This is a genomic window from Xanthomonas sp. WHRI 8393 (assembly GCF_040203315.1).
Lineage (GTDB): Bacteria > Pseudomonadota > Gammaproteobacteria > Xanthomonadales > Xanthomonadaceae > Xanthomonas > Xanthomonas arboricola.
Map to the genome: position 1 here is coordinate 339,725 of NZ_JBEGGL010000004.1, position 57,671 is coordinate 397,395.

39 protein-coding genes (2 of these 39 running past the window's edge) are annotated in these 57,671 nt (G+C 67.3%); 32 read left to right on the plus strand and 7 right to left on the minus strand.

What is annotated here, in order from left to right:
* From ABQ137_RS15825 to ABQ137_RS15900, 16 genes are all read left to right on the plus strand, one after another.
* Positions 1 to 2,801, plus strand: the 3' portion of a protein-coding gene (locus tag ABQ137_RS15825) for a YadA-like family protein (protein ID WP_349783159.1). It extends 1,168 nt beyond the left edge of the window; 2,801 of the gene's 3,969 nt are visible here — the last part of the coding sequence; its start codon lies off the left edge, out of view; its stop codon occupies positions 2,799 to 2,801.
* A gap of 83 nt (positions 2,802 to 2,884) precedes the next feature.
* Complete coding sequence (locus ABQ137_RS15830; RefSeq protein WP_349783161.1) at positions 2,885 to 4,768, plus strand: S8 family peptidase; 1,884 nt, start codon at positions 2,885 to 2,887, stop codon at positions 4,766 to 4,768.
* A 543-nt stretch (positions 4,769 to 5,311) separates the two neighbouring features.
* On the plus strand, positions 5,312 to 11,839 hold the full coding sequence (locus ABQ137_RS15835) for an ESPR-type extended signal peptide-containing protein (RefSeq protein WP_349783163.1): 6,528 nt from the start codon (positions 5,312 to 5,314) through the stop codon (positions 11,837 to 11,839).
* A 221-nt stretch (positions 11,840 to 12,060) separates the two neighbouring features.
* On the plus strand, positions 12,061 to 13,944 hold the full coding sequence (locus tag ABQ137_RS15840) for a diffusible signal factor-regulated S8 family serine peptidase (protein WP_184519541.1): 1,884 nt from the start codon (positions 12,061 to 12,063) through the stop codon (positions 13,942 to 13,944).
* A gap of 129 nt (positions 13,945 to 14,073) precedes the next feature.
* Positions 14,074 to 15,801 (plus strand): type II secretion system ATPase GspE, encoded by a 1,728-nt coding sequence (gene gspE, locus ABQ137_RS15845; RefSeq protein ID WP_029218997.1) that lies wholly within the window; start codon positions 14,074 to 14,076, stop codon positions 15,799 to 15,801.
* A gap of 175 nt (positions 15,802 to 15,976) precedes the next feature.
* A complete protein-coding gene (xpsF, locus tag ABQ137_RS15850; protein WP_184519544.1) occupies positions 15,977 to 17,194 on the plus strand; it encodes a type II secretion system protein XpsF in 1,218 nt (405 codons plus the stop codon).
* Positions 17,195 to 17,317: 123 nt separating this feature from the next.
* Positions 17,318 to 17,749 carry a type II secretion system major pseudopilin GspG gene (gene gspG, locus ABQ137_RS15855; protein ID WP_024939118.1) on the plus strand — a complete coding sequence of 144 codons (432 nt, stop codon included), beginning with the start codon at positions 17,318 to 17,320 and terminating at the stop codon, positions 17,747 to 17,749.
* Between the two features lie 10 nt (positions 17,750 to 17,759).
* Positions 17,760 to 18,269 carry a type II secretion system protein XpsH gene (gene xpsH / locus ABQ137_RS15860; RefSeq protein ID WP_039525438.1) on the plus strand — a complete coding sequence of 170 codons (510 nt, stop codon included), beginning with the start codon at positions 17,760 to 17,762 and terminating at the stop codon, positions 18,267 to 18,269.
* Positions 18,266 to 18,682: a type II secretion system protein XpsI gene (gene xpsI / locus ABQ137_RS15865; protein WP_029218999.1), complete on the plus strand. Its 417-nt coding sequence runs from the start codon at positions 18,266 to 18,268 to the stop codon at positions 18,680 to 18,682. The genes xpsH and xpsI overlap by 4 nt, the downstream gene beginning before the upstream one ends.
* Positions 18,679 to 19,314 carry a type II secretion system protein J gene (locus ABQ137_RS15870; protein WP_184519547.1) on the plus strand — a complete coding sequence of 212 codons (636 nt, stop codon included), beginning with the start codon at positions 18,679 to 18,681 and terminating at the stop codon, positions 19,312 to 19,314. Before xpsI ends, ABQ137_RS15870 begins: the two co-directional genes overlap by 4 nt.
* Complete coding sequence (locus ABQ137_RS15875; RefSeq protein WP_016901924.1) at positions 19,311 to 20,162, plus strand: type II secretion system minor pseudopilin; 852 nt, start codon at positions 19,311 to 19,313, stop codon at positions 20,160 to 20,162. The genes ABQ137_RS15870 and ABQ137_RS15875 overlap by 4 nt, the downstream gene beginning before the upstream one ends.
* A complete protein-coding gene (locus tag ABQ137_RS15880; protein ID WP_029219000.1) occupies positions 20,159 to 21,280 on the plus strand; it encodes a PilN domain-containing protein in 1,122 nt (373 codons plus the stop codon). The genes ABQ137_RS15875 and ABQ137_RS15880 overlap by 4 nt, the downstream gene beginning before the upstream one ends.
* Positions 21,264 to 21,917 carry a type II secretion system protein GspM gene (gene gspM / locus ABQ137_RS15885; RefSeq protein ID WP_039518939.1) on the plus strand — a complete coding sequence of 218 codons (654 nt, stop codon included), beginning with the start codon at positions 21,264 to 21,266 and terminating at the stop codon, positions 21,915 to 21,917. Before ABQ137_RS15880 ends, gspM begins: the two co-directional genes overlap by 17 nt.
* Positions 21,907 to 22,698 carry a type II secretion system protein XpsN gene (xpsN, locus tag ABQ137_RS15890; protein ID WP_184519550.1) on the plus strand — a complete coding sequence of 264 codons (792 nt, stop codon included), beginning with the start codon at positions 21,907 to 21,909 and terminating at the stop codon, positions 22,696 to 22,698. Before gspM ends, xpsN begins: the two co-directional genes overlap by 11 nt.
* Complete coding sequence (gene gspD, locus ABQ137_RS15895; protein ID WP_184519553.1) at positions 22,695 to 25,019, plus strand: type II secretion system secretin GspD; 2,325 nt, start codon at positions 22,695 to 22,697, stop codon at positions 25,017 to 25,019. Before xpsN ends, gspD begins: the two co-directional genes overlap by 4 nt.
* Positions 25,016 to 25,855 (plus strand): glycosyltransferase family 2 protein, encoded by an 840-nt coding sequence (locus tag ABQ137_RS15900; RefSeq protein ID WP_184519556.1) that lies wholly within the window; start codon positions 25,016 to 25,018, stop codon positions 25,853 to 25,855. The genes gspD and ABQ137_RS15900 overlap by 4 nt, the downstream gene beginning before the upstream one ends.
* 267 nt (positions 25,856 to 26,122) lie before the next feature.
* Here ABQ137_RS15900 and ABQ137_RS15905 read toward each other — a convergent pair whose 3' ends face one another.
* The 4 genes from ABQ137_RS15905 to ABQ137_RS15920 all read right to left on the minus strand — a co-directional run bounded on the left by ABQ137_RS15905 (position 26,123) and on the right by ABQ137_RS15920 (position 31,091).
* The gene (locus ABQ137_RS15905; protein ID WP_184519560.1) at positions 26,123 to 26,851 is read right to left on the minus strand and encodes a UTRA domain-containing protein; all 729 of its coding nucleotides are present in this window, start codon (positions 26,849 to 26,851) and stop codon (positions 26,123 to 26,125) included.
* A gap of 105 nt (positions 26,852 to 26,956) precedes the next feature.
* Positions 26,957 to 27,532, minus strand: a complete 576-nt coding sequence (gene pnuC, locus ABQ137_RS15910) for a nicotinamide riboside transporter PnuC (protein ID WP_104624053.1) — start codon at positions 27,530 to 27,532, stop codon at positions 26,957 to 26,959.
* 200 nt (positions 27,533 to 27,732) lie between these two features.
* The gene (locus ABQ137_RS15915; protein ID WP_184519563.1) at positions 27,733 to 29,898 is read right to left on the minus strand and encodes a TonB-dependent receptor; all 2,166 of its coding nucleotides are present in this window, start codon (positions 29,896 to 29,898) and stop codon (positions 27,733 to 27,735) included.
* Positions 29,899 to 29,930: 32 nt separating this feature from the next.
* Positions 29,931 to 31,091 (minus strand): phosphotransferase enzyme family protein, encoded by a 1,161-nt coding sequence (locus ABQ137_RS15920; RefSeq protein WP_184519566.1) that lies wholly within the window; start codon positions 31,089 to 31,091, stop codon positions 29,931 to 29,933.
* Between the two features lie 355 nt (positions 31,092 to 31,446).
* Between ABQ137_RS15920 and ABQ137_RS15925 the strand changes: the two genes are divergently transcribed.
* The 12 genes from ABQ137_RS15925 to ABQ137_RS15980 all read left to right on the plus strand — a co-directional run bounded on the left by ABQ137_RS15925 (position 31,447) and on the right by ABQ137_RS15980 (position 50,422).
* The gene (locus ABQ137_RS15925; RefSeq protein WP_102580770.1) at positions 31,447 to 32,286 is read left to right on the plus strand and encodes a glycosyltransferase family 2 protein; all 840 of its coding nucleotides are present in this window, start codon (positions 31,447 to 31,449) and stop codon (positions 32,284 to 32,286) included.
* A gap of 129 nt (positions 32,287 to 32,415) precedes the next feature.
* Positions 32,416 to 33,438, plus strand: a complete 1,023-nt coding sequence (locus ABQ137_RS15930) for a hypothetical protein (protein ID WP_349783165.1) — start codon at positions 32,416 to 32,418, stop codon at positions 33,436 to 33,438.
* A 13-nt stretch (positions 33,439 to 33,451) separates the two neighbouring features.
* Complete coding sequence (locus ABQ137_RS15935) at positions 33,452 to 35,359, plus strand: glycosyltransferase family 2 protein (protein WP_184519572.1); 1,908 nt, start codon at positions 33,452 to 33,454, stop codon at positions 35,357 to 35,359.
* A gap of 49 nt (positions 35,360 to 35,408) precedes the next feature.
* Entirely contained in the window at positions 35,409 to 36,692 is a 1,284-nt protein-coding gene (locus ABQ137_RS15940) for a hypothetical protein (protein ID WP_184519574.1), read from the plus strand.
* Complete coding sequence (locus ABQ137_RS15945) at positions 36,674 to 37,642, plus strand: glycoside hydrolase family 113 (RefSeq protein WP_024939102.1); 969 nt, start codon at positions 36,674 to 36,676, stop codon at positions 37,640 to 37,642. The genes ABQ137_RS15940 and ABQ137_RS15945 overlap by 19 nt, the downstream gene beginning before the upstream one ends.
* A 156-nt stretch (positions 37,643 to 37,798) precedes the next feature.
* Positions 37,799 to 38,995, plus strand: a complete 1,197-nt coding sequence (pncB, locus tag ABQ137_RS15950; RefSeq protein ID WP_046344314.1) for a nicotinate phosphoribosyltransferase — start codon at positions 37,799 to 37,801, stop codon at positions 38,993 to 38,995.
* 174 nt (positions 38,996 to 39,169) lie between these two features.
* Entirely contained in the window at positions 39,170 to 39,625 is a 456-nt protein-coding gene (gene bcsD, locus ABQ137_RS15955) for a cellulose biosynthesis protein BcsD (RefSeq protein WP_065032844.1), read from the plus strand.
* A gap of 28 nt (positions 39,626 to 39,653) precedes the next feature.
* On the plus strand, positions 39,654 to 40,130 hold the full coding sequence (locus ABQ137_RS15960; RefSeq protein WP_184519577.1) for a hypothetical protein: 477 nt from the start codon (positions 39,654 to 39,656) through the stop codon (positions 40,128 to 40,130).
* A gap of 92 nt (positions 40,131 to 40,222) precedes the next feature.
* Complete coding sequence (gene bcsA / locus ABQ137_RS15965; protein ID WP_046346067.1) at positions 40,223 to 42,367, plus strand: UDP-forming cellulose synthase catalytic subunit; 2,145 nt, start codon at positions 40,223 to 40,225, stop codon at positions 42,365 to 42,367.
* Between the two features lie 44 nt (positions 42,368 to 42,411).
* Positions 42,412 to 44,727: a cellulose biosynthesis cyclic di-GMP-binding regulatory protein BcsB gene (gene bcsB, locus ABQ137_RS15970; RefSeq protein ID WP_349783166.1), complete on the plus strand. Its 2,316-nt coding sequence runs from the start codon at positions 42,412 to 42,414 to the stop codon at positions 44,725 to 44,727.
* On the plus strand, positions 44,724 to 45,905 hold the full coding sequence (gene bcsZ / locus ABQ137_RS15975; protein ID WP_184519586.1) for a cellulose synthase complex periplasmic endoglucanase BcsZ: 1,182 nt from the start codon (positions 44,724 to 44,726) through the stop codon (positions 45,903 to 45,905). Before bcsB ends, bcsZ begins: the two co-directional genes overlap by 4 nt.
* The gene (locus ABQ137_RS15980) at positions 45,887 to 50,422 is read left to right on the plus strand and encodes a cellulose synthase subunit BcsC-related outer membrane protein (protein ID WP_184519589.1); all 4,536 of its coding nucleotides are present in this window, start codon (positions 45,887 to 45,889) and stop codon (positions 50,420 to 50,422) included. The genes bcsZ and ABQ137_RS15980 overlap by 19 nt, the downstream gene beginning before the upstream one ends.
* A 237-nt stretch (positions 50,423 to 50,659) precedes the next feature.
* Here the strand turns inward: ABQ137_RS15980 and ABQ137_RS15985 are convergent, their stop codons facing one another.
* On the minus strand, positions 50,660 to 52,318 hold the full coding sequence (locus tag ABQ137_RS15985) for a PA domain-containing protein (protein WP_126966657.1): 1,659 nt from the start codon (positions 52,316 to 52,318) through the stop codon (positions 50,660 to 50,662).
* Positions 52,311 to 52,724, minus strand: coding sequence for a post-PEP-CTERM-1 domain-containing protein (locus tag ABQ137_RS15990; protein WP_184519592.1), 414 nt, complete (start codon positions 52,722 to 52,724; stop codon positions 52,311 to 52,313). Before ABQ137_RS15990 ends, ABQ137_RS15985 begins: the two co-directional genes overlap by 8 nt.
* Before the next feature lie 621 nt (positions 52,725 to 53,345).
* Between ABQ137_RS15990 and arsC the strand changes: the two genes are divergently transcribed.
* Together arsC and def are read left to right on the plus strand one after the other, a co-directional pair.
* Entirely contained in the window at positions 53,346 to 53,768 is a 423-nt protein-coding gene (gene arsC, locus ABQ137_RS15995; protein WP_184519719.1) for an arsenate reductase (glutaredoxin), read from the plus strand.
* Between the two features lie 216 nt (positions 53,769 to 53,984).
* The gene (gene def / locus ABQ137_RS16000) at positions 53,985 to 54,500 is read left to right on the plus strand and encodes a peptide deformylase (protein ID WP_046344300.1); all 516 of its coding nucleotides are present in this window, start codon (positions 53,985 to 53,987) and stop codon (positions 54,498 to 54,500) included.
* 60 nt (positions 54,501 to 54,560) lie between these two features.
* Here the strand turns inward: def and ettA are convergent, their stop codons facing one another.
* Positions 54,561 to 56,222 carry an energy-dependent translational throttle protein EttA gene (gene ettA, locus ABQ137_RS16005; protein ID WP_024940592.1) on the minus strand — a complete coding sequence of 554 codons (1,662 nt, stop codon included), beginning with the start codon at positions 56,220 to 56,222 and terminating at the stop codon, positions 54,561 to 54,563.
* A 226-nt stretch (positions 56,223 to 56,448) separates the two neighbouring features.
* Between ettA and ABQ137_RS16010 the strand changes: the two genes are divergently transcribed.
* Both ABQ137_RS16010 and glyA read left to right on the plus strand, forming a co-directional pair.
* A complete protein-coding gene (locus ABQ137_RS16010) occupies positions 56,449 to 56,964 on the plus strand; it encodes an RcnB family protein (RefSeq protein WP_024940591.1) in 516 nt (171 codons plus the stop codon).
* A 190-nt stretch (positions 56,965 to 57,154) separates the two neighbouring features.
* Positions 57,155 to 57,671: the 5' portion of a serine hydroxymethyltransferase gene (gene glyA, locus ABQ137_RS16015; RefSeq protein WP_039518987.1), read on the plus strand. The gene runs 737 nt beyond the window's last position; only the first 517 of its 1,254 coding nucleotides appear in the window; its start codon is at positions 57,155 to 57,157; its stop codon lies off the right edge, out of view.

Sequence of the window (57,671 nt, forward strand, 5' to 3'; positions counted from 1 at the left end):
GTGCCGGCACCTCGTGGTTCAACGGCAACAACACCGCGATCGGTGCAGATTCCCAAACCAATGGCATCGATGCGGTGGCGATCGGCTATGGCGCGCGTGTGGGCGATTTTGTCGACGATGCCTGGAATCGTTCTGCCTCCAGCGCCGTCGCACTGGGCGCACATTCCTACGCGAACCGCAGCAATACGGTATCGGTTGGCGATGTGCAGGCGGGGCTGACGCGGCAGATCACCAGCGTGGCGGCAGGCACCGAGGCCAACGATGCGGTCAATGTCGCCCAGCTCGACAGCGTGCGTGCGGTGGCCGACCGTCTCGACAGCACGCTGGCGATTGGCAAGACCGATACGGACGAAGCCGCCGCCCATGTCGACGGACTCAATGCGCTGGCGCTGGGGAGCGCCAGCAACGCGATCGGCGATGGTGCCAATGCGCTGGGCTCTGGCAGTCTGGCACTCGGGCGCGATGCCGTGGCCGTCGGCCGCAACGCCAGCGCGGCCGATGCCTCGGCCGTTGCAGTGGGTGGCGTCGCGTCCGTGCCGGTATTCGATGCGGCGGGTTCCATCATCGGTGCGCAGGAACAGGCCACCTTGGCCCAGGCGCGCGGCGCAGCGGCGCTGGGCAGCGGGGCGATTGCCACGCGCAGCTTCGCCACCGCGGTCGGCACGGGGGCAGCGGCCAGCGGTGAGCAATCGATGGCGGCGGGATTCAGCGCACGTGCGCAGGATGATGTTGCCACCGCGGTGGGCGCATTCTCGACCGCGCGCAGTACGGCGGCGTCGGCCTTCGGTTTTGGTGCGCGGGCCGACGCGAGCATGACCACGGCGGTGGGCTTCAATGCCTCCAGTCTTGGCGAGAGCAGTGTTGCCGTGGGCAGTCTGGCGGTTGCCGCCGGCGAGCGCAGCGTGACGCTCGGCGGCATGTCGCTGATCAGCTCCTCGCTCAGGCCGGCGGGTGCGTTCCGGGTCGGTGGCGTTGCCATTGGCGCCGGTGCGCGTAGCGACGGCGATTACGCCGTTGCGCTTGGCTACAACGCCAACGTGTTCTCCAACGACAACAATACCGACGCGGTGGCGATCGGCCATAGCGCCGCGTCGTTCGCTCCACGCACGGTGTCGCTGGGGGCATTGGCATCGGCCGAGGGCGCGGAGGGCATCGGCATCGGCTATGACGCGCGTGCCACCTCCAGCAGGAGCATCGCGATCGGGAGCGGTGCCAATACGTCGATCCTCTATGGCGACAATATCGCGCTGGGAAGCAACGCCAAGGCGGATGCGCCCGATGCGATCGCGATCGGGCGCAATGCCAACGTGGGCGTGTTCGTCGGCGAAACGGGCAGCGCGGCGGTGGCATTGGGCGTGCAATCAAATGCGTTGGGCAACAACAGTCTGGCAGTGGGCTACAACGCGTTTACCCGCGAGGGTGGCCGTGATGCCGTCGCACTCGGTGCCAATGCCGGTGCCAGCGGTGCCGATTCGGTGGCGCTGGGCGCAGGTTCGCGCAGCTACGAGGCCAACGTGGTGTCGGTGGGCAACGGCAATGGCCGCGGCGGCCCGGCCACGCGCCGCATCGTCAACGTTGGCGCCGGCGCGATTGCCGATGCCAGCCTGGAGGCGATCAACGGCGGCCAGCTGTTCCAGTCGTTGAGTAATGCCGCCAGCTTCCTCGGCGGTGGCGCGGCGATCGGTGCGCAGGGCGTGTTCGTTGCGCCGACCTACGTGATCCAGGGCAGCAGTTACCGCAATGTGGGCGAGGCGCTGGCTGCGCTGGACAGCAAGGTCAGCGAGCTGGATGCGCGTGGTGGTACCGCGACGCCTGGCGCTGCGGCGCGTTCGGCTGCAGCGCGTGCGGCAACGGCGCCAGCCCCGGCTGCGGACGCCTCGATTGTCGCCACTACCGCAGATGCGACAGCCGATGGCCTGCAGTCGACATCGCTGGCCATTGACGGCGTGGCCGACAGCGCGGTGTCCTCCGTCACCGCAACGGCGAGCGGGCTTGCTGCAAGCAACGCGCTCCAAGGCACGCCCACCGCAGCAACGGTCGGCAGCATCACCCCGGCTGCAAGCTCCACCGCCGTGGGCACGGCCGCAGTGGCCAACCACGTGACCGGCACGGCGATCGGCGGCAGCGCGTATGCGCATGGCCCCAACGACACCGCGATCGGCAGCAACGCACGCGTCAATGCCGATGGCAGTACCGCGGTCGGCGCCAATACGCAGATTGCCGCGGTGGCGACCAACGCGGTGGCGATGGGCGAGGGCGCGCAGGTCAGTGCGGCCTCCGGCACGGCGATCGGACAGGGCGCACGTGCCAGTGCACAAGGTGCGGTCGCGCTGGGGCAGGGGTCGGTTGCCGATCGTGCCAACACGGTGTCGGTGGGCAGCGTCGGCGGCGAGCGTCAGGTGGCCAATGTGGCCGCCGGCACACGTGCCACCGATGCGGTCAACAAGGGCCAGCTGGACAACGGCGTTGCCGCGGCCAACAGCTATACCGACAGCCGCTACAACGCGATGGCCGACAGCTTCGAGACCTACCAGGGCGATATCGAAGACCGTCTGCGTCGGCAGAACCGTCGCCTGGATCGTCAGGGTGCGATGAGCTCGGCGATGTTGAACATGGCCGCCAGCGTCGGTGGCATCGCCACGCAGAACCGCGTCGGTGCCGGCGTCGGTTTCCAGAACGGCGAGTCGGCGTTGTCGGTGGGCTATCAGCGTGCGATCAGCCCGCGCGCCACCCTGACGGTGGGCGGCGCACTCAGCGGTGACGACCGGTCGATCGGCCTGGGCGCCGGCTTCGGCTGGTAGCGCAGGTCTTGCCATCGCAGCGGCTGCGCTTGCGGCGGCTGCGTGCTCACTCATTTGCATTTCATCTTGAAGAGGACGTCATCGTGATTCAGACCCATCGTTCCCGAACCCTCGCCATTGCCTGCAGCGCCGTGCTGTCACTCGCTAGCGGCATCGCCAGCGCGGCCACACCGGACGCCGGCATGCGCAGCGCGCAACAGCTGCAGGCCATGCGCGATGCGCCGGTCGACGCCATCATCGTCACCTATCGCAGCGGCACAGTGAGCGCGCGCAACGTCGGCGCCGCGTCCACCGCCACCATCACTGCAGCGGCATCACGCGCGGCAGTGCGCCTGGCGTCGGCCACGCGCAGCGGCGCGCAGGCCGCGCCGACGCATGTGCGTACCCTGGCGGTGGGTGGGGAGTTGATCCGGTTGCTCACGCAACTCAGCCGCAGCGACGCCGACCGCCTGGTGCGCGAGCTGCAAGCCGATCCGGCGGTGGAACATGCGCAGATCGATGCACGCGCCTATCCGTTGCAGAGCAGCGGCGGCAGCTTGCCCAACGATCCGCTGCTGGCGAGCAATCAATGGCATCTCACCGATCCGGTCGGCGGCATCGATGCGCCGGCGGCGTGGAAGACCGCGCAGGGCGAGGGCGTGGTGGTGGCGGTGATCGACACCGGCATCCTGCCGGCGCACCCGGATCTGGCCGGCAATCTGCTGCAGGGCTACGACTTCATCACCGATGCCGGCCGGTCGCGACGTCCGACCGATACGCGCGTGGCGGGTGCGCTGGACCGTGGCGACTGGGAGGCCGAAGACGGCGAGTGCGGCATTTTTTCCGCGGCGCATGACAGCTCCTGGCATGGCACCCACGTGGCCGGCACGATCGCCGAGACCACCGGCAACGGCATTGGCGGTGCCGGTGTGGCCTACAAGGCCAAGGTGCTGCCGGTCCGCGTGCTCGGTCACTGCGGCGGTTCTTTCTCGGATATCAGCGATGCCATCGTGTGGGCGTCCGGCGGGCATGTGGAGGGCGTGCCGGACAATCGCGACCCGGCGGAAATCATCAACATGAGCCTGGGCGGCTTTGGCCCCTGCGATTCGGTCATGCAGGCGGCGATCGACGGTGCGGTGTCGCGCGGCACCACCGTGGTGGTGGCGGCCGGCAACGACGGCTCGGATGTGTCCAGTGCGGTGCCGGCCAACTGCGCCAATGTGGTGTCGGTGGCGGCCACCCGCCTGACCGGCGGCCTGGCGTACTACAGCAATTTCGGCAGCTTGATCGATCTGGCCGCACCCGGTGGTGGCGCACGCGATCTGGCAACCGACACCTTGTACGACGGCCCGATCGGCAGCTGGATCTGGCAGACCGGCTACACCGGCAAGACCACGCCCACGTCCGGCCAATTCGACTACATCGGGCCCGGCTTTGCCGGAACCTCGATGGCCTCCCCGCACGTGGCGGGGACGGCCGCACTGGTGCAGAGCGCGCTGATCGCCGATGGCAGGCCGCCGCTGACACCTGCGGCGCTGGAACGCCTGCTCAAGCGCAGTGCACGCGCGTTTCCGGTGCAGTTGCCGTTGAGCACGCCGGCCGGCACCGGCATCGTGGATGCCGGCGCGGCGATCGATCGTGCACTGCGTCGCTGCGACAGCGGCGATCTGGGCTGCCAGCTGGATGCCCAGACGCTGCGCAACAGCGTGCCCGAGCGCGGCCTGTCCAATGTGGCCGGCGATGCCGGTGTATTCGCCTTCGAGGCGAACGCGGGTGCGGTGCTGAACTTCATCAGCTTCGGCGGCAGCGGGCAGGCGGCGCTGTATGTCGCCTTGGGCCGCGCGCCGAGCGCGACCGACAACGACGGCATGTCCAGCCGCAGCGGAACCAGCCAGACGGTGCGCTTCACCGCACCGCGTGCCGGGACCTATTTCATCCGGCTCGACGGCAGCGGCTTCGATGGAGTGAGCCTGTTGGCGCGTCAGTGATCCGACACATGGCGGCGCGAGGGGGCACTGACGTCGGTTTCCTGACGCAACGGTACGGGCAAAACCGCTCTCGTCCTGCACCATGATGGGCTGAGTGGTCGGCGCGGGGAGCGCTGGTCCGATTCCTGACCTGTTCGGCGCGCGGTTTTGCGCAACCAAGCCTGCTGGCGTCCTGCCAGCGGGCTTTTTTGTCTGCTGCGGACATGCGCATTCAGCTTGGAAATGTCTCTCAAGACATGACCTAGATCGCTGTTTTCCAAAGAATTATCAAAAAACGAATAAAAGCAAGCAGAAGTGTGATGGAACGCACGCTCAGCTTCGCTTTCTGTCAAAAACTTGACGCCTGATTTGACCGCTGTTAACACTTCGCTCAGTTCTATGGTTGGGTAGCGTTCACTTTTTGACTACCCAGGGTGCAGCTTCCCGCGCACCGCCATTTGGCCCATGGCGCCAATCACCACGGGGAACCGCAGCGGCTGGAATGCCTCGCGATGGTGGGTGTTCGTCAAAAAACCAGTCCCAACATTCAGGAGCAGTGCGTCGATGAATCGGATTTATCGCAAGGTCTGGAACAAATCGTTAGGCGTGTGGGCCGTGGCATCGGAATTGGCCAGCGGCGACAGCCCGGGCGCAGTGAGCACCGCCGCATTCATCGACCGCCGCCAGAGCCGTTGCCTGGTTGCCGCGATCGCCCTGGCGCTGGGTAGCGCCGGCATCGCACTCCCCCTTTCTGCAATGGCGCAATCGGTCGAGATCGGCCGCGGCGCATCGGCACCTGCCGCCAACGCCACTGCCTTCGGCGCCGGCAGCCGCGCCAGCGCCACCGGCGCGCTCGCCAGCGGTGCCGACAGCAGCGCCAGCGGCGTGAACAGCAGCGCGATCGGCCGCCAGACCAATGCGATCGGCGAGAACGCGGTGGCCATCGGCTACAACAGCTTCGTACGCCAGAGCGGCGAAAACGGCGTCGCGCTGGGTGCAAACGCCGGCGTGACCGGTGCCAACTCGGTGGCGCTGGGCGCAGGCTCGCGCACCCACGAAGACGATGTGGTGTCGGTCGGCAGCGGCAATGGCCGCGGCGGCCCGGCCACGCGCCGCATCACCAATGTCGGCGCCGGCGTCAACGCCACCGACGCGGTGAACGTGGCGCAGTTGCGCGACGTGGCCGACGTGGCCGAAGACACGGCCACGTTCTTCAAGGCGACCCCGGGCGAAGACAGCGTCGGCGCCTATGTCGAAGGCGATAGCGCGCTGGCTGCCGGCGATGCGGCCAATGCGGTAGGCACGGCGACCACTGCGCTGGGAACCGGTGCCAATGCGGTGGCCGACAATGCCACTGCGGTCGGCGCCAATGCGCTCGCATCCGGGCAGAACAGCGCGGCATTCGGCCATAACGCGCAGGCCAACGGCCCTGGCAGCGTGGCCGTGGGCGGCGCTGCCGTGGACGAAGACGGCGAGCCGTTGGTCACCAACGGCGGCGTGCCGGTCACCACCGGCGCCACCAGTGCCGGCGTCGGCGGAACCGCAGTCGGCGCCAGCGCCAATGCCGATGGCTTCGCCGCCTCGTCGTTCGGCGTCGGTGCGTATGCGGCCGGGACGCAGTCTTCCGCGTTCGGTGCGGTGGCCAATGCGGCGGGCGATTACGCCACTGCGGTGGGCACGCAGACCAGCGCCAGCGGCACCAGCAGCACCGCTGTCGGTGGTCCGGTCGATTACATTCCGGGTCTGGGCTTCTTCGTACAGACCCAGGCCAGCGGCGAAGCCTCCACCGCGCTCGGCGCCGGTGCGATCGCATCGGGCAGCTACACCACGGCAGTGGGCACGCTCAGCGAAGCCTCCGGCACCGAAGCCACCGCGGTGGGTTACTTCGCCTATGCACCTGGCGAAGGTGCCACGGCAGTTGGCCCGGAATCCTGGGCCAGCGGCGAGCTGAGCACCGCGCTGGGTTACTACAGCACCGCACGCGGCGCCAACTCGGTGGCCTTGGGCGCCAATTCAGTGGCCACGCGCGCCAACACCGTGTCGGTGGGTGCGGCTGGCGACGAGCGTCAGATCACCAACGTCGCCGCCGGTACCGAAGGCAGCGATGCGGTCAATCTCGATCAGCTCACCGCCGTGTCCGACGTCGCCGCCACCACCGCACGCACGTTCGTGGCCACCGGCGATGGCACCGCGATTGCCGAAGGCGTGGACAGCGTTGCGGCCGGTTCCAATGCATCGGCTTACGAGGATTACAGCACTGCGCTGGGTTCGAGCAGCCTGGCGTCAGCGGTCAACACCACTGCGGTCGGCAGTGGTGCGGTGGCCAATGTCAACAATGCCACCGCGCTCGGCTTCAACAGTATCGCCAGCGACCGCTATGCCACCGCCGTGGGTGCCGACAGCACGGCATCGGGCTTCTATGGCACTGCAGTCGGCGGCACCAGCGTGGCCAATGGTCGTGGCGGTACCGCGATCGGTTTCGAAAGCATCGCCAATGGCCTCGAATCCACCGCACTCGGCTTTGCCAGCGTGGCCTGGGGCGACACCAGCACCGCCGTGGGTGCGGAAAGCACCGCCTACGGCGCGGGCAGCGTCGCGGTGGGCATCACCTCGGCCGCCAGCGGCAGCGTTTCGGTCGCCATCGGCGACAACGCCTATGCCGGCGGTGGGCGTGCAATCGCCATCGGTTCGCAGTCAGTCGGCTATGGCGATCGCAGCATTGCGCTGGGCACCGAGGCAGTCGTCGAAGGCGCAGACAGCATTGCGATCGGCGACGGCGCGCGGATTGCGGTCGACAACAGCGTTGCGCTCGGCGTCGGCGCAGTGGCCGATCGCGCCAGCACGGTGTCGGTGGGCACGGTTGGCGGCGAGCGTCAGATCACCAATGTCGCTGCCGGTACCGAAGGCACCGATGCGGTCAATCTGGATCAGCTCACGGCAGTGTCCGATGGCGCCGCCAACACCGCGCGCACGTTCGTCGCCACCGGTGACGGCACCGCAATTGCCGAAGGCGCCGACAGCGTTGCGGCAGGTTCCGATGCGTCGGCGCTCGCCGATAACAGCACGGCGCTGGGTGCCAGCAGTATCGCCAGCGGGCGCGGCGCAACCGCACTCGGTTATGAAAGCCTTGCCAACGGTGCTGCATCCACTGCGGTGGGTGTGGCCAGCGTGGCGTGGGGCCAGGGCAGCACGGCACTGGGTACCGACAGCGTGGCCTACGCCGACAACAGCGTGGCGCTGGGTGCCGGCGCGGTTGCCGATCGCGACAATACGGTGGCGGTCGGCAGCGTCGGTGGCGAGCGCCAGATCACCAATGTCGCCGCCGGTACCGAGGGTACCGATGCGGTGAACCTGGACCAGCTCAACGCAGTCGGCGAAACCGCCGAAACCACTGCGCGTCTGTTTGCCGGCACCGGCACCGGCACGGCCGATGCGCAGGGCGAGGACGCCACCGCAGCCGGCTCCAACGCCACTGCGGACGGCGATTACAGCAGCGCGTTCGGTTCCAGCAGCCAGGCCACTGCGATCGGCGCCGTCGCCATCGGCAGCGGTGCCAGCGCCACCGCGCAGTACGCCAATGCAGCCGGCTACAACGCCGCTGCCAGTGGCTACGGCAGCATCGCCAACGGCGCCTTCAGTCAGGCCAGCGGCGATTACGCCGTGGCCGTGGGTGGCGAGAGCGAAGCCGCCGGCGCGCAGAGCACCGCGCTGGGTGCGGCGGCAGGTGCGTATGGCGATGGTTCCCTGGCCGCCGGCACGTTGAGCGTGGCCGATGGCAGCGAAACCACCGCGGTGGGCTATTTCGCCAGCGCCAGTGGCGAGTCGGCCACTGCGGTCGGCGCAGAAAGCGTGGCCGATGGCACCAGCGCGGCGGCGTTCGGCTTCGGTGCCGAGGCCACCTCCAACTACTCCACCGCCTTGGGCGGCTATTCCAGTGCGACCGGTTTCAACAGCACCGCGCTGGGCAATTTCAGCACCGCCAGCGGCTCCAATACCGTGGCCGTGGGTGGCGATGCCACCGCAACCGGCGACTACAGCGTTGCGGCCGGCCAGGGCAGCGTGGCCAGCGGCTACAACAGCGTGTCGGTCGGTGGCGCCCTGCTCGGCCTGTTGCCGACCGAAGCCTCCGGGGACTACTCCACCGCGCTCGGCGGCGCGGCATGGGCACCGGGCCTCAACAGCACCGCGCTCGGCAATTTTGCCGAATCCACCGGCGAAGGCAGCGTGGCGCTGGGTGCCGATTCGGTGGCCGATCGCGATTTTGCGGTGTCGGTGGGCAGCGCCGGCAACGAGCGTCAGATCACCAACGTGGCCGCCGGTACGCAGGGCACCGACGCGGTGAATCTGGATCAGCTCAACGCCGTTGCCGAAACCGCACAATCCACCAGCAAGTACTTCCAGGCCAGCGGCAGCGATGACAGCGATGCCGGCGCCTACGTCGAGGGCGACAACGCCCTGGCCGCAGGCGAGGGCGCCAATGCCACCGGTACCGGCGCCACGGCGTTGGGTGCCGGTGCGCAGGCGGTGGTCGATAACGCAACGGCGGTTGGCGTGAGTGCGCTGGCCAGCGGAACCGGCGCAGCGGCAGTGGGCAACAACGCCCAGGCCACCGGCGAAAACAGCAGCGCCGTCGGCAGCAATGCCCTGGCCAGCGATGTCGGCGCCAGCGCAAACGGTGCCGGCGCGCAGGCAATTTCGACCTATGCGACCGCGCTCGGCAGCGAAGCGGTGGCATCGGACAACCAGGCTACTGCGGCTGGTTTCCGCAGCACCGCCTCCAATGTCGGCAGCGCCGCCTTCGGTGGCTACAGCGAATCCAGCGGCAGGCTGTCGTCGGCGCTGGGCTATGGTGCGGTGGCGTCCAGTGACTACAGCACCGCCGTGGGTGCCGCCGCACTGGCCTCCGGCGCAAGTGCAGTGGCCGTGGGCGAATTCAGCGAAGCCACCGGCGAAGAAAGCGTGGCCGTCGGCGGCAGCACGTTCTTCGGCTTCATCCCGGCGCGTGCCTCCGGCACCGGCGCTGCCGCATTCGGTGCGGGCGCGTGGGCCACGGCCGACTACACCACCGCCATCGGCTGGAATTCGTATGCCGACGGCGTCAATGCCACCGCGCTCGGTCAGAGCGCGGCGGCCCTTGCCGACAATACGCTTGCCCTGGGTGGCGGCAGCCGCGCCGATGCGGTCGGCGCCAGCGTGGTCGGTGTGGATGCATCGGCAACCGGCATCAACAGCACCGGTGTCGGTCGTCAGGTCAACGTGATCGGCGAGAACGCGGTGTCGGTGGGCTACAACTCGTTCGTGCGCCAGAGCGCGGTCAATGGTGTGGCCCTCGGTGCCAACGCCGGTGCGACCGGTGCCGATTCGGTGGCGCTGGGCTCGGGCTCGCGCACCTACGAAGCCGACACGGTGTCGATCGGCAGCGGCAATGGCCGCGGCGGTCCGGCCACGCGTCGCATCGTCAATGTCAGCGACGGCCAGGCGGCGACCGATGCGGTCAACAAGGGCCAGCTGGATGCCCTGGCGGCCGATGTGCAGACCACCAGCGGCATGGTGCAAACCACCGGTGAAGGGGTGGCCAGCGCAACCGGTGATCGCGCCACTGCAGCGGGCGCCGGTGCAACCGCCAGCGGCGCACGCAGCGTGGCGATCGCCTCCGGCAGCCGCGCCTCGGCCACCGGCGCCAGCGCCATGGGCGTGGACAGCAGCGCCAGCGGCGTGAACAGCACCGCGATGGGCCGGCAGACCAATTCCATCGGCGAAAACGGTGTGGCGTTGGGCTACAACTCCTTCGTGCGCCAGAGCGGTGCCAATGCGGTGGCGCTGGGTGCCAATGCCGGTGCCAGTGGTGCCGACTCGGTGGCGTTGGGCTCGGGCTCGCGTACCTATGACGCCAACGTGGTCTCAGTGGGTAGCGGCGATGGCCGCGGCGGCCCGGCCACGCGCCGCATCGTCAACGTCGGCAACGGTGCGATTGCCGGTGCCAGTACCGATGCGATCAACGGCGGCCAGCTGTTCCAGTCGCTCAGCAACGCCGCCAGTTTCCTCGGCGGTGGCGCGGCGATCGGTGCGCAGGGCGTGTTCGTCGCGCCGACCTACGTGATCCAGGGTGCCAGCTACAACAATGTCGGTGCGGCATTGACCGCGTTGGACAGCAAGGTCACCGAGCTGGATGCACGCGGTGGTACCGCAACGGCCAGCACCGCGGCACGCACGCTGTCGCTGCGCACTGCAGGGGTGCCTGCGGTGGCTGCGAGCGCAGTGAGCCCGTCGGGCAACGCCGTTGCCGATACCGGCGCAGGCGTGCAGGGCACGCCGACCGCCGCAGTGGTCGGCAGCATCACCCCGGCTGCAACGTCTACCGCCGTGGGCACGGCCGCAGTGGCCAACCACGTGACCGGCACGGCGATCGGCGGCAGCGCGTATGCGCATGGCCCCAACGACACCGCGATCGGCAGCAACGCACGCGTCAATGCCGATGGCAGCACCGCGGTCGGCGCCAACACGCAGATTGCCGCGGTGGCGACCAATGCGGTGGCGATGGGCGAAGGCGCGCAGGTCAGTGCGGCCTCCGGCACGGCGATCGGCCAGGGCGCACGTGCCAGTGCGCAGGGTGCGGTTGCGCTGGGTCAGGGGTCGGTTGCCGATCGTGCCAACACGGTGTCGGTGGGCAGCGTCGGCGGCGAGCGTCAGGTGGCCAATGTGGCCGCCGGCACGCGAGCCACCGATGCGGTCAACAAGGGCCAGCTGGACAACGGCGTTGCCGCGGCCAACAGCTATACCGACAGCCGCTACAACGCGATGGCCGACAGCTTCGAGACCTACCAGGGCGATATCGAAGACCGTCTGCGCCGGCAGAACCGTCGCCTGGATCGTCAGGGTGCGATGAGCTCGGCGATGTTGAACATGGCCGCCAGCGTCGGTGGCATCGCCACGCAGAACCGCGTCGGTGCCGGCGTCGGTTTCCAGAACGGCGAGTCGGCGTTGTCGGTGGGCTATCAGCGTGCGATCAGCCCGCGCGCCACCCTGACGGTAGGCGGCGCACTCAGCGGTGACGACAGTTCGATCGGTGTGGGTGCCGGCTTCGGCTGGTAACGCGCCGCTGCATGACACGCGGCGGCGCCGATGTGCGCCGCCGCGCCAGAGCAAGGCCTGAGGGGGCGGGCAAGGACCGTGGCTGGGCCGGCCAACGGATTCGATGGAGTGATGGCCTTACCAGGAGTGGCTGATCGAACGCAGCGCGCTGCATCGCAGTTGCGCCGCAGTTCGAGAACCGCTCCCAGCTGATCGACGAAAAACACGAAGAGGACTTCACCGTGATCGACAAGAATTTCCGTCTCTCCCCGCTGACCGGCGCCATCCTGATGATGGCGCTCGGTGCATCGGGCACGCTCGCTGCTGCCCCGAAACTGCTGGTCAAGGAACCGACCCAGGCAGCATCGGCCGGCGCTGCGTTCAGTAGTCGCCTGATCGTGCGCTACAAGGACAACACTGCTGCCGCGACCGATCGCGCCAGCAAGCTGAGCGCGGTGCAGGCCGCGGTCGGCCGTGTCGGTACGAGCACCGGCGCACGCAGCAGCGCAGCCGCCGCCAAGGCGACGTATGTGCGCAAGCTCGGTATCGGCTCGGACCTGATCAAGCTGTCCAGCACGTTGACCACCGCCCAGGTGGACAAGGTGGTGGTCGAGCTCAAGAACGACCCGTCCGTGGCCGACGTGCAGATCGATCGCATGCTGCGCCCGGTCGACATCAAGAAGAGCGTTGCCGCTACGGACGTGACCCCGCAACTGGTCCCCAACGACCCGCTGTACGCGCAGTACCAATGGCATCTGAGCAACCCCAACGGCGGCATCAATGCGCCGGCCGCATGGGATCTGTCGCAGGGCGCAGGCGTGGTGGTGGCAGTGCTGGATACCGGCATCCTGCCCGGCCATCCGGACTTTGCCGGCAACCTGCTGCAGGGTTACGACTTCATCACCGATGCCGAAGTCTCGCGTCGTCCCACCGATGCCCGCGTGCCGGGCGCGCTGGATTACGGCGACTGGGAAGAGGCCGACAACGTCTGCTATGACGGCTCGGTGGCACAGGAAAGCTCCTGGCACGGCACCCACGTCTCGGGCACCGTGGCCGAGGCGACCAATAATGGAGTAGGCATGGCTGGCGTGGCGCCGAAGGCGACCATCCTGCCGGTGCGCGTGCTCGGCCGTTGCGGCGGCTACACCTCCGACATCGCCGATGCGATCGTCTGGGCGTCCGGCGGCACGGTCGCTGGCGTGCCGGCCAACACCAACCCGGCCGAGGTGATCAACATGAGCCTGGGTGGCGGCGAGCCCTGCGATTCGGCCACCCAGCTGGCGATCAACGGCGCGGTCGCGCGCGGCACCACCGTGGTGGTAGCGGCCGGCAACAGCGGCGAAGATGCGGCCAACCATTCGCCCGCCAGCTGCAACAACACCATCACCGTGGGTGCCACGCGCATCACCGGCGGCATCACCTACTACTCCAACTACGGCAGCAAGGTCGACCTGTCCGGCCCGGGCGGCGGTGGCAGCGTGGACGGCAATCCGGGCGGTTACATCTGGCAGGCCGGCTACACCGGTGCGACCACGCCGACCTCGGGAACCTATACCTATATGGGCTTGGGTGGCACCTCGATGGCATCGCCGCACGTGGCCGGTGTCGTCGCCCTGGTGCAGAGCGCGGCGATCGGTCTGGGCGACGGCCCGCTGACCCCGGCCGCGGTGGAAGCCCTGCTCAAGCAGACCAGCCGTCGCTTCCCGGTGACCCCGCCGGCCAGCACCCCGATCGGCAGCGGCATCGTCGATGCCAAGGCCGCATTGGAAGCGGTGTTGGTGGAGCCCTGCGATCCGGCCACCGAGAGCTGCGCGCCGACCGCCATCGCGCTGACCAACAAGGCCCCGTTGACCGGCCTGAGCGGTGCTTACGCCAGTTCCACGCTGTACAGCTTCGAAGCCAAGGCCGGTGCCGTGCTCAGCTTCATGACCTATGGCGGCACCGGCGATGTGTCGGTGTACGTCAGCCATGAAGCCGAGCCCAGCGCCACCAGTTACGACGCCAAGTCGACCCGCCCGGGCAACAGCGAAACCGTGCGTTTCACTGCCCCCAAGGCTGGCACCTACTACATCAAGTTGGTGGGCGCTGCCGACTACGCGAAGCTGACGCTCGTCGCACGACAGTAAGCCGTCCCATAGTGTGACCGATGCCCCCGGCCAACTACCGGAGGCATCGTTTTTCAGGACGATTCAGATGCGTACGGTTGATCGTCGCGGCAAACTGCTACAGTCGGCGCCGGACCAGTGGAGACGAGTGTGAACGCGGTTGCCGTCGATCCAATTGAGCATCGCAGTGCGGAGACACGCATCGTCGAAGCGCTGCTTGAACGCCGTCGTCTGAAAGACACCGATCTGCTGCGCGCGCGCCAGTTGCAGACCGAATCCGGTATGGGTCTGCTGGCCTTGCTGGGCCGTCTGGGCCTGGTGTCCGAACGCGATCATGCGGAGACCTGCGCCGATGTGCTGGGTCTGCCGCTGGTGGATGCACGTCAGCTTGGCGATACCCCGCCGGAAATGCTGCCGGAAGTGCAGGGGCTGTCGCTGCGCTTCCTCAAACAATTTCATCTATGCCCGGTCGGCGAACGCGATGGCCGGCTGGAGTTGTGGATCGCCGATCCCTATGACGATTACGCGATCGACGCGGTGCGGCTTGCGACCGGTTGCCCGTTGCTGCTGCAGGTCGGCCTGCGCTCGGAAATCGATGACCTGATCGAACGCTGGTACGGCCAGGGCCGCAGCGCGATGGGCACCATCGTGGAAACCGCCGATGGCGATGCCAACAGCAGCGACGATATCGAAGCGCTGCGCGATCTGGCGTCCGAAGCGCCGGTGATCCGGCTGGTGAATCTGGTGATCCAGCACGCGGTGGAACTGCGCGCTTCGGACATCCATATCGAACCGTTCGAAAGCCGGCTCAAGGTGCGTTACCGCGTGGACGGCGTGCTGGTGGAAGGCGAAAGCCCGCCGGCCAAGCTCACCGCCGCGGTGATCAGCCGCATCAAGATCATGGCCAAGCTCAACATCGCCGAACGCCGGCTGCCGCAGGACGGCCGCATCATGCTGCGCGTGCAGGGCAAGGAGCTGGATCTGCGTGTCAGCACCGTGCCCACCGCGCACGGCGAGAGCGTGGTGATGCGCCTGCTCGATCGCGAAACGGTGGTGTTCGACTTCTACAAGCTCGGCTTCACCGAAGAGTTTCTGCCGCAGTTCCGCAAGGTGCTGGAGCAACCGCACGGCATCATGCTGGTGACCGGCCCGACCGGTTCGGGCAAGACCACCACGCTGTACACCGCGTTGAGCCAGCTCAACACCTCGGACGTGAAGATCATCACCGTCGAAGACCCGGTGGAATACCAGATCGAAGGCATCAACCAGATCCAGGCCAAACCGCAGATCGGGCTGGATTTTGCCAACGCGCTGCGCAGCATCGTGCGTCAGGATCCGGACATCATCATGATCGGCGAAATGCGCGATCTGGAAACCGCGCGCATCGCGATCCAGTCCGCGCTCACCGGCCATCTGGTGCTGTCCACGCTGCACACCAACAACGCGGCCGGCGGTATTACCCGTCTGCTCGACATGGGTGTGGAAGACTATCTGCTCACCTCCACCATCAACGGCATCCTGGCGCAGCGCCTGGTGCGCAAACTCGACCTGGCCAACGCCGAGCGCTACCTGGCATCGCCGGAAGAAATCGAACGCTTCAATCTGCGCCGGCTGCAACCGGACGGCGAGATCTACCTGTATCGTCCGCGTGCCTCGGCTGCAGCGCCGACCGGTTACCTGGGCCGCACCACCATCGTCGAGTTCCTGGTGATGAACGACGAATTGCGGCGCGCGGTGATGCGCCGCGCCGGCATGGGCGAGATCGAACAACTGGCGCGCAAGGCCGGCATGCGCACCATGTACGAGGACGGCCTGTCCAAGGCCTTGCGCGGCGAGACCACCATCGAAGAAGTGCTGCGCGTGACGGAGGATGCGTGAGAGGCAACGGAGCCACAACGAGCATCGGATGCTCAGGATCGGAAGATAAGCAGGGCAAGGTCCCGGCAATGCGTCGCGCACGCGTGCGTGTGCGCCAGATGGCGCCAACGCAGCGCAGGCTCCTGTTTTTCCCGATTCCCGAATCCCGATTCCCCACTCCCAGCCGTCCAGCCTGATGCCCCTGTACCGCTACAAAGCGCTCGACGCCCATGGCGAAATGCTCGATGGCCAGATGGAAGCGGCCAGCGACGCAGACGTTGCGCTGCGCCTGCAGGAGCAGGGCCACCTGCCGGTGGAAACGCGCCTGGCCACCGGCGAAAACGACTCGCCGTCGCTGCGCATGCTGCTGCGCAAGAAGCCGTTCGACAACGCCGCGCTGGTGCAGTTCACCCAGCAATTGTCCACGCTGATCGGTGCCGGCCAGCCGCTGGATCGCGCCTTGTCGATCCTGATGGATCTGCCCGAAGACGACAAAAGCCGGCGTGTGATCGGCGATGTGCGCGACACCGTGCGTGGCGGCGCGCCGCTGTCCTCGGCACTGGAACGCCAGCACGGGCTGTTTTCCAAGCTCTACATCAACATGGTGCGTGCGGGCGAAGCCGGCGGCAGCATGCAGGACACGCTGCAGCGCCTGGCCGATTACCTGGAGCGCAGCCGTGCGCTGCGCGGCAAGGTGATCAACGCGTTGATCTATCCGGCGATCCTGCTAGCGGTGGTCGGCTGCGCGCTGCTGTTCCTGCTCGGCTATGTGGTGCCGCAGTTCGCGCAGATGTACGAAAGCCTGGACGTGGCCTTGCCGTGGTTCACCCAGGCGGTGTTGCGCGTGGGCCTGCTGGTGCGCGACTGGTGGGTGGTGTTGATCGTGGTGCCGGGCGTGCTCGGGCTGTGGCTGGATCGCAAGCGCCGCAATGCCGCGTTCCGTGCCGCGCTGGACGAGTGGTTGCTGCGGCAGAAAGTGGTCGGCAGCCTGATCGCGCGCCTGGAAACCGCACGGCTGACGCGCACGCTGGGCACCTTGCTGCGCAACGGCGTGCCGCTGCTGGCGGCGATCGGCATTGCGCGCAATGTGATGTCCAATCTGGCGCTGGTCGAAGATGTCGACGCCGCAGCCGACGACGTCAAGAACGGCCATGGCCTGGCGATGTCACTGGCACGCGGCAAGCGCTTCCCGCGGCTGGCCCTGCAGATGATCCAGGTCGGCGAAGAATCGGGCGCCCTGGACACGATGCTGCTCAAGACCGCCGACACCTTCGAGCTGGAAACCGCGCAAGCCATCGACCGCGCGCTGGCCGCGCTGGTGCCGTTGATCACGCTGATGCTGGCCTCGGTAGTGGGGCTTGTCATCATTTCGGTGCTGGTGCCGCTGTATGACCTGACCAATGCCATCGGATAACGTGGCGGCGGATTCACAACAACTTTCCGGTGACCGCGCGACACCCATGCGGGAACCATTGCAATGCCCGCCGTGTCATCTTCTGGCGGCAGCATCTTTCATCGACGTGCAAGGAAATCGTTCATGATCAAGCGCTCCATCACCCGTAGTCCGTCGCGTGCAGGCCAGGCCGGCATGAGCCTGCTGGAAATCATCATCGTCATCGTCCTGATCGGCGCGGTGCTGACCCTGGTCGGCAGCCGTGTGCTCGGTGGTGCCGATCGCGGCAAGGCCAACCTGGCCAAATCGCAGATCCAGACCCTGGCCGGCAAGATCGAGAATTTCCAGCTCGACACCGGCAAGTTGCCGAGCAAGCTCGATGACCTGGTGACCCAGCCCGGTGGCAGCAGCGGCTGGCTGGGCCCGTATGCCAAGCCGGCCGAACTCAATGACCCGTGGGGCCACACCATCGAATACCGCGCGCCCGGCGATGGCCAGCCGTTCGATCTGATCAGCCTGGGCAAGGACGGCCGCCCCGGTGGCAGCAGTTACGACGCGGACATCAAGTACCAATAAGCCGTTTGCCATGCGCGTTGCGTGTCAGCCGTTGCGTCATCCGCATGGAGTGGTCGGCCCTGGTCGTCCCCGCACGCGTGGCAGTTCGTTGCTGGAGATGTTGCTGGTCATCGCCCTGATCGCGATGGCCGGCGTATTGGCTGCCGCTGCGCTCAATGGCGGAATCGACGGCATGCGCCTGCGCACCGCCGGCAAGGCGATCGCCTCGCAGCTGCGCTATACGCGCACCCAGGCGATTGCCACCGGCACGCCGCAGCGGTTTCTGATCGATCCGCAGCAGCGCCGCTGGGAAGCACCCGGCGGCCATCACGGCGATCTGCCGTCGTCGCTGGAGGTGCGCTTCACCGGCGCGCGGCAGGTGCAGTCGCGGCAGGATCAGGGCGCCATCCAGTTCTTCCCCGATGGCGCCTCCACCGGCGGGCGCATTGATCTGCGCGTCAAGGACGCGACCTGGCGCGTGGACGTGGGCTGGATCACCGGCGAAGTGCGTTCCGGGCAGTTGCGGACGCCTGCGCCATGAAGCGCCAGCGCGGTTACACGCTGATCGAGGTGATCGTCGCCTTTGCGTTGCTGGCGCTGGCGTTGAGCCTGTTGCTGGGATCGCTGTCCGGTGCCGCGCGTCAGGTGCGTGCGGCTGACGAGAGCACGCGCGCCACCCTGCATGCGCAATCGTTGCTGGCAGCGCAGGGCATGGACAAACCGCTGGTGCCCGAGCAGCAGCAAGGCACCTTCGAAGACGGGCATTTCCGTTGGTCGATGGATGTGCGCCCGTACGACGAGCCGCGACGCAATCCGCAGGCGCCGGTCTCCCCCGGCGCACACACGCTGCTGCAGCTGACCCTGGTGGTGCGCTGGGGCGAGCAGCCCAACCAGGTCCTGCAGTGGCGCACCTTGCGGCTGGTGGCTGCGGCGCAGCCGGGCAGCGCGCCATGAGTCGCTCGCGCAGTGCCGGCTTCACCTTGATCGAAGTATTGCTGGCGACGATGTTGCTGGTCGGCGGGCTGGCATTGGCGTTTGCCACCTTGCGCTCGGCCAGCGCGGTCAGCCAGCGCGGCGAGGCGATCGCCCAGCGCAGCGAACGCGTGCGTGCGGTGGAAGAATTCCTGCGCCGGCGGCTGGCGGCGGCACTGCCGATCGCAATGGGCATCGACCCGCAGAGTCAGCAGCCGATGCTGTTCATCGGCGAGCCGCAGCGCATGCGTTTTGCCGCAGATGTACCGGATTACCTGGGCCGCGGCGGGCCGTACCTGCACGATCTGTCGGTGGCCGGCGATGGCGAACAGCGCACGCTGCGGATCGCGTTGACCATGCTGCAATCGGGCAAGTCGATCGAAGAGGGCACCACGCTGCCGCCGGAAACACTCGCCGAAGACGTGCAGCAGGTGAGCTTTCGGTATCGCGGGATGGATCCGCAGAGCGGCCGCCTGAGCGCATGGTTGCCGCAGTGGGAATGGCACGACCGTCTGCCGTTGCTGGTGCGCATCGAGATCCGTAGCAGCGGTGCCGCCTGGCCGCCGCTGGTGGTGGCCTTGCCGCAATCCAGCAACCCGGGAGCGGGGCAATGAGCGCAATGCGCGGTGCCGCGCTGGTGTTGGTGTTGTGGCTGATTGCGCTGCTCACCGCGATGATCGGCGCATTCGCGCTGACCGCGCGGGTGGAAGCGCTGCAGGGCAGCATGCTGCGCAATGGCGCGCAGGCGCAGGAATACGCGCGCTCCGGGCTGGAATACGCACTGTCCCGCCTGCAAAGCACCGACACTCAGGCACGCTGGCTCGCAGACGGCCGGCGCTATCGTTGGCAGATGGACGATGCCACGGTGGAGATCCGCATTACCGACGAAAGCGGCAAGGTGGACTTGAACATGGCCGAGCCCGCGCTGCTGGCCGGCCTGGTACGCGCGGTCGGTGGCGAACAGGGCCGCGATACGCGCATTGCCGGTGCGATCGTCGACTGGCGCGATGGCGATTCGCTGAGCCAGCCCGGCGGCGGCGCGGAAGATCGCGATTATGCCGATGCCGGATTGCCGTACGGCGCCAAGGATGGCCCGTTCGAAACGCTGGGCGAGTTGCGCCTGGTGCTGGGAATGGATGGCGAGCTGTATCGCAAGCTGTTGCCCAACCTTACCTTGTACAGCGGACGCTCGCGCCCCGAAGCGCGCTTTGCGCCGGGCCCGGTGCTGACCGCGATGGGCCTGGATGCGCGGCAACTGCTGGCCCAGCGTGACGCGCCGCCGGGTTTGCCGGGCAGCGAGGCGACGGTCGGTGGGTCGGACACTTATAGTATCGAGAGCCGGGCGCGACTGAGTCAGGGACGCGAGGCTGTGTTGCGGGCGGTGGTCTCCACCAGTGCGTCCGCATTACCTGGGTCGGCATATACCGTGTTGCGTTGGGAAGAGGGAGCAGCAGTGCAATGACCGCATGGCGGGACACCTTGGGTCGTATCGGCGTACGCGCCATGCCGGGAGCCGGAGGCTTCTGGCGTTGGTGGCAACAATCGCTGCTGGCCTGGCTGCCGCAGCGCTGGCAATGGCAGTTGGGCCTGTCGCCGTCGCGGCTGTTGTTGCAGCCCGACGGGCAGGCGTTGCAGTTGCTGCGTCAGCGCGATCACAGCAGCGAGACCATCGCCAGCCTGCCGTGGCCGGTGCAGCCGCAGGAAGTCCATGCCTTGCTACCGACCGCGCTGGAAGGCCTGCCGCGGCATTGGCTGCTGCCGGCCGCGCATGCCTTGCGTCGTCCGTTGCGCCTGCCTGCTGCGGCAGCGGCGCGCCTGCAGGATGTGGCGCGCTTCGAGATCGATCGGCAAACCCCGTTCACTGCCGACCAGGTGTACTTCGATGCGCGCGTGCTGGACGTGCGCGAGGACGGCCAGCTCGATGCCGAACTGGTGGTGGTGCCGCGGCGCCTGATCGATGGCCCGGACGGCGTGCCCGACGCATGGGCCAGCGCCTTGTCCGGCATCGATGTCGCCAATGCGCAGGGCCTGCCACTGGGCGTGAACCTGCTGCCGCCGGCGCGGCGGCTGCGGCGCAGCGACCCGATGCAGCGCTGGAATCTGTTGCTGGCTGCCGCCGCACTGGTGCTGCTGGCCGTGGCCGGCTGGCTGCTGCTGGACAACCGCCGCCAGGCCGCCGACGACTTGCGTGCCAAGGTGCAGGCCAACGCCGCACGTGCGCGCCAGGTCGCCGCCGAACGCCAGCAATTGCTGGATCTGGTCGAAGGGGCCAACTTCTTTCAGCAGCAACGTGCTACCCGCCCCACCTCGGTGGAAATCTGGGACGAACTGAGCCGGCGTCTGCCGGGCGGCACCTACCTGGAAAAATTTTCGGTCGAAGGTGGGCAATTGCAGTTGATCGGCTTGAGCAACGAAGCCTCCTCGCTGGTGCGGCGCCTGGAAGGCTCGCCGCTGTGGCGCACGCCCTCGCTGACCGGCGTGCTGCAGAGCGATGCCGGTCGCAACGTCGACCGCTTCACCATCACCGCCGAACTGGCCGGTCCCGATGCCAAGGAGGCGGCCGATGCCACGCAGCGTTAAGCGCGATCGCTGGATCGCTTTGGGCCTGCTGTTGCTGGTGATCGGCGTGGCCTATCTGGTGCTGGTGCACCCCTGGTTCACCCAGCCGATGATCGCCGTGCAGGACGACCTGCAAGCGCTGCGCGAGCGCGAGCTACGCGTGCGCGTGCAACTGCAGCAGGCGCCGGAAGTCAGCAAACGGCTACAGCAGGCGCGCCAGACCCTGGAAAGCCGCCCAGGCTTCCTGCCGGAAACCTCGGCCGAACTGGCATCGGCCGGCCTGGTGCAGCGGCTGGAACGCGCGGTGGTGGAAGCCAGCCCCGGCAACCGCAGCTGCGCGATCAGCAACCGCTCGCCGCTGCAGCCGGAAAGCAAGGACCGCTTCACCCGCGTTGCGGTGCAGGTGCGCTTGCGCTGCGGCACCCCGGAGCTGGCCTCGGTGCTGTACAGCCTGGAAAACGGCACCCCGCGCCTTTTCGTGGACAACCTCAACGTAATGGCGCAGCGCTACCAACTCTCGCCCAACGAAAGCGGCAACGGCCTGGATATCGCCTTCGAACTGGCCGGCTACCTGCGCCCCGGCGCCAGCGCCGCGCCGTTGAACACCGACGCCGCGCCCGCCGCCCCCGACGCCGCGGAGGCCAGCAATGCGCCTTGACATGATCGGCCTGCGCACCTGGCTGCTGGCCACCGTGGTCGGCTGGGCGCTGCTGGTGTGCGTGCTGGCGGTGGCCGGGCTGGGCAAGCGCGTGGAGCTGCTGCCGGACGACCCGGCGCTGGTGCAGCGCCTGCCCACCTTGCCGGCACCGGCGCCGGAACGGCTGGGCGCGTTCGAAAAATATTCGGAGATCGCCGCGCATCCGGCCTTCGCCGAAGACCGCCTGCCGCATCCGTTCTTCCTGTCCGGCAACGACGGCAGCAGCGCCGCCTCGACGGTGCGCCTGACCGGCGTGCTGCTGACGGACAACTTCAAGATGGCCACGCTGACGCTGGATCCACAGGATTCGGTGCGTGTGCAGCTGGGCGGCGAAGCGGTCAAGGGCTGGCGCCTGCTCGCCCTGCAGCCGCGCAGCGCAACCATCGAAGGCCCTGGCGGCACCCAGACACTGGAGCTGCACGTGTTCAACGGCTTGGGCGGGCAACCGCCCACCGCTAATGCGGGCGCGCGCGGCGCTGCCGGCGCCATGCCGCCGTTACCGTCGCCCGATGCCGCCGCGGCCGCACCGGCGCAGCTGCCGCAGACCCAGCCCGCCACGCCGCCACAGCAGCCCGGTGGGCAGACACCGCCGACGGTGCCGCCGCAGCGCAGCGACGGCGCCCAGGAAGCCCCACGCCCCTCCGATGATCAGATGCGCGCCATCCGCGAACGTATCGAAGCCCGACGCCGCCAGCTGCAACAGCAGCGCCAGAGCGGCTCTACCCCCGGTCAGACCCAATGAGTGAACGCATGACGCAGCGCCTGTTTCCCGTGTCCCTGCTGATCGGCCTGCTGGCCGGTTGCGCCACCACTCCGCCGCCGGACGTGCGCCGCGACGCGCGCCTGGACCCGCAAGTCGGCGCCGCCGGCGCCACCCAGACCGGTGCCGAGCAACGCGCCGAGGGCAATGCCAGCGCCAAGCCCACCCCGGTGATCCGGCGTGGCAGCGGCACCATGATCAACCAGAGCGCGGCGAGCGCGCCGGCACCGACGCTGGGCATGGCCAGCAGCGGCAGCGCCACCTTCAACTTCGAAGGCGAATCGGTGCAGGCGGTGGTCAAGGCAATCCTGGGCGACATGCTCGGGCAGAACTACGTCATCGCCCCCGGCGTGCAGGGCACCGTGACCCTGGCCACGCCCAATCCGGTCTCGCCGGCGCAGGCCTTGAACCTGCTGGAAATGGTGCTGGGCTGGAACAACGCGCGCATGGTGTTCAGCGGCGGCCGCTACAACATCGTGCCCGCCGACCAGGCGCTGGCCGGTACCGTCGCGCCCAGCACCGCATCGCCGTCGGCCGCGCGCGGTTTCGAAGTGCGCGTGGTGCCGTTGAAGTTCATCTCCGCCAGCGAAATGAAGAAGGTGCTCGAGCCCTATGCGCGTCCGAACGCCATCGTCGGCACCGATCCCTCGCGCAACGTGATCACCCTGGGCGGCACCCGCGCCGAGCTGGAGAACTACCTGCGCACCGTGCAGATCTTCGACGTGGACTGGCTGTCGGGCATGTCGGTGGGCGTGTTCCCGATCCAGTCCGGCAAGGCCGAAAAGGTCTCGGCCGATCTGGAGAAGGTATTCGGCGAACAGAGCAAGACACCCAGCGCCGGCATGTTCCGTTTCATGCCGCTGGAAAACGCCAACGCGGTGCTGGTGATCACCCCGCAGCCGCGCTATCTGGACCAGATCCAGCAGTGGCTGGACCGCATCGACAGCGCAGGTGGCGGCGTGCGGCTGTTCTCCTACGAGTTGAAGTACATCAAGGCCAAGGACCTGGCCGACCGCCTGTCGGAAGTATTCGGTGGGCGCGGCAACAACAGCGACTCCAACGCCTCGCTGGCCCCGGGCTCGGAAACCAGCGTGCTCGGAGGGGCCCTGGGTAACCGCGACAGCAGCATGGGCGGCAGCTCGGGTACCACCGGCGGCAGCATCGGCGAGAGCAGCGATGGCAGCTCCTCCGGCAGCAGCTTCGGCGGCAGCAGTGGCAGTGGCAGCAGCAGCGGTGGACTGGGCAACGGCAGCCTGCAACTGTCGCCGCGCAGCAACGGCAATGGCGCGGTGACGCTGGAAGTGGCCGGCGACAAGGTGGGTGTGTCGGCGGTGGCCGAAACCAATACCTTGCTGGTGCGCGCCACCCCGCAGTCGTGGAGTTCGATCCGCGACGTCATCGAAAAGCTCGATGTGATGCCGATGCAGGTGCATATCGAAGCGCAGGTGGCCGAGGTGAATTTGACCGGTGCGCTGAGTTACGGCGTTAACTGGTATTTTGAAAATGCAGTAAATGCACCGGCAACCGCGACCGATGGCGGTCTGACCAATGGAACGGGCATCGGTCTGGGAGCTGGTCTTGCAAATGCAGCGGGACGTAACATCTGGGGTGATATCGCTGGGAAAGTTGGTAGTGGAGGGGTTGCTTGGAGTTTTCTCGGCAAGAATGCTGCGGCCATAATCACTGCGCTGGACCGTGTAACCAATGTCCGCCTGTTGCAAACGCCATCGGTATTTGTTCGAAACAATGCCGAGGCTACACTTAATGTCGGCTCGCGTATCGCAATTAACTCGACTTCCATCAATACCGGTCTTGGTAGCGACAGCAGCTTCTCTTCAGTTCAATACATCGACACGGGCGTGATTCTGAAAGTGCGTCCACGCGTAACCAAGGATGGAATGGTGTTTTTGGATATAGTTCAAGAAGTCAGCAGTCCAGGCGACCGTCCAGCTGCGTGTACGTCAGCAACGGCAACCGTCAATGCTGCAGCTTGTAATGTCGACATCAATACACGTCGGGTCAAAACTGAGGCCGCAGTGCAGAGCGGTGACACCATCATGTTGGCCGGTCTGATCGACGACAGCACGACCGACACCAGCGACGGCGTTCCGTTCCTCAGCAAGTTGCCCGTAGTAGGTGCGCTGTTTGGAACTAAAGGCAAAAACAACACCCGCCGCGAAGTCATCGTGTTGATCACCCCGTCGATCGTGCGCAACCCGCAGGAAGCGCGCAATCTCACCGACGAATACGGCCAGAAGTTCAAGGCCATGGAGCCGCTGAAACCCAGCCAGAAGCCGCAATGAGTGCGGCACTGCCCGTCGTGCTGGTGCCGGTCGGCACCGACGACGAGGCCCTGGATGCCTGCCTGGGCGCACTGGATGCCGCCACGCCCGCCGGCACGCGGGTGTGGTTGGCCGACGATGCGCAGGCCGGCCCGCGCGGCCGCGCGGTGATCGCGCACTGGCTGGCGCGCACGCGGCTGCAGGCGCATCACAACCGTCGTCAGCGCATGCTCGGCGAGGTGGCGCATCTGGACGAAATGCTCAGCGGCTGCGGCGATGCCGATGTGGTGGTGCTGGGTGTGGATGCCTGCCCGCTGCCGGGTTGGTTGAATCAGCTCGACGCCTGCTTTGCGCGCGATGCGGCGATCGCCACCGCCACCCCGTGGAGCAATGTGGGCGAAGCCTGCAGCTGGCCACGCCTGGGCGAACTCAATCCGATGCCTGCCGCGCCGGAGCGGCTCGCCGCTGCGTGTGCGGCGATGCCGCCACTGCATCCGGAACTGCCGTCGGCAATCGGCCACGCGGTGCTGCTACGTGGCAGCGCGCGGCGCAAGGCCGGCGGCCTGGACGCCAGCAGCTATGGCTCCTGGTATGCGGCACTGGTGGACCTGAGCCTGCGCATGGGTGGGCTGGGATGGCGCAACGTGCTGTGCGACACCGCCTTCGTCGCCTCGCCGCACGAAGGCCGCCCTGCCGATGGCGACATGGATGCACTGGCCACACGCTGGCCGGCCTGGCACGCACGCCTGGCCAACTTCCTGATGCACGACCCGCTGCGTGCGCAGCGCGATCAACTCGCGCAACTGCTCGCCGACCTGCCGCCGCCTGACCCGCAGCGCACGCTGTTCGACGCATAGCGGTCTCGCGGCCGAGCCTGCCCGCTGCGTTGGGCGGGAGCGGCGATGGAATGACCAAGAGCCACTGACGCGAACAACAATGCAGTTGTTAGGCGGGCACAGATGCTGCGGCCTGCATCATCTTTTTGAGCATGTACCCGTCGCCACCTCAGTCGTTTCTGCGACATGTGGTCAACCGCAGAGAGCATCGCAACGATGCACTACAGCTGCAACGAAGAAAGCAGCGCGTGATGCTCACCATCGATTCCCGATTCCCGATTCCCGGCGCTAAAGCGCCGGCCGCATCGGTGCCTCGGTGCGCACCACCACATCCAGTGCATCGTGGCGCCAGGATTCGATATCCAGCTCCACCGCGCGGCCGTCTTCGGCGAAGCTGATCCGCTGCAGCCGGAAGCAGGGTGTGCCGGTGGTGGACTGCAGCAACAGGGCTTGCGTGGCGTCCAGCCCGGCCGGATGCATCGACAATTGCGCGCGGCTCAGGAACAGCCCGAGTTTCTGGTTGAACACGCTCGACAGCGAGCCGGCCAGGTCGTGCTCCAGCAGGCCCGGCGCCCAGGCGGCCAGCACCACGTTGGTTTCCAGCAGCACCGCGCGGCGGTCGATCCAGCGCCGGCGTTGCAGCACGAAGACCTCTTCGTACGGCGTCTCCAGCCGTAGTGCGGCCGCGTAGGCAGCCCCCGCTGCCTGTCGGGTGGCACTCAACAGCTCGGTGCGCGGTTTGCGTCCTTGCGCCGCCACGTACTGCATGAAGCCGGCGATGCTGGTGGGGTCGTAGCGCACGCGCGGTGCGCTGACGAACCAGCCGCGCCGGTTCTCGCGGTAGATGCGGCCCTGCGCTTCCAGTTGCTGCAAGGCCTCACGCAAGGTGATGCGGGTGCAGCCGAAGCGTTCGGCAAGCTCGCGCTCTACCGGCAGGCGCTGATCCGGGCCCCATTCGCCGGCGGCGATCTGCGCGGAGACGATTTCGGTGATGGCGTGTTGGCGCGACGCGCTCATGCGGCGATCCGCCGATGGTGGCTGCGGCGCAGGTGCAAGGCAGTTGGGTGAGAGAGGTGCATGCAGCGATGGTAAAGAAGAACGCGCCCGCAAACTGCAGGTGGCTCAGGCAAGGCCTGCCAGGTTCTGCTGCTGTTGGGTTTTCCAGCTGCGCCATCCATACAGCGCCAGCAGCACGAAGCCTGCATACAGCAGTGCGGTGGGATACAGCCCCTTGCTGACGAACACGCCCACGTAGATGCAATCGAGCACGACCCACAGTATCCAGTTGGCGATGCGCTTGCGTGCGGCCCAGACGCTGGCGACCAGGCTGAAGCTGGCCAGCGCTGCGTCCAGCCACGGCAGTGCGGCATCGGTGCGGTGATGCATGTAGGCACCGAGTGTGGCAGCGAACACGGCACCGATGCACAGAGAGATCCACAGTTCCGCCTGCGGCATCGGCAACGGGCGAATGCGTGTCTGTGCGGCCATCCCGCGCTGCCACAGCCACCAGCCGTACAACTGGGTCAGCACGTAGACGCCTTGCAGCAGCATGTCCGAGTACAGCTTCCACTGATAGAACAGCCAGGCATACAGCGCCACCGCCACGATGCCGACCGGCCAGCACCAGCGAATGCGCCGCGCGGTCAGCCAGACACCGAGCAGGTTGATCACGACGGCGGCAGATTCGAGCAATGACATGGAAGGTCAGGGGGAAGATGTCTGATGGAAGAGGGATCGAGGGCAGGGACGCAGAACAGTTCAACGTGACCGTGCGAGCAGGCCGAGCGCGTTCATCGCCTGCAGCCGATACCGGCAGCGCACGCGGCCCGCGCAGCACCGCTGTCGCGTAGCCCATGCAGCTCACACGTCAGCGGATCGCATGGCCGCATCGGCTGCGTTTAGAAGTCCAGCTGCACGGTCAGACGCGCCGTGCGCGGCGCGCCCGGGAACAGATAGGCATCGCCCTGGTATTCGCCGCTATCGCGCCAGTACCGCTTGTCGAACACGTTGTCCACGTTCAGGCGCCAGGTGGTGGCCAGCCCGCCCAGTGCAGTGGCGTAACGCGCGCCCAGGTTGGCCACGGTGTAGGCCGGCACGCTGGCGTTGCCGAGCCGGTCGGCGAACTTGCGCCCGCTGTATTGCACGCCTGCCAGCAGCGCCAGGCCATCGATGCCGGGCACGCTGTAATCGGCCTGCAGGCTGGCGCGCAGCTTGGGCACGTTGATGGCCTGGTGGCCTTCGTACTCGGCAATGTCGGTGTCTTCGGCGCGGGCGCGGATGGCGGCAACGCTGGCGAAGATGCGCAGCTGCGCGGTGGCCGCGCCATCGGCCGACAACTCCAGGCCACGGTTGTGCAGGCGGCCCTGTTGCACATAGCGCAGGTCACCATCGGCCTGCGGCTGGGTGAATTGGTAGGCCTGGCGGATGTCGAACAGCGCCGCGCCCAGGCGCAGGCCGTCGAAATCGAATTTTGCGCCGGTCTCCAGCTGGTACGCATTGGTCGGCGGCAGGATCTCATCGGCGTTGTCGGCAAACCACGGGGCGGTGCCGCCGGCGGCCAGGCTCTTGGCATAGCTGGCGTACAGCGATACCTGCTGCTGCGGTTTGAACAGCAGCGCGGCCTGCGGCAGCAGGGTGTCCTTGCGCGTGCGTCGCTCCAGCACGCCATCGCGGTCGAAGCTGCGCTCGTCCAGGCGCACATAGCGCGCGCCCAGCGACAGCTCCCATTGCGGTCCCAGCCCGATCCGGTCGGCCAATACCAACGCGCGTTGGCGGCTGTCCAGGCGGCGTTGCTTCGGGTCCAGCGCGACGTCGGTCTGTGCAAACACCTCCGGGTCGCGGTCGATGCTGCCGCTGCCGACGAATTCGTTGACCGAACCGAAGCGGTCGATGGTGCGGCGTAGCCAGTCGCCGCCGATGCTCAGGCGGTGATCCAGCGCGCCGGTGAGCACACGGCCTTCGAGCGTGGCGCGCAGTTGATCGTGCACGCGGGTGTCGTCGGGGCTGCGGTAGTCGTAGACGTCGTACTCGCCTTGCGCGCTGAAGAAATTCGGGGTGGCGCTGTCGGCGCAACTGGCCGCGCCATAACAGCCCCAGGCGAACGCGGAGAAATCATTGATCACCGAGCGGCTACGTGACGCTTCAGCGGTGGCGCGCCAGTTGTCGTTGAACTGGTAGGCGTAGCGCAGCTGCGCATTGAGCGAATCCATCTCCACCGGCCGCGACCACGGCTGGTAGCCGAGCAGGCGATGCACATCGATGTCGCGCGGTACCTGCGTGCCACCGAGCAATTGGTAGCCGGGCACCGAGCGTTGCTGGCGATGCTGATACTCCACATCCAGCTGCAGCAGCGACTGCGGGCTGATCTTCCAGTCGCCGGCCAGCGACAGGAAATTGCGATAACCGTCGGCGTGGTCGACATAGCTGTTGATGTCCTCGCGCGCGGCATTGACGCGCAGGCCCAGGCTGCGCTCGGCGCCGAACCAGTCGCCCAGGTCGGCGGCGACATAGCGCGAGCCCTGCTCGTCGGTGCCCAGGGTCACGCTGCGCACGTGCTCGGGCCGCTTGGTGCGGTAGTCGATCAGTCCGGCCGGTTCGTTGACACCTGATTGCAGCCCGGGCAGGCCCTTGAGGATCTGCACTTGCTGCTTGTTTTCCAGTGCAATGGATTGCTCGCCCACCACGCTCAGGCTGTTGATGCGGTAACTGTTGGCGGCGTTGAGCGAATAGCCACGCACGACGAAATTCTCGTAGTAGCCGATCGGGGCGTAGGCGTCGCCGGCGGAGGCATCGGCGCGCAATACCTCGCTGAGCACGCGTGCCTGACGGTCGAGCAATTGCTGGCGCTCGATCACCGCGATCGAGGCCGGCGCATCCAGCAGCCGCGTGGCACCGAAGCCGGTCAAGGCGGTGCTGGCGTCGGCGCGTTCGCCACGCACGTTGACCGCATCCAGTTCGACCGCCTCGGCACCGGGTTGTTGCTGCGCGAGGGCAGGCGTGGCGATGCACAGCGCAAGTGCAAGCGCGAGCGGGCGGCGGTGGTGAAGAGGGGCGGGCAGGTGCATGCGCAGGGCTCGAAAAGGAGAAGGAAAAACGCTCATGGCAACCGACGCGCGCGCGCGTGCAGGTGATCGAGCAGACGCTGGCCATCGGCGCTGGCAAACCAGTCCGCATGGCCGAGCAGGTAACGGTGATAGGCGATGTCGGCGTTGTCGGCCGAGCGGGTGATGCCGGCGAAGTATTCGATCTCGCTCAGGGCGAAGTCGGCATGCACGATCGGCAGCAAGGCGGCCAGCTGCCGCAGCTGCGCGGCGCCCAGTGCGCAGTGCCGGGCGTAACCGTCCAGCAAGGCGTCGAGCTGCTCCAGCTGCGGCTGCGCGCGCTGCCCCGCATCCAGGTTCAACCAAGGGATCAGATTGCGTTCGATCGCCGTGGCCAGGTCGAACATCGCAAAACTGCGGTCGCACAGGCCGAAGTCGAACACCGCGCTGACCTCGACGTCGCCATCGTCGTGTGTGCGCCACAGTAGGTTGGAGGCATGCCAGTCGCCATGCGTCCACAGCGGCGGCAGGGCGCCAGGCGCCGACAGCACCGACCAGGCCCGGGCGTGCCAGGGCAACAGGTGGTCGGTCAGGTCGCGGCGCCAGGGCCGGTCCTGAAAATCGGCGGCCAGGCCGGGGCGCGACAGCAAGGCCTGTTCCACCGCCCGGAGCGGGTCGGCCTGCGCGAACAGGGCCAGGTTGGCCACCAGCACGCTGCTGCGGCGTGGCGGCGCATCGAATCCCTGCGCTGCCAGATGCAGGCGTGCCAGCGCGGCACCTGCCGCCGACGCATGCGGGACGCTGGTAAAGGGCGTCCACGACAGGGCATCCCGATACAGGTCCTGGCCGAGCCCGGCGCGCTGCACTTCGTAGACCCAGTCCGCATCGGCCAGGGCGGTGCGGCCCGCGGCATCGTGCAGCACCTCGACCACCGGTGCGCCGGCCCAGCGCAGATGCGCCATGAAGACGTGCTCTTCGCGCAACGCGGCGACATTGCGCACGCTGCGGTGATGTCGCTTGACGATGAGCGTGCCGCCGGCTGTGTCCACGCAGGCGGCGGCGGAAAACGGGCGGGCGCTATGCCAGCGAATCAGTTCGCTACCGACGGGAGCGGAAAAGTGCTGCAGCACGCGACGGATTTCGTCGGCGGTCAACACCGGCCAATCCGGCAGCGCCAACTCCAGGCTCATGCCATGCACCTGATGCGAGGTGCTCATGCGCCCGGCTCCGGCAATGCGGTGCGGGTCAGTGGTATAGACCAGTCGATCGGTGCCGAAGCGGCGGACCCGGCGCGCGCGCCGGCGACAACACGGACGGCGCTGCCAGGCCGTCGTTGCGGCGCGCCCGCCATCAGGCGGTTGCACTGCAGGGAATGAAAAGGCAGCGCAACACCGAAAGGTCGCTGGCCGTCATCTCGACACTAAAAATGTGGGACGCGCCGTGGGCGGCGCCTGCGCAAAACCGCTGGGCGGTTCCGGGCGCGCAGTATGCCTGTTGCCGCTGCCAGCCGCCATGTCGGCGCTGGCAGACGCACGATGGCGTTGCGCCACCCCGGCACCGGATAATGGCCGGATGACTCCCGTCCAGATTGCCGCCGTCGTCGTCACCTATCAGAGCAGCAGCACCATCGATGCGTGCCTGTCGCGGCTGCGCGCGGCCGAGGGCATCAGCGAGATCCGGGTGGTCGACAACGCCTCCAGCGACGACACCCTGGAGGTCGTGCAGCGGCATGCCTTGGCCGATGCGCGGCTGCACTTCATCGCCAATCCGGACAACCCGGGTTTTGCGAGCGCCTGCAACCAGGGCGCGCGCGACTCGCAGGCGCCCTGGCTGGTGTTCATCAACCCGGACCTGATGGTCGAGCGCGACACCTTGGCGCAGCTGTGCGCACGCGCGGCCGGCCATGCGGCGGTGCTGTTGGGCGTGGAGCAGGTGGACGAGGACGGGCAGCCGGATGCCGCGGTGCGCCGTCGCGATCCGGATTTTGCCGCCATGCTGCGCGCACCGCGCGCTGCCGCCCAGCTGGCGGTGCCGGCCGATCCCTCTGCGCCCCTGCAGGTGGTGGACGCCATCTCCGGTGCCTTGATGCTGATGCAACGCAGCCTGTTCGACCGGCTGGACGGCTGGGACGGCGCCTACCGCCTGCATGCCGAAGACCTGGACCTGTGCCGGCGGGCACGCCAGGCCGGTGCGCTGGTGGCGGTGGCCAACGATCTGCGGGTCGTGCATGTGCGTGGCGTGTCCAGTCGTTCGCGGCCGTTCTTTGTCGAATGGCATAAGCACCGCGGCCTGTGGCGCTATTTCCGCAAGTTCGAGGCGGGCCGGCGCGGGTGGCTCACCCGGCTTGGCGTATGGCTGGCGATCTGGACCCATGCCGTCGCCCAGGTACCGAAATTGCTGCGAAAGAGATGAGTTCGCTCGCGTTAAATTTGTGATAAATCAGTGATGGGTGGCGGGACTTATGTGTGATACGTTTCGCCTCGAAGTGTGATCAATCACTAGCTTCCTGTCCCTTCCGGGTCCCCCATCAGGAATCGTGCAATGTCCTTACAGAACGACCCGCAATTGCGGGGACGTCAGCCGTGCGCCGCCGCGCTGCAGTCCAGTCCGGTTGTCTCGCCCTCTTCTCTTGATTCCATCGCGCGCCGCGCGCCGGTAGCTGCGCTGTCGGCGCTCGCGCTGAGCTGCCTGATGGCGGCCTTGCCGGACACGGCCGTGGCAGGCGCCTGGACCCAGCCGCAGGGCGACACCCTGGTGATCGTCAAGGCGCTGCATAGCGATGGCACCGGCTGGTTCGACGATGCCCATCACCGTGGCGATTTCGGCAACAACGGACGCAGCCGCCAGGACCAGCTCAATGTCTACGTCGAGCATGGCTTGAGCGACAAGCTGAGCTTTATCGGCAATTTCTATTTCACCGAAGTCGGTTTCAACAACGACGAACCGGTGAACGGTGCGCCCGGACGGGCACGCCGCAGCACCACCGGTTTTGCCGATCAGGAGATCGGCCTGCGCTACGCACTGCCAGGCGCGGCCGACGATGTCTGGCGTAGCTCGGTGCAGGCCCTGGTCAGCATCCCGGCCTATGGCCGTAGCAAGACCTATCACCCGAACAATCCTGGACGCGACCCCGCGCTCGGCCTGGGCGACTACGGTCTGGAGCTGCGTTACAGCCGCGGCCGTGGTTACACGCTGGGCGGCCGCAATGGCTACGTCGATCTGGGTGGCGCGGTGCGCCTGCGCGGCAGTGCCGCTTCCGACGAAGTGCGGGTGGACGCGTCCACCGGCCTGAGCCTGACCCCGAGCTGGTTGCTGCTTGGCGAAGTCAACGTGATCCAGGGCCTGGGTAACGGGCGTAACGACGCGTTTGTCGTTGGCTCGACACTTGGCGATTCCGGCTTCGTCGCCACCGGCACCAACTACGACCTCACCAAGCTGCAGCTGTCCACGCTGTACACCGCGCCGGGCGGCAGCCAGTGGCAGGTGGGATATCAGCAGCCAGTGATGGGCCGCAACACCGGCGCCGCAGGTGGGCCATTCGTGGCCGCCTGGTGGCGGTTCTAAGGACGCCACGACAATGACGGTCACCTGCGAAATGGACGCGCTGGGACGAGCACCGGACATCGGCCGCGAACGCGGTCTGTTGGGTCGCGCGCTGGTCACGGCAGGCGTCATCACCGACGAACAGCTGCGCTCGGCGCTGGCGTTGCAGCAACGCTGGAACTCGCGCCTGGGCGATGTGATCCTGGCCCAGCGCGGCGTGCCGGCGCAGCGGTTCTACGCCATCGTTGCCGCGCACTTCGGCCTCGAGTTCATCGATCTGGTGCAGCAGCCGCCGGATCCGGAACTGCTCACCCCGGGCGATCTGGAAAGTTACGCGCAGCGCCTGCTGCTGCCGTGGCGTCGCGAAGACGGTGTGCTGGTGCTGGCCGTGGCCGATCCCGACCCGGCGGTGTTTGCCTGGGCGCGCGCGCACTACGGCGAGGACGTGCGTTTTGTCGGCACCGCCAAGTTCGACATCATCTGGAGCCTGCAGCGCTATGCCGACGAGCAGCTCACCGACAACGCGCTGAACCTGCTCGCATCGCATGCGCCGACGTACTCGGCGCGCCAGGTGGTGACGCGCGGACAGAAGTTCACGCTGTGGGCGATCGCCGCGGTGATGGTGATCGCGATGGTGCTGTTCCCGGTGCCGGCCCTGATCACCGTCAACGTGCTGGTGGCGCTGGGCTTTCTGGCGACCTTCGGACTGAAGCTGTTGCTGGTGTGGTTCGGCTCGCGCCACCGTATCGACATCAAGGTCACCGAGGCCGAAGTGGCCGCGCTGCGCGACGACGACCTGCCGGTCTATACCGTGCTGGTGCCGATGTACAAGGAGCCGGAAGTCCTGCCGATCCTGGCCAACGCGCTGCGCAAGCTGGATTACCCGATCAGCAAGCTCGACGTGAAGCTGGTGCTGGAGGCGGACGATTTCGACACCATCGAGGCCGCCAAGAAACTCGGCCTGGAGGCGTTCTTCGAAATCATCCGGGTGCCGCCTTCGCAGCCCAAGACCAAGCCCAAGGCCTGCAACTACGCGCTGCATTTTGCGCGCGGCGAGCTGCTCACCATCTACGACGCCGAAGACAAGCCCGAGCCGGATCAGCTCAAGCGCGTGGTGGCCGCGTTCCGCAAGGCCGACAAGGATGTGGCGTGCATCCAGGCGCGGCTGAACTACTACAACGCCGACGAGAACTGGCTGACGCGGATGTTCACGCTGGAGTACACGCTCTGGTTCGACTTCTACCTGCCGGCGCTGGAATACCTGCGCATCCCGATTCCGTTGGGCGGTACCTCCAACCACTTCCGTCTGGATGTGTTGCGCCAGGTGCGCGCCTGGGACCCGTACAACGTCACCGAAGACGCCGACCTGGGCGTGCGGCTGATCCAGAACGGCTACCGCGTCAACGTGGTCAACTCCACCACGTTCGAAGAAGCCAACGTCAGCATTCCCAACTGGATCCGGCAGCGTTCGCGCTGGCTCAAGGGCTACATGCAGACCTGGCTGGTGCACATGCGCGACCCGGTGCACCTGTACCGCAGCACCGGGTTCAAGGGCTTCTGGGGCTTTCAGTTCTTCATTGGCGGCGGCTTCTTCACCGCGTTGGGTGTGCCGGTGCTGTGGGCGCTGTATGTGGTCTGGGCAGTCACCGGGACAACCGCGTTCGAGCGCTTCTTCCCGCCGTGGCTGGCGACCGTGTCGTTGGTCAATCTGCTGTTGGCCAATGCGTTCTTCATCTACATCACGCTGGTGGCTGCGTTCAAGCGCGACTACTTCAAGCTGGCGCCCTACGCGCTGACCGTGCCCTTTTACTGGGTGCTGCAGTCGATCGCCGCGTACAAGGGTCTCTGGCAGCTGATCCACAATCCGTTCTATTGGGAGAAGACCACTCATGGCATCAGCAAGCATTCGGAAAACGAGCGCCGCGCCGCACTCGAAGAGTGAGTCGGCGGTCCCGCGCCGTCACAGCGGGCTGCCGGCGTTTCTGGTTGCCGTGGTGGCCCTGTCGCTGCTGAGCCAGCCGCTGCTGCTGCAGTCGGTCGGCTCCGCCACACCGGCAATCGCACCAGCAGCCGGCTTGCCGGCAACCGGTCTGTTGTCGTGGGCGATCAATCTGGGGCTGGACAGCTGGAACCTGCCGTTCCAGGTCTGGCCGTTCCTGGCGGTTGCCGCCAACGCGTTGTTCCTGTCGCTGCTGTGGCGCGATCTGGCCGGCGTGTTCGGGCGCGGCTGGGCCAGTGGTTTGACCGTGCTGGTGGGCTGCAATCCGCTGTTCCTGCTGCCGATCGCTGCAGGCGGAAGCCAGGCGGTGGGTCTGCTGGCGTTCTACGGCTTGTGCCGCACCTTGCGCCGCCTGCAGACGCCGGTAGAGGCCTTCACCTATCTGCGCATCGCCGGCTGGTTGTGCATCCTGCTGTGCCTGGATCTGCAGACACTGGCGCTGTCGACGATGGTGGCACCGTGGCTGCTGCTGGTGATGCCGCCGCAGATGCTGCGCAAGGCGCCGGGTTCGTTCTATCTGGTGTGCTATCTGCCGTTCGCGTTTCTGGTCGGCATGTGGGCCTACGTCAATCTGACCGTGTTCAACGCCCCGTGGCCGACGCTGTCCAGCATCGGGCAGGGCGCGCATCCGCTGCCGTTGCCGCTGGCCGAGCATGCGCAAGGCTGGTCGCCGGCCGTGCGCTGGGGCGTGGCAGCGGTGGTCTGCTTCCCGGTGCTGGCGCTGCTGGCCCGTAGCCGCAGCGGCGCGCTCACGCGCGGCGTGCTGGCCAGTGCCGGCACCGTGATCTGTGCGGCGGCACTGTCGTTCGTCTTCGGCTGGGCCGGGTTCGATGCCTTGCTGCTGCTGTGGGTGCCGGCAGCGTTGCTGCTGCGCGCGCTGCATGCCGATCAGCGCAGTCAGGCCGCCGGCCTGCTGTTGCTGGGCCTGATCGGTGCGGCCTGGGTACAGCCGCAGGGCTGGGGCAGCTGGATGCGTGCGGCGCCTGCCGATGCGCAGTCCTTGCTGCAGGGCGAGGCGGTGGTCGTGAGCGCGCCTGTGTCGTTGCCAACCGGCGCGGCGACGCCGGCAGCGGACGCCGTGCAGGCGCAGCCCACCGTGGCGACTGCCGCGGACGTGGCCGCGCCCACGCAGCTCGCGTCCGGCGTCAGCGCGCCCGCCACTGCTGCAATCGTGCAGCCGGACAAGAACACTGCGGTCATCGGTGCAATGGACTGCGCGCACACCACGACCGCGTCCATCACCAAGGCATCCGCCGCATGTTCAAACGCGTTCTGAGTACCGCGTTTCTGGTCGGGGCGTGCATGCTGGTCAATGGCTGCAACGCCGATGCATCGACGTGGATGGGCGCCAACGTCAAGGTCTCGGCCAATGCGCCGTGGGAGAGCGAGGCGGCGGGACAGTCGCTGGATGCGCTGGCCAAGACCGGCGCCAGCAAGGCCTTGCTGGTTGCGTTTGTGTGGCAAGCCAACCCGCAGGCGAACGACCCGGTGCTGGGCAGCGACAGCAGCGTGGAGGCCATGCGCGCCGCGTTGCGGCAGAGCCACCACGCCGGCCTGCAGGCCACGCTCAAGGTGCATGTGTGGATTCCCGGGCATTGGGCCGGCGACACCGCGCCCACCGACCAGGCAGCCTGGTTTGCCGCGTATCAGAACGCGTTGCTGCCATTGGCCAGACTGGCCGAAGACGAGCACGCCGAAGCGCTGGTGATCGGCACCGAACTGCGCAAGCTGCAGGACGCGCCGCAGTGGCCCGGTCTGGTCGCGGAAGTGCGCAAGGTCTACCACGGCAAGCTGCTGTATGTGGCCGACGGCATGGAGCACGCCGAAAGCTTCCGCTACTGGTCCTTGTTCGATGCGGTGGGCACCAGCCTGTATCCGCGGCTGTCCGAAGCGGCTGCCGCGCGCACGGCCGAGATGGATGCCGCCGCGCAGCGCCTGCAGCAACTTGGCCAGCGCGTGGGCAAGCCGGTGTGGGTAGCGGAGCTGGGGCTGCGTTCTGCACGCGGTAGCCTGGCCGCGCCATGGGAGAGCCCGGAGCAACGCGCCGCTGCAGTGGACACCCGCCTGCAGCTGCAGGTGTTGCAGCAGTGGCGCAAGGTGCTGCAGGCGCACGGCGTGGAAGGTATCGCGCTGTGGTGCTGGTACACCGACCCCAAGGCCGGCGGCCCGGGCGACAGCGACTTCACCGTGCAGGGCAAACCAGCGCAGCAGGTGCTGGCGCGCTGAGCGATGGCGCCTGGCACTCTCCAAGAGAACGCCAGGCGCAATTGCCGAGGTGACTTGCCGGGGCGAAGCGCACTGCCGCCGCGCAGCGCATCGCCTCCCGGACGCATCGGCGGCTTGCACGCAGCGCGATCGCCGCTGCGGGCATAATCCGGCAGCATGATCATCCATTCGCTGCTCGACACCGACCTGTATAAATTCACCATGATGCAGGCGGTGCTGCATCAGCATCCGGCCGCGCAGGTCGACTACCGCTTCAAGTGCCGCACGCCCGGCGTGGATCTGGCCCGGTTCATCGACGAGATCTCGCGCGAGATCGATGCGCTGTGCCGGCTGCGGCTGCGCGAGGACGAGGTGGCCTATCTGCGCGGCCTGCGCTTCATCAAGCCGGATTTCGCCGACTTCCTGGCGCTGTTTCATCTGGACCGCAAGTATCTGCAGCTGTCGGCATCGACCACCCATCCGGGCGAGATCGAGCTGACCATCCGCGGCCCGTGGTTGCACACCATCCTGTTCGAAGTGCCGTTGCTGGCGATCATCAACGAGGTGTGGTTCCGCAACACCTCCGAGCCGGATTACGAAGAAGGCCGTCGCCGCCTGCGCGAGAAGGTGAGCAGCCTGCGCAGCATGCCGGCCGGCTGCAAGATCGCCGATTACGGCACCCGGCGGCGCTATTCGCGGCACTGGCACGGCGAGTTGCTGCCGTTGCTGCGCGATGGCCTGGGCGAGCAGTTCGTCGGCACCAGCAATGTGTATTTCGCCAAGCATTACGGCCTGACTCCGCTGGGCACGATGGCGCACGAGTACCTGCAGGCATTCCAGGCGTTGGGGCCGCGGCTGCGCGACTCGCAGGTGGCCGCGCTGGAATCGTGGGCGCGCGAGTACCGCGGCGATCTGGGCATCGCCCTGTCCGATGTGGTGGGGCTGGACGCGTTCCTGCGCGACTTCGATCTGTATTTCTGCAAGCTGTTCGACGGCATGCGGCATGATTCGGGCGACCCGTTCGAATGGGGCGAGCGCGTCATCGCCCACCTGCAGGCACACCGCATCGACCCCGCGACCAAAGTGCTGGTGTTCAGCGATGGCCTCAACATCGACAAGGTGATGCGGCTGTACGCGCACTTCCATACGCGCTGCCGGCTGGCGTTCGGGGTCGGCACCAGCCTCACCAACGACCTGGGGCCGACGCCGCTGCAGATCGTGATCAAGATGGTCCGCTGCAATGGGCAGCCGGTGGCAAAGCTCAGCGACTCGCCGGGCAAGAGCATGTGCGAGGACGCCGGTTATCTGCGCTATCTGCGCGATGTATTCGGCCTGCCGCCGATGCCGGAAGCAGGTGACCGCGCGCGGCAGTGACTGACGTGTAGCGGCAGCTTGTGCCGGGATTTGGCGGCCCTGTCAGGGAATGGCCAAAAAAATGCGATGCAGCGCTCAATTGGCCGCTTGGGTTCGTTAACATTGACATCACGCTTCCTTCACGCTTGATGCACGCGACGTTGACGGACTGCCTCCTCCCCACGCGATGCCCGTATGACTGCACCCGACCCATTGTCGCTGTACCGAGCGCGCAGCTGCTCCCGGCAGTGGCTGGGCTTTGTGCGTGCGATGGCCGCCGAGTTCGGCGCCGAGTTGCCCGAGGACGATCTGGCCCCGTTGATGGCGCGCATCGGCCGGCGCTTCGCGCGCGAGCACCGGCTGGCGCACTGCACGACCCTGGACGAGATGCAGCAGGCCGCCAACGCCGTGTGGGAGCGCTGTGATTGGGGCCAGTGCGCGATGCACGACCACGCCGACCACGTACGGATCCAGCACGCCGGCGCGCCATTGAGCACAGCGCTGGATGGCACGGCATGGAGCGATGGGTTCCTGCAGGGCGTGTACGAAGGGTGGTTCCAGCAACTGGGGATGCTGGCAGGCCTGGCGGTGCAGACCGCGCCAGGCGACAGCGTCGATCTGCGCAACTTCGTGTTGCTGCGGACGGCATGAACGGCTGAAGTCGGGCAAGGGGAGTGTGATGGCACCGAAGAACAACAAGGCAAGCTCCGGGCACGACGATGTGTCCGGCCTGTTCGCGCGCTTGGGGACGCCGGCGAGCGCGGGCTATCAGGATTTCGCCCACACCCAGCTGCCGCCGCGCAGGCCGGAAGTGACGCAAACGCCGGTCCCGGCAGCGGTCGAACAGGCCCCCGCTGCGGCGGACGCCGTGCAGACGCCGGCGCCGCTGTTGGCGCCTACCGCATCGGTGCCGAGCGTTTCGATCGCCATGCAGGCAGTGCCGGCGGCGCACCGGTCCGTGCCTGCCGAAGAGACGGCAGGCCCGCCGCTCGATGCGCTCGCGCCGCTGCGCAAATTGCGCCAGCTCGACGAGCCTGCAGCGCAGCCGGGCGAGCGCCAGGCGCAGACGCCGCTGGAGTGCTTGTTCCAGCGGCTGTTGCAGGCCGATGCGCCCAGCGCGACGCAAAGCCCGCTGCAGCGACTGCGCTCGCGTTGATCAGCACCACCGCGTGACTTTCTGCAAGCGCCGCTGCGCTCGCCCGTTTCGCCTCGTTTTGCCGCACGCCGCCACACTTGAAGGATTATCTGATGACTGCTGCCAGCCGCCGTTCCGGATCACCGCTGCCCATGCTGGCGACCTGGGCGCTGTGGTTGTTGGGCGGCTTGCTGCTGGTGTTCGTGGTTGCCGTGCCGATGGATGTCACCCAGCAACTGGTGTTCTCCGGGGTGCTGTTCGCCGTTGCGCTGGCGGTGCGCAAGCGCGGCGGGCGGGTGGTGATCCTGACGATGATGGGCATGTCGCTGGCGGTGTCGTGCCGCTACATCTGGTGGCGCACGACCCAGACCATGGGCGTGGGCAGCGCGGTGGATTTCATCCTGGGCCTGGGCCTGCTGGGCGCGGAGCTGTATGCGTTCGTGATCCTGGTGCTGGGCTATTTCCAGGTGTTGTGGCCGCTCGATCGCAAGCCGGTGCCGTTGCCGGCCGACCAAGCCTTGTGGCCGAGCGTGGACGTGTTCATTCCCACCTACAACGAGCCGTTGTCGGTGGTGCGCACCACCGTGCTGGCGGCCAGCGTGATCGATTGGCCGGCCGGCAAGATCACCATCCATCTGCTCGATGACGGCCGCCGCGACGCGTTCCGCGACTTCTGTGCCGAGGTCGGCATCAACTACGTCACCCGCACCAACAACGCGCACGCCAAGGCGGGCAACATCAATGCCGCGCTGAAGAAGTGCAGCGGCGAGTACGTGGCGATCTTCGATTGCGACCACATTCCCACCCGCAGTTTCCTGCAGGTGGCGATGGGCTGGTTCCTGCGCGACACCAGGCTGGCCCTGGTGCAGATGCCGCACTATTTCTTCTCGCCCGACCCGTTCGAACGCAACCTGGGCACGCATGGCAAGGTGCCCAACGAAGGCGAGCTGTTTTACGGCCTGCTGCAGGATGGCAACGACCAGTGGAATGCGACCTTCTTCTGCGGCTCCTGCGCGGTGATCAAGCGCAGCGCGCTGGAAGAGGTGGGCGGGGTGGCGGTGGAAACCGTGACCGAAGATGCGCACACCGCGCTCAAATTGCAGCGTCGCGGTTATCGCACCGCCTACCTGGCAGTGCCGCAGGCTGCAGGCCTGGCCACCGAAAGCCTGTCCGGGCATGTGGCGCAGCGCATCCGCTGGGCGCGCGGCATGGCGCAGATCGCGCGTATCGACAATCCGCTGCTGGGGCGCGGGCTCAGGCTCTCGCAGCGGCTGTGCTACCTCAACGCGATGCTGCACTTCTTCTACGGCTTGCCGCGCATCATCTACCTCACTGCGCCGCTGGCCTATCTGTTCTTCGGCGCGCACGTGATCCAGGCCTCGGCGTTGATGATCCTGGCCTATGCGTTGCCGCACATCCTGCAGGCCAATCTGACCAACCTGCGGGTGCAGAGCCGCTTCCGCCATCTGCTGTGGAACGAGGTCTACGAGACCACGCTGGCCTGGTACATCTTCCGTCCCACCCTGGTCGCGCTGCTCAACCCCAAGCTGGGCAAGTTCAATGTCACGCCCAAGGGCGGGCTGGTGGCGCGCAGTTATTTCGATGCGCAAATCGCCAAGCCATACCTGTTCCTGCTGTTGCTCAACCTGGCCGGTGTGGCTGCCGGCGTGCTGCGCCTGATCTATGTCGGCGGCAGCGGCGAGCAGCAGACGATCTGGTTCAACCTGGCCTGGACGCTCTACAACATGGTGCTGCTGGGCGCCACTATCGCCACGGCCAGCGAAACCCGCCAGGTGCGTAGCGCCCATCGCGTGCCGCTGGATGTCCCGGTCAATCTGTATCTGCCCGATGGCAGCGTGCTGCCCAGTCGCTCATTGAATTTTTCCACCGGCGGCATGGCGATCAGGCTCGCCCAGCCGCAGCCGATCGAGCCGGGGTTGCCGGTGCAGATCGGCCTGAGTCACCGCGGCGTGGAGCAGACCTTGCCGGCGGTGGTGCGCCAGGACCGGGACGGCCAGGTCAGCGTGCAGTTCACCGCGATGTCGATGGAACAGGAGCGTTGGCTGGTGGCCTCGACCTTTGCGCGCGCCGACATCTGGCTGTCGCAATGGGGCCAGCACGACCGCGATGCGTTCTGGCGCTCGCTGGGCCAGGTGCTGGCCGCCAGCGCGCGCGGCTTCGGACGCCTGGGCGGACATATCGCACTCAGTGCGCGTCAGGGCTTCCGCCCGGCGCGCGCGCTGGATCTGGAGTCGTGAGCGTGACGCCTGCCGTTTTCCTTTTCCCTGCCAAGAAGCCACCGATGCGAATGTCCCCGGCCGTGTTGACCTGTGTGCTCACCCTGCTGACCGGCCTGGCGCAGGCGCAGCAGGCCGTGCCGGCAACATCGACGACCACGCCGACCGGGCCGGCCGGCACCGCCGCGAGCGCGCCGCCCGCACCGGCACCGATGCCGGCCGGCAGCACCCGCACCTCCAGCCTGCGCGAGCTCGGCATCGACTACGAGATCACCCTGCGCGGCGTGCAGGGCAGTGCCGGCGTGCCCTTCAGCGTGCGCAGCGACGAGATCGTCACCGCCGCCACGCTCAACCTCAAATACAGCTATTCGCCCGCGCTATTGCCGGACCTGTCGCATCTGAAGGTCACCATCAATGGCGTCACCGTGGGCACCTTGCCCGCCGACAAGGCCAATGCCGGCAAGCTGCTCTCGGCCGATCTGCCGATCGGCCCGCGTCTGGTCACCGATTACAACCAGCTCAACCTGCAGTTGATCGGCCATTACACGCGCGAGTGCGAAGACCCCGACCACAGCAGCCTGTGGGCGAATGTGGACGCGGCCACCAGCCTGTCGCTGACCACCACGCCGCTGGCGCTGGCCAATAACCTGGCGTTGTTGCCGGTGCCGTTCTTCGATGTGCGCGACACGCGCCGGCTGGAATTGCCGTTCTACTTTCCGCAGCGCCCGGACAACGCCACGCTGCAGGCGGCCGGCGTGGTGGCCTCGTGGTTCGGTACCCTGGCCGGCTACCGCGGCGCGGTGTTCCCGGCCTCGACCGAAGCGCTGCCGGCCACCGGCAACGCAGTGGTGTTCGCCACGCCCAGCACGCTGCCGGAGCAGTTCGCCACCGTCGACAGTGGCGTGGCCGATATCCGTGGCCCGACCGTGGCAGTGGTGGTCAACCCGACCGATCCCAACGGCAAGCTGCTGCTGGTGCTCGGCCGCAACAGCGAAGACCTGCAACGCGCGGCCACCGCGCTGGCCTTGCGCGCGCCGTTGACCGGGGCGGTCGCCCGCATCGGCGAGGTCAGCGCGCCGGCGCCGCGTCAGCCGTACGACGCGCCCAAGTGGGTGTCCAGCGAGCATCCGGTGCGCTTCGGCGATCTGGTGACCCAGCCCGGCCAGCTCAATGTCAGCGGCTATCATCCGGACCTGATCCGGATCGGCCTGCAGTTGCCGCCGGACCTGTTCGTGTGGGAGCGCGACGGCATTCCGGTCGCGCTGAAATACCGCTACACGGTGCCGGACGTGGATAACAAGTCTGCGCTCAACGTCAGCATCAACGAGTCGTTCGTGACCACGCTGCCGCTGACCGGCCGCCCGTTCGCCGAGTCCACCCCGAGGCGCTGGTGGAACAGCCTGGGCGCGCGCGGCAGCATGCCGGTGCATCAGGATCTGACATTGCCGGTGGCTGCGTTCTCGGCCAACAGCCAGTTGCGCTTCCACTTCTTCTTCGATCGCCCGCAGGGCGAGCAGTGCAAGAACACCTTCCCGGATGTGTCCGGCGCCATCGATGCCGATTCCAGCATCGACCTGAGCGGCTTCCACCACTACATGGCGATGCCGAACCTGGCCGCGTTCGCCAATGCCGGTTACCCCTTCACCCGCCTGGCTGATCTGTCCGAATCCACCATCGTGCTGCCCGACAATCCGGGCGACCAGGACCTGGGCAATGTGCTGACCCTGCTTGGACGCTTCGGCGCCTCTACCGGGTATCCGGCGCTGCATGCGCAGATCATCGGTGCCGGCGCGGTGCAGCAGCATGCCGACCGCGACCTGTTGCTGCTCGGCAGTGCGCAGTCGCAGCCATTGTTCAAGCAATGGCGCGCACAGCTGCCGGTGGGCCAGGACGGGCAGGCGACCCGCTTTGCGCTGACCGATTGGGTGCTGGAAAAACTGCCCGGCTTCCTGTCCTTCGATGCGCGCCGCACCGACCTGCCGACCACCACCGAAATCGCCCTGCAACCGCAGCCGGACGATGTGCTGTTGATGGGCTTCGAATCGCCGTTGAAGTCCGGCCGCAGCGTGGTCGCGTTCCAGAGCGAAGACCCGGCCAACATGAGCCGGCTGTTCGATGCCTGGTTCGACCCGACCCTGCTCAAGGACTTCCAGGGCAGCGTGGTGTTGCTGCAGCAGAAAAAGGTCATCAGCCTGGTCGGCAACCAGACCTACTACGTCGGCCATCTGCCGATCCCGACCTGGTTGCGCTGGTACTTCTCGCACCACCCGGTGTGGCTGGCGTTGACCGTGGTGCTGTTGGCGCTGTTGCTGGCGCTGGCCGCGCGCGTACTGCTGCGCCGGCATGCCGCCGAGCGGCTCAACGACGGCGGCAGCGCATGAGCGCGCACGACAGCGCCGCGACGATGACGCGCCGCAGCCTGCTGCGCGCCGGTGCGCTGGCCGGCCTGGCCGCGCTGCTGCCCACGCGCGCAGCGGCGGCGGCCGGCCAATGCGGGCCGTGGCCGCTGTGGAATGCCTTCGTCGACAAGCACATCCAGCCCGACGGGCGGGTGGTGGATTTCCTCAATCCGGACCAGCGCTCGACTTCCGAAGGTCAGTCGTATGCGCTGTTCTTCGCCCTGGTCAACAACGACCAGGTGTTGTTCGAGAAGGTGCTGGGCTGGACCCGCCACAATCTGTGCGGCGGCCGCCCGGACCTGAATCTGCCGGCGTGGTTGTGGGGGCGCGATGGCAGCGGCAACTGGCGCGTGCTTGATGCCAATACCGCCAGCGATGGCGAGTTGTGGATTGCCTACGCGCTGCTGGAAGCCGGGCGGCTGTGGAGCCGGCCCGGTTACGGCAAGGCCGGCCAGCAGATCCTGCAACTGATGCGCCAGCAGGAGGTGGCCACGTTGCCGGGCCTGGGCGCGATGTTGCTGCCCGGCCGCACCGGCTTTGCCGAGAAGCAGCGCTGGACGCTCAATCCCAGCTACCTGCCGATCCAGGTGCTGCGGCGCTGCGCCAACGCCGACCCCAAGGGGCCGTGGGCGGCGATCGCCAGCAATGCCGCGCGCGTGTTGCGCGAGAGCGCGCCGGTGGGTTTTGCGCCGGACTGGACGGTGTGGGATGGCGAGCGCTTCAGTCCCGATCCGAAGCGCGGCAACGTCGGCAGCTATGACGCGATCCGCGTGTATCTGTGGGCCGGCATGCTCGATGCCGGCGAGCCGCTGCGCAGCGGCTTGCTGCGCGACCTGTCCGGCCCGGCCGACCTGCTCGCCGCACAGACCCCGTTTGCGGAAAAGGTCGACACCGCGCGCGGCGTGGGCAGCGGCGCATTGCCGGTCGGGTTTTCTGCCGCGCTGCTGCCTTACCTGAGTGCGATGGGCCAGCCCGCGCTGCTCAAGGCGCAGGCGCAGCGCATTCCCGCCGCCGCACAAGCGGCAGCCGCTGCGCTGCCGTACTTCGAACGCACGCTGGCCCTGTTCGGACAGGGCTGGCTTGAGAACCGCTACCGCTTTGCCGCAGACGGGCGCCTGCTGCCCGCCTGGAGAACGCCTGCATGCTCCGCAAAAAACTGACCCCGCTGTACCTCGTCGGCATGATCGACCTGTGCCTGCTCGCCTCGCCGGTGCAGGCGCAGACCAGCGCCACCCAGCAACTGGTCGGGCAGGGCAATTACTGGCACGACCAGGGCCGCGACGATCTGGCCGCCGACACCTGGCGCAAGCTGCTCGGCGTCGATCCGGATCAGCCCGACGCCTTGCTCGGCCTGGCGCAGATCGATCTGGCGCAGGGCCGTCAATCCGAAGCACGCAAGCGCCTGCAGCAACTCGACGCCGCACACCCGCAATCGCCACAGGCACAGCGCCTGCGCGTGGCGATCGGCGCCCGTGGCAGCAGCGCTGCCGGCGAAGATCCGAACCTGCGCAACGCACGCCGCGCCGCCGCGGCCGGGCGCTATGTGGAAGCCGCGCGCAACTACGAAGCGCTGTTCGCCGGCAAGCCGCCGCCGCCGGCGTTGGCGCTGGAGTACTACCAGTCGCTGGCCGGTACTCCCACCGGCTGGGAGCGTGCGCGTGACGGCCTGCAACGCCTGCAATCCAGCGAACCGGGCAACCCGTCCGTGCAACTGGCGCTGGCGCAGGTGCTGAGTTACCGCGAACCCACCCGCCGCGACGGCATCGCGCAGCTGCGCACGCTGGCGCAACGCGCCGATGTCGGCGGGCCGGCGCGCACCAGCTGGCGCCAGGCGCTGTTGTGGCTCAACGCCGGCGTGGCCGATGCGCCGCTGTACCAGGCATTCCTGGCCGGCACCCCGGCCGATGCGGAAGTCACCGCCAAACTCGGCCAGCTGCGCGAACAACGCAGTGCGGCCACCGCCGCGCCGGACGACCCCAATGGCGTGCTGCTGGGCGAAGGCTTCCGCGCGCTGGGCGCCAACAATCTGGGCGCTGCCGAACAACGCTTCACGCAGGTGTTGCGCGCACGTGCGCGTGATCCGGAAGCGCTCGGCGGCCTGGGCTCGGTGCGCCTGCGTCAGCAGCGCTTTGCCGAAGCGCAGGAGCTGCTGCGCCCGGCCGCGGCGAATAACGGCAAATGGAAAGGTGCGCTGGATAGCGCGCGCTACTGGCTGCAACTGCAGCAGGCCGAGGCCGCACGCACACGTGGCGATCTGGCACAGGCGCGCCAGCTGGTGGAGCAGGCGGTGCAGCTGCTGCCCAACGAGCCGGCCGCGCAGGTGGCGCTGGGCGGCTTGCAGGCCGCCAGCGACCCGGCCGCCGCCGAGGCCAGCTACCGCAAGGCGCTGTCGCACGATGCCGACAATGCCGGCGCGCTGCAGGGCCTGGTCGGTTTGTACAGCCGCCAGGGCCGCATGCAGGAAGCCAGCGACGTATTCAATCGCCTGCCTGCTGCAGAACGTGCCAAAGCCGGCGGGCAAGCCCTGCTGCGTTCCAACGTGCAGCGCGCGCGCGCGCGCCAGGCGCTGGAAGCCGGCGATGCGGTCAGCGCGCAGACCGAGCTGGAAGCGGCGATGGTCGAGCGCCCGGGCGATGCCTGGATCCGTCTGGATCTGGCTCGCCTGTACCAACAGGCCGGCCGCCCCGACCAGGCCCGCAGCGTGATGGATGGCCTGCTCGCCGTGCATGGCGACCAACCCGAAGCGCTGCAGGCCAACGCCTTGCTGGCGCAGGAAAGCGGCGACTGGCAGGGCGCCTACGACAGCCTGGAGCGCATTCCGGTCGCATCGCGCACGCCGGAGATGACCCAGCTGCGCACCACCGCCTGGATCGAACTGCAGGCGCGTCAGGCACGGTTGCTGGTGGAGCAGGGCCGGCCGGGCGACGCGCAGCAGTTGCTGGCGCGCACCGAAACCGCGCTGGGCAATCAGCTCGACGACCCGCAGTTGCTGGCCGCACTGGCCGGCGCACATGCCGATGCCGGCAACGCCCCGCGCGCGCTGACCCTGGCCCAGCGGCTGGTCACCGGTGGCACGGTGCGCAGCGAAGATCGCCTGCAATATGCCGGCGTGCTGCTGCGCGCGCGCCAGGACGCCGAACTGTCGGCGGTGCTGCGCCAGTTGCAGGCCACCACCCTGACCCCGGAACAGCTGCGTCGTTATCAACGCCTGCGCAGCGCCTACACGCTGCGCCAGGTGGATGCGCTGCGCGAACTGGGCAACCTGGAAGGCGCCTACGACGCGCTGTCGCCGATCCTGGCCCAGCAGCCGGACAGCCGCGATGCGCAGGCCGCGCTCGCACGGCTGTATGCCGCCTCCGGCGACCAGCGTCAGGCGCTGGCGATCTATCAGCAGATCCTGCAACGTCATCCCGACGACCTGGACACGCTCACTGCCGCCGCCAACAGCGCGGCCGCGCAGTCGGACCTGCGCAATGCCGAGCATTACCTGCAACGCGCGCTGGCGCAGGCACCGGAGTCGCCGGAGGTGCTGGCCGCGGCCGGCCGCGTGTATCGCAGCGCCGGCAAGAACCGCAAGGCCGAGCAGTATTTCCGTGCCTCGCTGGCCGCCCAGCAGCGTCAGGCCGGGCAACTGGACAATGGCCTGCCGTCTGCGCGCGGTCCGTCCGCGGTCGCGTCCTCCAGTCGCCCGCTCAATCCGTTTTCCGGCATGACCGGCGGCATGCCGCGCTCGCCGGCGGTGTTGTCCGAGCGCATGGACGCCGGTAGCGCCTATGGCGACGTGGTGGTTGCACCGGTGGCAGCGTCGCCGGGCTCTGCACGGTTCGCCGCTGCCGCACCGATTGGTGCGTCTGCCGACAACGGTGGCGATACGTTGCCGCCGCCGGCCAGCGCCGGCGCTGCGCCCGCCATGCTGCCGGTCTCCAGCGGCCGCATGCGCGGTTCGTCGCGCGGCGACGGGCTGCTTGCCGCGCGCGCGGTTGCGCCGATCGCCGCAGACGCCGGTCCACGTCTGACCAAGCCCGCCGCACAGGCGTTGCCGCCGCTCGGCAGCGGCAACGGCGTGCTCGACGAGTTGCGTGCGGTGCAGTCGGAAAACAGCGACAACCTCGCCGGCGGCGCGTTGTACCGCTCGCGCGATGGCGAAGATGGTCTGGGCCGCCTGGACGATATCGAAATGCCGGTCCAGGCCGAGTTCGCCGTCGGCGACGGCAAGCTTGGCGTCACCCTGACCCCGACCATCGTCGATGCCGGCACGCTGACCACCGATTACGTCACCGCCAGCCGCTTCGGCAGCGGCCCGCAGACCGCCATCAACGATGCGCTGGCGGCCGATCGCGGCCCGATCGATACGCTGGTCAGCTCGTCGATGTACCAGTTGCTCGCCACCGAAGGCGACACCGCCGCCACGCGCGAACGCCTGCGTCGCTACGCCTTGAACACCGGCCTGTTCAACGACCTGCTGGTCGAGAACAACAACAGCAATGCCGCCGCCGTGGCGGCGCTGGCCAACGAACCGTTGCCGGCCTACCTGCTCGGCATCAACGCCTCCAACACGCCGATCGCCCAACTGGCGCGCGACATCCTCGGCAACGCTGCGCTTAGCGAACAGCTGGCTGCCGGCGATGCGGCCGCGTTGCGCGCGCTGGCCGGTAGCACCGCCGCCGCACAACAGACCCCGACCGGGCTGGCCGCCACGCTCAACACCATGGCCGCCACCGGCAACGGCACGCGCCGGCTCAGCCAGGATGACACCGGGGTGGGCGTCGGTGTGCGCTATCGCAATGGCGGGTTCAGTGCCGACATCGGCAGCACCCCGATCGGCTTCCAGGAGCAGAACCTCATCGGCGGCGTCGGCTATCGCGGCGAGCTTGGCGATGCGGTGAGCTGGTCGGCCGAAGCCTCGCGGCGTGCGGTCACCGACAGCGTGCTGTCGTTCGCCGGCGCGCAGGATGCACGCAGCGGCCGCGAATGGGGCGGGGTGACCAGCAATGGCGTGTCGTTGTCGGCCACTGCCGACAATGGGCTGCTGGGTGGTTATGCCAATCTTGCCGCGCACCGTCTGCTCGGCAACAACGTCGCCGACAACGACCAGCGCCAGCTCGACCTGGGCTTCTACGTGCATGCACTGGAAACCCGGCACCAGTCGCTGACGGCCGGCATCAATCTGACCGCCATGCAGTACGACAGGAACCTCAGCGGCTTCACCTACGGCCATGGCGGTTACTTCAGCCCGCAGGACTATGTGGACCTGGGTTTCCCGGTGCACTGGAGCGGCCGCAGCGCCGGTCAGACGGTGAACTGGAAGGTCGATGCCAGCATCGGCGTACAGCACTTCAGTACCGACCCCTCGCCGTATTTCCCGACCGATCCGACTTTGCAGCAGGCCGCCTACGATGCCGCCTCGCTGGCGGCCTTGCTCGGGCTGGTCAACCGCTACACCGACCCGGTGTATGCGGGCGAAACCCGCACCGGCGTGTCCTACAACCTCAGTGGCGCGGCCGAATGGCAGGTGGCGCCGCAGCTGTTCCTGGGCGGGCGCATGACCTTCAACAATGCGCGCGACTACAACCAGTTCAGCAGCAATCTCTATCTGCGGTTCGTGATGGATCGCCTGGGTGCGGCACTGGGTCGTGCGCCGCAGGTGCTGACCTCGCCATACGCTGCCGATCGTTGAGGACAAGGCAGACCGACCGCGCGGCCATCGGGCCGTGGCGGTTGGTCTGCGCTGTGGTGGGTGTCTCTGGCCGGCGTTTTGCTGCGCGCTGTACACGCTTGCTGACGCGCGCGCGCCCTCGGTGGGGCATGGGCATCGCCGCGTGTGGCGCAGCGCGAACAGTGTGAGCACGGATAAACGAACGGCGCCTCCCGGCGCCGTTCGCATTGCATCGATTAACGCAGGCTGCGCCTGTTGTTACGGGCGCACCTTGGTGGCACAGACAAACACCGCTGCCTGTTGAATGCGGCTGATCGCACCCTGGTTCTGCAACTCGCGTGCGTGCTCGTCCATGCAGGTCAGATACCCCAGACGGTTGCCGGCATTCTGCGACTTGCACAGGCTATTTTCGGCCGAGATGTTGGCGCCGGGAATCAGCCCGCCGGTCTCCAGCGTCGGCACCAGCGTATTGCAGTTGCCCAGCTTGGCCAGCCCGCGATTGAGTGTCCAGCCGATATCGGCAAACAGCGCCGGGGTCAGGTCGATGTTCAGATGCGCCTGCACTTCCGGCGTATCGAACGGTTCCATCAACGCGTTCGGCTGCAGGTCGGTATCGAAGTGCGAGAACGTCGACCCGCCGGCCACCACGCTGGGCGAATACAGCCGCGTGCGGCCCGCGGTATCGGTGCCCTGCAACAGCTCGGGGTCTTCGTACAACGCCGCCACCACTCCGGCGCTGCCCTTCAGCCGCGCGCCATCGGTCTGCGACACCATGATCGCCGGGATGGTGATGTCGGTGATCGGCGGGGCGGCATTGCCCATCGTCTGCACGCCGGCCGCGTTGTTGGCCACGATCACGCCCACCGCACCGTTGAGCTGTGCGTTCTTGACCTTGATCGCGAACGCGCAGGTGCCGCGGTCGATCAGCGCCACCTTGCCGGCCACCTCGGCCGCATTGACGAACGGCGTTTCGCAACCATCGCTGGCCGATGCGGCAGCCACTCCGTCGTTGACCGTCACCACTGCGCGGGCCGGGAAATTGGCCGCCGTGGCCAGCGGCCCGAAGCTGGCAAAGCCCACCTCGAACTTGCCCGCCGCGCTGGCCGGTGCGCTCACCTGCAACAGGGTGCGCGGATCCAGGATCAGCGCCGCCTCGCGGTTGACGCGCGTGCCGGCCCACACCGTACGACCCGGCGTGCGCATCGCTTCGGCACGCAGCGCGTTGGTCATGGCCGGATCGTCGAAGCGCTTGTTCTGCACGTTGTCGTAGGCCTGCGCGGTGTAGACGTCGGTCAGGCCGCTGCCCGAGCCGAGCACGCCGGTGGTCTTGTTGAGGAAGCCCGCCGCACCCAGACCGTGGCCGATCTCGTGCATCACCACGTTGAGGAAGTTGATCTGGCCTTCGGGCGTCTTGCCGTCCAGGCCCAGGTACCAGCCCGAGCCGGCCAGGCAGTCGGGCTTGCCCAGATCGCCGTTGAATTGCGAGAACACGTCGGCCGGATCGCTGGGATCGGGGACCAGATCCTGCCCGGCGATCGCATCGCCCAACGCGGACGGATACAGCGTATTGGGCTTGGAGCCGGGGAAGTCGTTGACGATCCAGTTCGGGCCGGCCTGGCCCAGCGTGCCGCCGGTGGCGGTACAGGTCAGCCGCGCGAACGAGGCATACACCTTGATCTCGACGTTGCTCTGCAGCACCGCGCCCCACAGGTCCATCGCGTACTGGTAGGCGATGCGACGCTGCTCGCCGACCGAGCGCCCGGGGTTGCCGCCCAACGGCGCTGCGCTGGTGGGATCGTTCAAGCCGACGCTGGTGCCGGCATCGCCATTGATCAGCGTGACATTGGCGGCGCTTGCATGCAGCGGCGCGATGGCCGCAGCCACGGCCAGGGACAACAGCAACAAGGGCTTATTCATGCGGCAGCGCTCCGTGCTCGGCGTGGGCGGGTTGGGTGTCGGCGTCTTCGCTGTGCTCGATGACGATGCGGCCATCGGCCTGACGGGTCGCCACCAGCGAGCTCATCTGCGTGGCCGGCAACTTGCGCGCCACGGTGCCGTTGGGCAGGCGTCGCTCGGTCGCGCGTGCGGCCGATTCGGTCTGCGGAACCGTAGTGCGGGCAGCGCTGCTGCGGGCAGCCGACGCGGCCTGCTGATCCAGCGCCGCGCTCTCGGCGTCAGTCAGCGGACGCAGCTTGCCGGTGACGGGATCGATACCCACCTTGGAACCGCTGCTTGCAGCCTCTTGCGCCACGGCAAGGGCCGGCAGGCAGGCGACGCACAACACACCGGACAGCATCCATCCGGGCTTACGAAAGCTCATCATCGTTGGGGTTTCCTTGAGTCCAACAGGGAAAAGGGACGCCGTGCAGACACCGGCATCGGGGGAATCCTTCCGTTTCAGTCTGTTCATGACTGAATCATGAATCCGTGATGTGTGTCAATCTTTTGACATATTGGCCGCTGAATGCGAAGCGAGAGCCTGAAACGGTCATCGCGGCAGTTGCGTTGGGGAAATTTCCGGGGATTGCAGCGGCAGCTGGACCCAGATCGGCCAGATTTTTGACACGAACCAACCGGGCCGGAAGCCTCCCTTTTCCTGGGGAGAAGGTGCCTCAGCCAAGATCCGGACGACTCATTTCCCTGCTCCCATCGGGAGAAGGTGCCACGAAGGGGCGGATGAGGGGTCGTGCGAAGCCTGGTGGAGGTTGAGAGCAGGGATTCGGGTGCACCTGAGCTCGCCCCGCACCCTGGCCAAGCCCACGCAGGCAGTGCGGTCGTACCAATGCGCGCAAGCCATGCGTTGGTGGCCTGCTGGGAGATGCTTATGCCCGGCATCGGCATCGGCATCGGCATCGGCTGCGCGTACGCTGCGCTGGCTCTGCACGCCGCGCGCCATTCGGCCGCAGCGCGTTACAGTCTTGGTGACTCCGCGCACCAGGTTCCCATGCACGCCGTCATCTATCACAACCCCAACTGCGGGACCTCCAGCAACACGCTCGCCCTGATCCGCCACACCGGCATCGAACCGCAGATCGTCGATGACCTGCAGCACCCGCCCACCCGCGAAACGCTGCAGTCCCTGATCGCCGCCGCCGGCATCCCGGTTCGCGCGGCCATGCGTCAGAAAGGCACCCCGTATCTGGAACTGGGACTCGACGATCCCGCGCTGGACGACGCAGCGTTGCTGAGCGCAATGCTCACGCATCCACTCCTGATCAACCGCCCCTTCGTGCAAACCGCGTTGGGGACGCGCTTGTGCCGCCCCTCCGAACGCGTGCTCGACCTGCTGCCGCCCGCGACGAGCGGTTTCGTCAAGGAAGACGGCGAACGCGGGCTGGACGATGCCGGGCAACGCGTAACGGGCTAATAGACAGATACCCGAAACCCAGTCGCTCCACATCAAGCGCAGCCACCTCAGCTCAGATGCGAAACGCCAAGCAGCGCCACTGACACCCCAGCGACCAATTACTAATTTCCCATTCTCCATTGCCGAACCCCAATCCCCAATCCCGACTCCCCGAACCTCACCCCCACCTCCCGCACAGGTCTTAGAATCGCCGCAACGTTTCCCGGGAGCAGTCAGATGATTCGCGAGATTATCCGCATGGGCGACAAGCGCCTGCTGCGCGTGGCGCCGCCGGTGACCAACCTGGGCAGTGCCGAGCTGCGCGCGCTGGTGGCCGACATGTTCGAGACCATGGACGATGCGCGTGGCGTGGGCCTGGCCGCACCGCAGATCGCTGTGGACCTGCAGCTGATGGTGTTCGGCTTCGAAGCCAGCGAACGCTATCCCGATGCGCCGGCGGTGCCGCGCACCGCGTTGGCGAATGCGCAGATCGAACCGCTGTCGGAAGAAATGGAAAACGGCTGGGAAGGGTGTCTGTCGATTCCCGGCTTGCGTGCGGTCATTCCGCGCTATCGCCACATTCGCTACCGCGGCTTTGCGCCGGACGGCAGCCCGATCGAGCGCGAGGCCGAAGGCTTCCACGCACGCGTGGTGCAGCACGAGTACGACCATCTGGTCGGCCGCCTGTATCCCTCGCGGATCGAGAACTTCGCCACCTTCGGCTTCGAAGACGTGCTGTCCTACGACCTGTAGGCCATCGGTCGCAGCTGCACCCGCATGTAACAAGGGCGCCTTGCGGCGCCCTTGTCGTGCTTACTTGAGCGCCTTGAAGCGCAGACGCTTGGGACCTGCGTCATCGCCCATGCGGCGGCGCTTGTCTTCTTCGTACTCGCGGTAGTTGCCTTGGAAGAACTCCACATGCGAGTCGCCTTCGAACGCCAGGATGTGCGTGGCGATGCGGTCCAGGAACCAGCGGTCATGCGAGATCACGAAGGTGTTGCCCGGGAACTCCAGCAACGCATCTTCCAGCGCACGCAGGGTCTCGATGTCCAGGTCGTTGGACGGTTCGTCGAGCAGCAGCACGTTGCCGCCCTGCAGCAGGGTCTTGGCCATGTGCAGGCGACCGCGCTCACCACCGGACAGCGAGCCGACCATCTTCTGCTGGTCCTGGCCCTTGAAGTTGAAGCGGCCGATGTAGGCGCGCGACTGGATCTCCACGCCGTTGATGTTGAGGATGTCCAGGCCGCCAGCAATCTCCTGGAACACGTTGTGGTTGCCTTCCAGCTTGTCGCGGCTCTGGTCCACGTAGGACAGCTGCACGGTCGGGCCGACCACGATCTCGCCGGAATCGGGCTTCTCCGCGCCGGTGATCATCTTGAACAGGGTCGACTTACCGGCACCGTTGGGGCCGATGATGCCGACGATGGCGCCGGGCGGCACGATCATCGACAGATTGTCGATCAGCAGGCGGTCGCCGAACTTCTTGGAGACGTTCTTGAACTCCATCACCGCATTGCCCAGGCGCTCGCCTGGCGGAATGAAGATCTCGTTGGTCTCGTTGCGCTTCTGGTAGTCCACCGACTGCAGTTCTTCCAGGCGGGCCAGACGCGCCTTGCCCTTGGTGCGGCCGCCCTTGGCGTTCTGGCGCGACCATTCCAGTTCCTTCTGGATCGCCTTCTGGCGCGACTTTTCCTGGTTGTCTTCCTGCTTGAGGCGCTCGTCCTTCTGGGTCAGCCAGTCGGTGTAGTTGCCCTTCCACGGAATGCCGCGGCCGCGGTCCAGTTCCAGGATCCACTCGGCGGCGTTGTCGAGGAAGTAGCGATCATGCGTTACCGCCACCACGGTGCCGGTGTAGCGCGCCAGGAACTGCTCCAGCCATTCCACCGATTCGGCGTCCAGGTGGTTGGTCGGTTCGTCGAGCAGCAGCATGTCCGGCTTCTGCAGCAGCAGCCGGCACAGCGCCACGCGGCGCTTTTCGCCACCGGACAGCTTGCCGACCACCGCGTCCCACGGCGGCAGGCGCAGCGCATCGGCGGCCACGTCCAGCTGGTTTTCCAGGGTGTGCGCATCGCCGGCGGCCAGGATCGCTTCCAGGCGTTCCTGTTCCTTGGCCAGGGCGTCGAAATCGGCGCCTTCCTCGGCATAGGCCAGGTACACCGCATCCAGCGCGGCCTGGGCCTGCAGCACGTCGCCCACGCCTTCCTCGACCGCTTCGCGCACGGTGTGCTCGGGGTTGAGCTGCGGTTCCTGCGCCAGGTAGCCGACCTTGATGCCGGCCTGGGGACGGGCTTCGCCCTCGAAATCGGTATCCACGCCGGCCATGATCTTCAGCACCGTGGACTTGCCGGCGCCGTTCAGGCCCAGCAGGCCGATCTTGGCGCCCGGGAAAAAGCTCAGCGAGATGTCCTTGATGATCTGCCGCTTGGGCGGGACCACCTTGCTGACGCGGTTCATGGTGTAGATGTATTGCGACATGGGTGCTCCGTGGACGCAGGCAGCCCACCGGCCGGGGCCGGAGGCAGCGGAAAAGGGATTGCGCCGATTATACGGGCAACCGGCCTGGCTCGCGGCGGCGCGTCGGCAGCTAAACGGCAGCTTACCTTCCACCTGAATGGGCGTTTTCGTAATCGATTCCAGCAAGAATGCGTTAAGGCGGCCAGCGCCTTAATGAAATTGCGACATCGCAGACAGGAGCAATCCCATGAACCGCAAACGCATCGTGACTGTTGTGCTTTCCTCCATCCTGGCGCTGGGCTCCGTGGCCCCGGCAGCGTTTGCCGACGACTGGGGCCGCGGCCACGACCGTCGTGGTCATGATCGCGACGATCGCCACGACCGCGATCACCGTGGCAATTGGCGCAACGACCGCCGCGACTGGCATGACGAGCGCCGGGCCGACCGCCGCGATGACCGCCGTTACTACAGCAACGGCTACCGCGAGGGGTATCGCGATGCCCGTTATCAGGACCGTCGCTACGACCGCAACCGGGTCTATGTCTACGATCGCCCCAGCTACTACCGCCCCGGCCCGCCGCCGCGCCCGTACTGGGCCCGCGGTCAGCGTTACCACGGCCCGGTCTACGTGATCAACGACTACGATCGCTACAACCTGCGCCGCCCGCCGTATGGCTACCGTTGGCAGCGCGACAACACCGGCAATCTGCTGCTGGTGGCCATCGCCACCGGGGTGATCGCCGACCTGGTGCTCAACAACTAAGCCTGTCTACCGTCCGGGTCAGGCCTGGGTAGGCAGGGAACCCGCAAAGGCGCACTCCGGTGCGCCTTTGTCGTTCAGGGCGGAACCTGCCATGGCGCGCCTGGCCTCGCCAGCGTCTCAATTGGTCACCTGTCCATGCGGGGGCTTACAATCTGCGCCCCTACTGGCAACAGCTGCCCCGGAGCTCTGCATGTTCTCGCGCGACGTCCGACTGGAAACCTACGACCCCGAACTGGCCAAGGCCATCGCTGCTGAAGCCGGCCGCCAGGAGGATCACGTCGAGCTGATCGCCAGCGAAAACTACTGCAGCCCGCTGGTGATGGAGGCCCAGGGCAGCCAGCTGACCAACAAGTACGCCGAAGGCTACCCGGGCAAGCGCTACTACGGTGGTTGCGAGTTCGTCGACATTGCCGAGCAGTTGGCGATCGAGCGCATCAAGCAGGTGTTTGGTGCCGATTATGCGAACGTGCAGCCGCATAGCGGCTCGCAGGCCAACCAGGCGGTGTATCTGGCGCTGCTGCAGCCCGGCGACACCATCCTGGGCATGAGCCTGGCCCATGGCGGCCACCTCACCCACGGCGCCAAGGTCAACGTCTCCGGCAAGCTGTTCAACGCCGTGCAGTACGGCGTCAACGAGCAGGGCCTGATCGACTATGACGAAGTCCAGCGACTGGCCACCGAGCACAAGCCGAAGATGGTCGTGGCCG

Excerpts from the sequence above, each read along its gene's own strand:
- ABQ137_RS15835 (WP_349783163.1), top strand. The coding sequence starts at position 5,312 with ATGAATCGGATTTATCGCAAGGTCTGGAACAAATCGTTAGGCGTGTGG.
- xpsF (WP_184519544.1), top strand. The coding sequence starts at position 15,977 with ATGCCCCTGTACCGCTACAAAGCGCTCGACGCCCATGGCGAAATGCTC.
- gspG (WP_024939118.1), top strand. The coding sequence starts at position 17,318 with ATGATCAAGCGCTCCATCACCCGTAGTCCGTCGCGTGCAGGCCAGGCC.
- xpsH (WP_039525438.1), top strand. The coding sequence starts at position 17,760 with ATGCGCGTTGCGTGTCAGCCGTTGCGTCATCCGCATGGAGTGGTCGGC.
- xpsI (WP_029218999.1), top strand. The coding sequence starts at position 18,266 with ATGAAGCGCCAGCGCGGTTACACGCTGATCGAGGTGATCGTCGCCTTT.
- ABQ137_RS15870 (WP_184519547.1), top strand. The coding sequence starts at position 18,679 with ATGAGTCGCTCGCGCAGTGCCGGCTTCACCTTGATCGAAGTATTGCTG.
- ABQ137_RS15875 (WP_016901924.1), top strand. The coding sequence starts at position 19,311 with ATGAGCGCAATGCGCGGTGCCGCGCTGGTGTTGGTGTTGTGGCTGATT.
- ABQ137_RS15880 (WP_029219000.1), top strand. The coding sequence starts at position 20,159 with ATGACCGCATGGCGGGACACCTTGGGTCGTATCGGCGTACGCGCCATG.
- gspM (WP_039518939.1), top strand. The coding sequence starts at position 21,264 with ATGCCACGCAGCGTTAAGCGCGATCGCTGGATCGCTTTGGGCCTGCTG.
- xpsN (WP_184519550.1), top strand. The coding sequence starts at position 21,907 with ATGCGCCTTGACATGATCGGCCTGCGCACCTGGCTGCTGGCCACCGTG.
- gspD (WP_184519553.1), top strand. The coding sequence starts at position 22,695 with ATGAGTGAACGCATGACGCAGCGCCTGTTTCCCGTGTCCCTGCTGATC.
- ABQ137_RS15900 (WP_184519556.1), top strand. The coding sequence starts at position 25,016 with ATGAGTGCGGCACTGCCCGTCGTGCTGGTGCCGGTCGGCACCGACGAC.
- ABQ137_RS15905 (WP_184519560.1), bottom strand. The coding sequence starts at position 26,851 with ATGAGCGCGTCGCGCCAACACGCCATCACCGAAATCGTCTCCGCGCAG.
- pnuC (WP_104624053.1), bottom strand. The coding sequence starts at position 27,532 with ATGTCATTGCTCGAATCTGCCGCCGTCGTGATCAACCTGCTCGGTGTC.
- ABQ137_RS15915 (WP_184519563.1), bottom strand. The coding sequence starts at position 29,898 with ATGCACCTGCCCGCCCCTCTTCACCACCGCCGCCCGCTCGCGCTTGCA.
- ABQ137_RS15920 (WP_184519566.1), bottom strand. The coding sequence starts at position 31,091 with ATGAGCACCTCGCATCAGGTGCATGGCATGAGCCTGGAGTTGGCGCTG.
- ABQ137_RS15925 (WP_102580770.1), top strand. The coding sequence starts at position 31,447 with ATGACTCCCGTCCAGATTGCCGCCGTCGTCGTCACCTATCAGAGCAGC.
- ABQ137_RS15930 (WP_349783165.1), top strand. The coding sequence starts at position 32,416 with ATGTCCTTACAGAACGACCCGCAATTGCGGGGACGTCAGCCGTGCGCC.
- ABQ137_RS15935 (WP_184519572.1), top strand. The coding sequence starts at position 33,452 with ATGACGGTCACCTGCGAAATGGACGCGCTGGGACGAGCACCGGACATC.
- ABQ137_RS15945 (WP_024939102.1), top strand. The coding sequence starts at position 36,674 with ATGTTCAAACGCGTTCTGAGTACCGCGTTTCTGGTCGGGGCGTGCATG.
- pncB (WP_046344314.1), top strand. The coding sequence starts at position 37,799 with ATGATCATCCATTCGCTGCTCGACACCGACCTGTATAAATTCACCATG.
- bcsD (WP_065032844.1), top strand. The coding sequence starts at position 39,170 with ATGACTGCACCCGACCCATTGTCGCTGTACCGAGCGCGCAGCTGCTCC.
- ABQ137_RS15960 (WP_184519577.1), top strand. The coding sequence starts at position 39,654 with ATGGCACCGAAGAACAACAAGGCAAGCTCCGGGCACGACGATGTGTCC.
- bcsA (WP_046346067.1), top strand. The coding sequence starts at position 40,223 with ATGACTGCTGCCAGCCGCCGTTCCGGATCACCGCTGCCCATGCTGGCG.
- bcsB (WP_349783166.1), top strand. The coding sequence starts at position 42,412 with ATGCGAATGTCCCCGGCCGTGTTGACCTGTGTGCTCACCCTGCTGACC.
- bcsZ (WP_184519586.1), top strand. The coding sequence starts at position 44,724 with ATGAGCGCGCACGACAGCGCCGCGACGATGACGCGCCGCAGCCTGCTG.
- ABQ137_RS15980 (WP_184519589.1), top strand. The coding sequence starts at position 45,887 with ATGCTCCGCAAAAAACTGACCCCGCTGTACCTCGTCGGCATGATCGAC.
- ABQ137_RS15985 (WP_126966657.1), bottom strand. The coding sequence starts at position 52,318 with ATGAATAAGCCCTTGTTGCTGTTGTCCCTGGCCGTGGCTGCGGCCATC.
- ABQ137_RS15990 (WP_184519592.1), bottom strand. The coding sequence starts at position 52,724 with ATGATGAGCTTTCGTAAGCCCGGATGGATGCTGTCCGGTGTGTTGTGC.
- arsC (WP_184519719.1), top strand. The coding sequence starts at position 53,346 with ATGCACGCCGTCATCTATCACAACCCCAACTGCGGGACCTCCAGCAAC.
- def (WP_046344300.1), top strand. The coding sequence starts at position 53,985 with ATGATTCGCGAGATTATCCGCATGGGCGACAAGCGCCTGCTGCGCGTG.
- ettA (WP_024940592.1), bottom strand. The coding sequence starts at position 56,222 with ATGTCGCAATACATCTACACCATGAACCGCGTCAGCAAGGTGGTCCCG.
- ABQ137_RS16010 (WP_024940591.1), top strand. The coding sequence starts at position 56,449 with ATGAACCGCAAACGCATCGTGACTGTTGTGCTTTCCTCCATCCTGGCG.